The 43,748-nt window shown below is 74.5% G+C and carries 38 protein-coding genes, 1 tRNA gene and 1 pseudogene; 16 read left to right on the plus strand and 24 right to left on the minus strand.

The genetic code is table 11. From position 1 onward, the window contains the following. Nucleotides 1–19: 19 nt before the first annotated feature. Complete coding sequence (locus tag KJS59_RS22800; RefSeq protein WP_249714742.1) at nt 20–1,285, plus strand: recombinase family protein; 1,266 nt, start codon at nt 20–22, stop codon at nt 1,283–1,285. On the opposite strand, the gene KJS59_RS22805 is transcribed toward KJS59_RS22800, so the two are convergent. Next, nucleotides 1,245–1,318, minus strand: a tRNA-Ile gene (locus KJS59_RS22805). The two genes, KJS59_RS22800 and KJS59_RS22805, sit on opposite strands and share 41 nt — an antisense overlap. A gap of 416 nt (nt 1,319–1,734) precedes the next feature. Between KJS59_RS22805 and KJS59_RS22810 the strand changes: the two genes are divergently transcribed. Continuing rightward, the gene (locus tag KJS59_RS22810; protein ID WP_213455043.1) at nt 1,735–2,814 is read left to right on the plus strand and encodes a lytic polysaccharide monooxygenase; all 1,080 of its coding nucleotides are present in this window, start codon (nt 1,735–1,737) and stop codon (nt 2,812–2,814) included. A gap of 54 nt (nt 2,815–2,868) precedes the next feature. On the opposite strand, the gene KJS59_RS22815 is transcribed toward KJS59_RS22810, so the two are convergent. After that, on the minus strand, nt 2,869–4,203 hold the full coding sequence (locus tag KJS59_RS22815; protein ID WP_213455009.1) for a CoA transferase: 1,335 nt from the start codon (nt 4,201–4,203) through the stop codon (nt 2,869–2,871). A gap of 633 nt (nt 4,204–4,836) precedes the next feature. Between KJS59_RS22815 and KJS59_RS22820 the strand changes: the two genes are divergently transcribed. Together KJS59_RS22820 and KJS59_RS22825 are read left to right on the plus strand one after the other, a co-directional pair. Beyond that, on the plus strand, nt 4,837–5,205 hold the full coding sequence (locus KJS59_RS22820) for an STAS domain-containing protein (RefSeq protein ID WP_213455010.1): 369 nt from the start codon (nt 4,837–4,839) through the stop codon (nt 5,203–5,205). A gap of 95 nt (nt 5,206–5,300) precedes the next feature. Further along, nucleotides 5,301–6,158 carry a serine/threonine-protein kinase gene (locus KJS59_RS22825; RefSeq protein ID WP_213455011.1) on the plus strand — a complete coding sequence of 286 codons (858 nt, stop codon included), beginning with the start codon at nt 5,301–5,303 and terminating at the stop codon, nt 6,156–6,158. A 54-nt stretch (nt 6,159–6,212) separates the two neighbouring features. On the opposite strand, the gene surE is transcribed toward KJS59_RS22825, so the two are convergent. The 3 genes from surE to KJS59_RS22840 all read right to left on the minus strand — a co-directional run bounded on the left by surE (nt 6,213) and on the right by KJS59_RS22840 (nt 9,337). Beyond that, nucleotides 6,213–7,010 carry a 5'/3'-nucleotidase SurE gene (gene surE, locus KJS59_RS22830; RefSeq protein WP_213455012.1) on the minus strand — a complete coding sequence of 266 codons (798 nt, stop codon included), beginning with the start codon at nt 7,008–7,010 and terminating at the stop codon, nt 6,213–6,215. Then, the gene (locus KJS59_RS22835; RefSeq protein WP_213455044.1) at nt 7,007–7,978 is read right to left on the minus strand and encodes a 1-phosphofructokinase family hexose kinase; all 972 of its coding nucleotides are present in this window, start codon (nt 7,976–7,978) and stop codon (nt 7,007–7,009) included. Before KJS59_RS22835 ends, surE begins: the two co-directional genes overlap by 4 nt. Before the next feature lie 63 nt (nt 7,979–8,041). Continuing rightward, nucleotides 8,042–9,337 carry an MFS transporter gene (locus KJS59_RS22840; RefSeq protein WP_213455013.1) on the minus strand — a complete coding sequence of 432 codons (1,296 nt, stop codon included), beginning with the start codon at nt 9,335–9,337 and terminating at the stop codon, nt 8,042–8,044. 70 nt (nt 9,338–9,407) lie between these two features. Here KJS59_RS22840 and KJS59_RS22845 point away from each other — a divergent pair, with 70 nt between their 5' ends. After that, nucleotides 9,408–10,442 carry a GlxA family transcriptional regulator gene (locus KJS59_RS22845; protein ID WP_213455014.1) on the plus strand — a complete coding sequence of 345 codons (1,035 nt, stop codon included), beginning with the start codon at nt 9,408–9,410 and terminating at the stop codon, nt 10,440–10,442. Here KJS59_RS22845 and KJS59_RS22850 read toward each other — a convergent pair. The 3 genes from KJS59_RS22850 to KJS59_RS22860 form a co-directional block, all read right to left on the minus strand. Next, nucleotides 10,403–10,933, minus strand: coding sequence for a hypothetical protein (locus tag KJS59_RS22850; protein ID WP_213455015.1), 531 nt, complete (start codon nt 10,931–10,933; stop codon nt 10,403–10,405). The genes KJS59_RS22845 and KJS59_RS22850 overlap by 40 nt on opposite strands. A gap of 95 nt (nt 10,934–11,028) precedes the next feature. After that, complete coding sequence (locus tag KJS59_RS31865; protein WP_213455016.1) at nt 11,029–12,684, minus strand: sensor histidine kinase; 1,656 nt, start codon at nt 12,682–12,684, stop codon at nt 11,029–11,031. Beyond that, on the minus strand, nt 12,681–13,427 hold the full coding sequence (locus KJS59_RS22860; protein ID WP_213455017.1) for a response regulator transcription factor: 747 nt from the start codon (nt 13,425–13,427) through the stop codon (nt 12,681–12,683). The genes KJS59_RS31865 and KJS59_RS22860 overlap by 4 nt, the downstream gene beginning before the upstream one ends. 119 nt (nt 13,428–13,546) lie before the next feature. Here KJS59_RS22860 and KJS59_RS31870 point away from each other — a divergent pair, with 119 nt between their 5' ends. The 3 genes from KJS59_RS31870 to KJS59_RS22870 all read left to right on the plus strand — a co-directional run bounded on the left by KJS59_RS31870 (nt 13,547) and on the right by KJS59_RS22870 (nt 15,748). Further along, entirely contained in the window at nt 13,547–13,678 is a 132-nt protein-coding gene (locus KJS59_RS31870) for a hypothetical protein (RefSeq protein ID WP_283775860.1), read from the plus strand. Beyond that, a complete protein-coding gene (locus tag KJS59_RS22865; protein WP_249714748.1) occupies nt 13,678–14,178 on the plus strand; it encodes a DUF3152 domain-containing protein in 501 nt (166 codons plus the stop codon). Before KJS59_RS31870 ends, KJS59_RS22865 begins: the two co-directional genes overlap by 1 nt. Before the next feature lie 313 nt (nt 14,179–14,491). Next, nucleotides 14,492–15,748 carry a cellulose-binding domain-containing protein gene (locus KJS59_RS22870; protein ID WP_213455019.1) on the plus strand — a complete coding sequence of 419 codons (1,257 nt, stop codon included), beginning with the start codon at nt 14,492–14,494 and terminating at the stop codon, nt 15,746–15,748. Between the two features lie 67 nt (nt 15,749–15,815). On the opposite strand, the gene KJS59_RS22875 is transcribed toward KJS59_RS22870, so the two are convergent. The 4 genes from KJS59_RS22875 to KJS59_RS22890 form a co-directional block, all read right to left on the minus strand. Then, nucleotides 15,816–16,733 carry a cation diffusion facilitator family transporter gene (locus KJS59_RS22875; RefSeq protein ID WP_213455020.1) on the minus strand — a complete coding sequence of 306 codons (918 nt, stop codon included), beginning with the start codon at nt 16,731–16,733 and terminating at the stop codon, nt 15,816–15,818. Nucleotides 16,734–16,851: 118 nt separating this feature from the next. Then, entirely contained in the window at nt 16,852–18,975 is a 2,124-nt protein-coding gene (locus KJS59_RS22880; protein WP_213455021.1) for a HelD family protein, read from the minus strand. Between the two features lie 186 nt (nt 18,976–19,161). After that, on the minus strand, nt 19,162–20,052 hold the full coding sequence (locus tag KJS59_RS22885) for an alpha/beta fold hydrolase (RefSeq protein WP_249714738.1): 891 nt from the start codon (nt 20,050–20,052) through the stop codon (nt 19,162–19,164). 136 nt (nt 20,053–20,188) lie between these two features. Next, the gene (locus KJS59_RS22890; RefSeq protein ID WP_213455023.1) at nt 20,189–20,518 is read right to left on the minus strand and encodes a hypothetical protein; all 330 of its coding nucleotides are present in this window, start codon (nt 20,516–20,518) and stop codon (nt 20,189–20,191) included. 109 nt (nt 20,519–20,627) lie between these two features. On the opposite strand from KJS59_RS22890, the gene KJS59_RS22895 reads away from it, so the two are divergent. Both KJS59_RS22895 and KJS59_RS22900 read left to right on the plus strand, forming a co-directional pair. Next, nucleotides 20,628–21,755 (plus strand): glycosyltransferase, encoded by a 1,128-nt coding sequence (locus KJS59_RS22895; RefSeq protein WP_213455024.1) that lies wholly within the window; start codon nt 20,628–20,630, stop codon nt 21,753–21,755. Continuing rightward, entirely contained in the window at nt 21,752–22,495 is a 744-nt protein-coding gene (locus tag KJS59_RS22900) for a class I SAM-dependent methyltransferase (protein WP_213455025.1), read from the plus strand. The genes KJS59_RS22895 and KJS59_RS22900 overlap by 4 nt, the downstream gene beginning before the upstream one ends. Nucleotides 22,496–22,532: 37 nt before the next feature. Here KJS59_RS22900 and KJS59_RS22905 read toward each other — a convergent pair whose 3' ends face one another. Genes KJS59_RS22905 through KJS59_RS22915 form a run of 3 tightly spaced genes read right to left on the minus strand, consistent with a single transcriptional unit; the run spans nt 22,533 to nt 27,373 of the window. Next, complete coding sequence (locus KJS59_RS22905; RefSeq protein WP_213455026.1) at nt 22,533–23,480, minus strand: lysylphosphatidylglycerol synthase domain-containing protein; 948 nt, start codon at nt 23,478–23,480, stop codon at nt 22,533–22,535. A gap of 7 nt (nt 23,481–23,487) precedes the next feature. Then, the gene (locus KJS59_RS22910; RefSeq protein ID WP_213455027.1) at nt 23,488–24,495 is read right to left on the minus strand and encodes a glycosyltransferase family 2 protein; all 1,008 of its coding nucleotides are present in this window, start codon (nt 24,493–24,495) and stop codon (nt 23,488–23,490) included. Then, nucleotides 24,467–27,373, minus strand: a complete 2,907-nt coding sequence (locus KJS59_RS22915; RefSeq protein WP_213455028.1) for a YfhO family protein — start codon at nt 27,371–27,373, stop codon at nt 24,467–24,469. The genes KJS59_RS22910 and KJS59_RS22915 overlap by 29 nt, the downstream gene beginning before the upstream one ends. 325 nt (nt 27,374–27,698) lie before the next feature. Between KJS59_RS22915 and KJS59_RS22920 the strand changes: the two genes are divergently transcribed. The 4 genes from KJS59_RS22920 (at nt 27,699) to KJS59_RS22935 (ending at nt 33,462) form a co-directional block, all read left to right on the plus strand. Next, nucleotides 27,699–28,190: a DUF3145 domain-containing protein gene (locus KJS59_RS22920; RefSeq protein ID WP_213455029.1), complete on the plus strand. Its 492-nt coding sequence runs from the start codon at nt 27,699–27,701 to the stop codon at nt 28,188–28,190. A gap of 104 nt (nt 28,191–28,294) precedes the next feature. Continuing rightward, nucleotides 28,295–30,025: a glycoside hydrolase family 3 protein gene (locus tag KJS59_RS22925; RefSeq protein ID WP_213455030.1), complete on the plus strand. Its 1,731-nt coding sequence runs from the start codon at nt 28,295–28,297 to the stop codon at nt 30,023–30,025. Nucleotides 30,026–30,178: 153 nt separating this feature from the next. Then, complete coding sequence (locus KJS59_RS22930; RefSeq protein WP_249714740.1) at nt 30,179–31,168, plus strand: glycosyltransferase family 2 protein; 990 nt, start codon at nt 30,179–30,181, stop codon at nt 31,166–31,168. Then, nucleotides 31,165–33,462, plus strand: a complete 2,298-nt coding sequence (locus KJS59_RS22935; protein WP_213455032.1) for a hypothetical protein — start codon at nt 31,165–31,167, stop codon at nt 33,460–33,462. Before KJS59_RS22930 ends, KJS59_RS22935 begins: the two co-directional genes overlap by 4 nt. Here the strand turns inward: KJS59_RS22935 and KJS59_RS22940 are convergent. The 7 genes from KJS59_RS22940 to KJS59_RS22970 form a co-directional block, all read right to left on the minus strand. Beyond that, entirely contained in the window at nt 33,438–34,100 is a 663-nt protein-coding gene (locus KJS59_RS22940) for a class I SAM-dependent methyltransferase (RefSeq protein WP_213455033.1), read from the minus strand. The two genes, KJS59_RS22935 and KJS59_RS22940, sit on opposite strands and share 25 nt — an antisense overlap. A 115-nt stretch (nt 34,101–34,215) precedes the next feature. Further along, nucleotides 34,216–35,439 (minus strand): beta-ketoacyl-ACP synthase II, encoded by a 1,224-nt coding sequence (fabF, locus tag KJS59_RS22945; protein WP_213455034.1) that lies wholly within the window; start codon nt 35,437–35,439, stop codon nt 34,216–34,218. 58 nt (nt 35,440–35,497) lie between these two features. Continuing rightward, nucleotides 35,498–35,740 carry an acyl carrier protein gene (locus KJS59_RS22950; protein WP_213455035.1) on the minus strand — a complete coding sequence of 81 codons (243 nt, stop codon included), beginning with the start codon at nt 35,738–35,740 and terminating at the stop codon, nt 35,498–35,500. A gap of 46 nt (nt 35,741–35,786) precedes the next feature. Continuing rightward, nucleotides 35,787–36,731, minus strand: a complete 945-nt coding sequence (locus tag KJS59_RS22955) for a beta-ketoacyl-ACP synthase III (protein ID WP_213455036.1) — start codon at nt 36,729–36,731, stop codon at nt 35,787–35,789. After that, nucleotides 36,731–37,681, minus strand: coding sequence for an ACP S-malonyltransferase (locus tag KJS59_RS22960; RefSeq protein WP_213455037.1), 951 nt, complete (start codon nt 37,679–37,681; stop codon nt 36,731–36,733). The genes KJS59_RS22955 and KJS59_RS22960 overlap by 1 nt, the downstream gene beginning before the upstream one ends. Before the next feature lie 138 nt (nt 37,682–37,819). Continuing rightward, nucleotides 37,820–39,019, minus strand: coding sequence for a PucR family transcriptional regulator (locus KJS59_RS22965; RefSeq protein ID WP_213455038.1), 1,200 nt, complete (start codon nt 39,017–39,019; stop codon nt 37,820–37,822). Then, a complete protein-coding gene (locus KJS59_RS22970; RefSeq protein WP_376771243.1) occupies nt 39,003–39,572 on the minus strand; it encodes a LuxR C-terminal-related transcriptional regulator in 570 nt (189 codons plus the stop codon). The genes KJS59_RS22965 and KJS59_RS22970 overlap by 17 nt, the downstream gene beginning before the upstream one ends. A gap of 553 nt (nt 39,573–40,125) precedes the next feature. Between KJS59_RS22970 and KJS59_RS22975 the strand changes: the two genes are divergently transcribed. Beyond that, the gene (locus KJS59_RS22975; RefSeq protein WP_213455039.1) at nt 40,126–40,665 is read left to right on the plus strand and encodes a hypothetical protein; all 540 of its coding nucleotides are present in this window, start codon (nt 40,126–40,128) and stop codon (nt 40,663–40,665) included. 21 nt (nt 40,666–40,686) lie between these two features. Here the strand turns inward: KJS59_RS22975 and KJS59_RS22980 are convergent, their stop codons facing one another. Both KJS59_RS22980 and KJS59_RS22985 read right to left on the minus strand, forming a co-directional pair. Further along, complete coding sequence (locus KJS59_RS22980; RefSeq protein WP_213455040.1) at nt 40,687–41,298, minus strand: adenylate/guanylate cyclase domain-containing protein; 612 nt, start codon at nt 41,296–41,298, stop codon at nt 40,687–40,689. Nucleotides 41,299–41,374: 76 nt separating this feature from the next. After that, nucleotides 41,375–42,601 carry a S8 family peptidase gene (locus KJS59_RS22985; protein ID WP_213455041.1) on the minus strand — a complete coding sequence of 409 codons (1,227 nt, stop codon included), beginning with the start codon at nt 42,599–42,601 and terminating at the stop codon, nt 41,375–41,377. A gap of 47 nt (nt 42,602–42,648) precedes the next feature. On the opposite strand from KJS59_RS22985, the pseudogene KJS59_RS22990 reads away from it, so the two are divergent. Continuing rightward, a pseudogene (locus KJS59_RS22990) lies at nt 42,649–43,748 on the plus strand (hypothetical protein); the annotation flags it as partial.

Consider the following 43,748-nt stretch of genomic DNA (forward strand, 5'->3'; position numbering starts at 1 on the left):
AGACCTCGACGCGGCCGGTGTGCACTTCCGGTCGGCCACCGAACCGTTCGACACCGCCAGCCCCGCCGGGCGGCTGTTCGTGCAGATGCTCGGCGCGTTCGCCGAGTTCGAACGCGAAGTCATCATCGACCGCGTCATCAACGGCATGGAACGCAAAGCCGCCAAAGGCGAATGGACCCACGGCCCCCGCCCCTACGGCTACCTCGTCGACGCCGACACCCACCGCCTCGTCCCGCACCCCGACGAGCAGCACGTCGTGAAGGAAATCTTCCACCTCTACGCCGGCACCCGGCTCGGCACCCGCGCCATCGCTGCCCGGCTCAACGAGCACGGCAAACGCACCCGAGCGGGCAAGCCGTGGTCCGGGCAGACCATCGGCCGGATGCTGGGCGACCGGCTCTACATCGGCGAGGTCGGCTTCCGTGACGTCACCGCCGAACAAGCCCACCCGCCACTGGTCGACGAGGAACTGTTCGGCCGATGCCAGGCGATCCTGGAAGCCCGTGGTGAGGCCCACTCGCAACGCGCCGCCTCCAACTCCGACTACGACCTGACCGGCCGGATCACCTGCCCCAAGTGCGGCTGCAAGTACGTCGGCACCTCCGCCACCGGCAAGCTTCGCCGCTACCGCTACTACACCTGCTTCACCCGCGCCCGCTACGGACCCACCGGATGCGACGCCGCCCGCATCGACGCCGACCTGCTCGATGATGTGGTGGCCGACGCGCTGATCGACTTCTTCCGCGACACCGACCTGATCACCGAGGCAGTCGCGGCTGAGCGGACGCTACGCGCCGACGGCAGCCACCAGCACCACGCCGAACTCGACACCATCGCCGGCCAGATCACCACCGCCGAGGCGACCATCGACCGCTACCTCACCGCCTTCGAGAACGGCACCCTCGACGAACGAACCTGCGGCCACCGCATCGACAACCTCACCGCCAAGCTCGACCAGCTCAAGACCAGGCAAGACGAACTCCGACAGCTCATCTGCGACCTGCCCCAACTCCCCAACCCCAAAGCAATCGAGCGCCTACGCCAGCAGCTCGCGCACATCCTGCGTCACGGCGCCCCAGGCCAGCGCAAAGCGATCATCGAGACCCACGTCGCCGAGATCAAGATCCAGGGCAGCGCACTCATCCCGGTCTACAAGATCCCGACCGAGCATTTCGATCAAGACGGCGAAGGGCCGGCCGAAACATCGGCCGACCCATCCACGTTTCGCACAATGGTGCGAGTTGTGGGGCGGGCGGGACTCGAACCCGCGACCGAGGGATTATGAGTCCCCTGCTCTAACCCGCTGAGCTACCGCCCCGTGCCGGCGCCGAATCGTATCGCGGGCGTGGCGAGGGCGGCTACCGACTACGCCGGACGGGGTGGCGCGGCCGGCGTGGATGATGTTCCACATCGAAGTGCAGCTATTGCCTGGGCGTCGTTGGCATGGTCCAATATCGATGTCGTACGGCGTGGGGGCTGACGCGCCGATACGGGTGCCGGGACTGTCACGGGTCGCGTGAGAAGCGCGGGCCTGGTGAGCGCGGTGATCGCGCTCCCCGCCGGCCCCGCGCTTATTACTAGCGGTCAATCCAGCGTGCGTGCGCCGGATACCCGGCTGCCCGCCCGGTGATACCGCGTCCAGCCTTCGACCGGTACGAGCCCCACCAGGGGGACGAGCAGAGGGAGAGTGTGGTGAGAGTTCTACGCAGGTTCGCGGTGGCCGCGACGGCAGGGATGCTGGTCGCGGGGGTGCTGACGGTGCTGGCGCCGACCAGCCCCGCGTTTGCGCACGGCGCCGCGATGAAGCCGGGTGCCCGCACCTACAACTGTTGGCGTGACGGCCTGAACAGCACCGGTGCGATCCAACCGAACAACCCGGCGTGCGCGGCGGCGGTGGCCGCAGGCGGCACCACCCCGTTGTACAACTGGTTCAGCGTGCTGCGCTCGGACGCGAACGGCCGGACCACCGGGTTCATCCCGGACGGCCAGCTGTGCAGTGGTGGCAACCCCACCTTCTCGGCGTATGACGCGGCCCGTGCCGACTGGCCGGTCACGCACATCACGGCGGGTGCGCAGGTCGAGTTCTGGTACAGCAACTGGGCGCACCACCCGGGCACGTTCTACTTCTACGTGACCAACAACAGCTACAGCCCCACCAAGCCGCTGGCCTGGAGCGACCTGGAGTCGACGCCGTTCCTGACGGTGACGAACCCGCCGCAGCAGGGCGCGGTCGGCACCAACGACGGGCACTACTACTTCAGTGGTCGGTACCCGTCGGGCAAGTCGGGCCGGCACATCATCTACTCGCGCTGGGTCCGCTCGGACAGCCAGGAGAACTTCTTCGGCTGCTCGGACGTCGTCTTCGACGGCGGCAACGGCGAGGTCACGGGCATCGGCCCCGGTGGCGGTGGCCCCACCACCCCGCCCACCACCACCAGGCCGCCGACGAACCCGCCGACGAACCCGCCGACCAACAACCCGCCCACGAACAACCCGCCCACGGGCAACCCGGGGCAGGGCGGCTGCTCCGCGACGTTCTCGGTGACGAACTCCTGGCAGGGTGGCTTCCAGGGTGAGGTGACGGTGAAGAACACCGGCAACTCGGCGATCAACGGCTGGACGGTCAAGTGGACCAACCCGTCCGGGCAGACGGTCACCCAGGCGTGGAGCGGGATTGTGAGCACCTCCGGCTCCACCACCACGGTGAAGAACGAGAGCTACAACGGGTCGCTGGGCGCTGGTGCATCCACCACGTTCGGCTTCCTGGCCAACGGCAGCGGGTCCGTTTCGGGCCTGACCTGCACCAGCCCGTAGGGCTGACGGATCAGTGACCGGGCCCGGCGCCGTGTGGCGCCGGGCCCGGTTCGATCACCGGGCACCTCGCTCACCCGCCTGCGCCGAGCGCGCTCGCCAGGCGGGTGCGTCGCTGCCCCAGGCGTGCGGTGGTTCCGCCCACGTCTCGGGGCCGCCGGGCAGCGTGACCGGTGGGAGCGCGTGCCGGTACGGGCCGGTCCGGGTGCACCAGCGGTTGGGTTCGTCGCCGGCCGCCTCGGTCGGCACCGCGGCCGGTGGGGTGGTGAGCAGCCAGTGGGCCGCGCGGGCGAGGGAGAGTTCGGCGAGCCAACCACCGCCGGTCACCGCCCGCAACGCCAGGGCCCGCAGCACCGCGGCCGCGAGCAGGTAGCCCGTGCCGTGGTCCAGCGCCTGTGCCGGCAGGGCACCGGGCAGGCCGCCCTTCGCGGCGTCGTAGGGCGCGCCCTCGGCGGTCGCGATGCCCGTCGCGGCCTGGACCAGGCTGTCGAAGCCGCGCCGGCCGGCCCACGGGCCCTCGGTGCCCCAGGCGGAGATGGTGGCCACGACCAGGGCGGGCCGCCGGTCCAGCAGTGCGGCGGGCGAGAGCCCGAAGCGGTCCAGGGCGCCGGGGCGGTACCCGGTCACGACCACGTGCGCCGCCGAGAGCAGGTCCTCGAAGGTGGCCCGGTCGCGGGGGTCGGTCAGGTCCAGCACGGTGGAGCGCTTGCCGAAGCCGGTGTCCAGGTATTGGCCGGGTAGTTCGGGCAGGCCCGGCGGGTCGACGCGCAGGACGTCCGCGCCGAGCAGGGCGAGGGTCCGGGTGCCGACCGGGCCGGCGATGACCCGGGTGAGGTCCAGCACGCGTACTCCGGCGGCCGGAAGCAGCACCCCGGCGGGCATGGGTGGCAGCGCGCCCCCGTGTTCCTCGACCACCCGCCGCAGGCGCAGCAGCGGCTGCCCCGCCACCGCGCGGCCGTGCGGGTGCGCCGCCCAGGCCTGCGCCGTGCGCACGGCCACCGCGAGCCCGTTCTCCGCCGTCACCCGATCTTCCACGGTGGACGCGTCGAGCGCGGCGATCCGGTTCGGCACCTCGTCCTCGCCGGTGACCCCGAGTGCCCACAGGAGACGTTCGCGGTGGTGCGGGTAGTTGGCGTGGGTGCGGACCCAACCGTCCGCCGCGGGCCAGAAGCGGGAGAGGGCGGCGAAACCGGCGAACCCGCGGCCCTCCGCGCGCAGGTGCCGCTCGCTGGTGAAGGCGGTTGCCGTGCGGGCGAGGTCGACGTCGAGGCGGGCGGCGGCCGGCGTGCCCCGGGCGGCGGCGAGGTCGGCGGCGGCCAGGGTGGCGGCGGCGACCGTGCCGGCGGCGATCGCCGCGACCGGCAGCCGGGCGGCGGCCAGCGGGCCGGGCACCCCGAGCCAGCGGACCCGGTCGGCGTGCCCCGGGGGCCCGCCGAGCGCTGCCCACGCCGCCGCCAGCGCGGCCCGGGCGGCCTCCCCGATATCCGGCCCGCCCGCCGGCCCACTTGCCGGTCCGCCCGCGGGCCTACTTGCCGGCCCGCCCGTGGGCTCACTCTTCCGCCAAACGCCGGCCTCCGGCTGACCGCCAGCTCGCCGCTGAACCTCCGCATCCCGCTGAACGCCGGCCTCCCGTTGAACCTCCGCTTCCGGTCGAACGCCGGCTTCTCGCTGATCGCCAGCTTCTCTTTGAATGCCGGCTTCCCGCCGGACCTCAGCCTCTGTCATCGCAGCCTCCCCCAGAGCGGGCGTCCGCCACCACGGGCCGACAGCATGCCCGGCCCCTCCGACAGTCCCCGCGGTGTCGACCCCCGGTACCCCGCGGCTAAAATGGCATGTGTCCGATTCCCGGGGGTGGTCGCGATGGCCGCGCCCGGGTTTTGCCGCGCACGGCGGCGGGCGTCGTGGCATGGTTGACGCTCGGTGGGTGGCGCGGCGAGGGAGCGCGGAATACGCTCGGTCGCGGTCCGGATACCGGACCGGTGCCCGAGTCGCCGGTAGCCGGCGAGGGAGTCGAAGGGGTGCTGCGTGAGTCTGTCGATCATCACGAGCAAGGTGGCGGGTAACGCGGTGGAGATCGCTCCCCGCGGCGAGATCGACGTGGACACGGCGGGCGAGGTGCGGGACGCGGTGGCGGCGGTGCTGACCCAGTCCCGGCCGTCCCGGATCGAACTGAACATGCGCCTGGTCAGCTTCATCGACTCGGTGGGCATCAGCGCGCTGGTGGCGGGTTTCCAGACCGCCGAGGTGAGCGGCGTCAAGCTCGTGGTGACCGAGCCCAGCCGGTTCGTGCACCGGCAGTTGTGGGTGACGGGGCTGCTGGGGCTGTTCGGCGCGCCCGAGCCCTACCGGGCGAACTTAGCTTCCGAGCAGGCGGCGGACGTCGCCAACGGCTGAGCGTCGTGGCGGAGGCCACGGGCGCCCGGCTCGCGTGGCGGGCTTGTACCCAGCGCCCGACTAAGGGATAGTTCTGGTCTGTGGCGCTGGTGCGGATGGGTACACCCCTTCTCGGCCGCTACGTCGTAATTCAGCCGATTGGTCGCGGCGGCGTCTCCATGGTTTACCAGGCGGTCGACACGCGCACGCCGCGCTCGCTGGCCGTCAAGATCCTCACGCCCACCCTCGCGGGTGACGATCGGGCCCGCGCGAACGTCAAGCGCGAGGCGCTGATCACGGCGCGGCTGCGTCACCCGAGCGTCCCGAAGGTCTACGACTACGGCGACGCGCCGCTGCCGGACGGCACCGTCGTGCCGTACGTGGTGATGGAGCTGCTCAGCGGCAAGCCGCTGGCCGAGCGCCTGGCCGCGGGGCGGCTGCCCTGGCGCGAGGCGGTGGCCATCGCGGCGACCGTGGCGGACGTGCTGGCGGTCGCGCACCGGCGCGGCGTGGTGCACCGGGACCTCACCGCCATGAACATCATGATGACCGGGTACGGGCCGAAGATCATCGACTTCGGGCTGGCCACGGCGACCAACGGGGAGCAGGTGGGGCGCCGGCCGGTGATCCTGCGCCCGCCGGTGCGCCGGGTCACGGTGCCCCGGCACCCGGTCGCGGTGACCAGCGCCGACCAGCCCGCGGACGACGTGTACGCGCTCGGGGTGCTGCTCTACCAGATGCTGACCGGCCGCTCGCCGTACCCGAAGTCGACCCCGATGACGTATCTGGCGGCGGGCCGGTTCCGCTGTGTGGCGCCGACCCCGGTGCTGCCCGTCCCCGGCCTGCCCCGCGAGGTGGCCGACCTGACCAGGCGCTGCATGGCGAAGCGGCGCGAGGACCGGCCGTCCAGTGTGGATGTCGCCCTGGACCTGTGGGCGATTCTCGCGCCGGAGCGAACCCTCGCGCCGATCTGAGCGCCGGCCGGTGCCGATCGGTGCGGGGTCACGGCATGGGCGGCGTCCTCGCGCCTACCGGTACGGCTCCGGGAGCCTCAGCGGCGCCTCGCCGACCGCCATCAGCGGGGTGACCGTGGCGTACCCGTCGGCCAGCAGGGCCAGGTCGGTACCGGGGATCAGGTCGACGGCGGTCTCCTCGATCGCGGTGCGGATGTAGCCCTCGCCGATCTCCGCGATGGTCATCTGCACCTGACCGAAGGTGGCCAGCGCCGCGCGCCGCACGCCGCGGACCTTCTCCGCCGGCACGTCCGGCACGTTGAGGTTCAGCACGGTCGCGGGGGGCAGGCCGACGAGCGTGTCCAGCAGTTGACCGGCCAGGTCGGCGGCGGTCACCCAGTTGCGGTCGTCCTCGCCGGCCAGCGCCGTGCCGACCGCGGCCGAGAGCCCGCCGGGGGTGAGGATGTCCAGCGACACGGCGAGGGCGCGCAGCCCGGAAGCGGCGGCGGTGAGCGTGGCCCCGACGGTCCCCGAGTGCAGGACCGCGCGGCCGGCGTTGGCGCCCCGGTTGATGCCGGAGAGCACGATCTCCGGCGGGTCGCCGAACGCGCCGTGCTCGGCGATCAGTGCGATGAAGCCCGGCGAACTGGCGACCGCGAAGCCCTTGACCCCGGGCAGCCCCGCCAGCGGCCGGGGGTGAACCACCACCCGGCCCTTCTCCTGGGTGGCGGTCAGGGCGGCGGAGCTACCGCTGGCCTCCTCGTCGGGCGCGGCGACCACCACGTCGTGGCCGCGGGCGACCGCCGCCGCGGCCAGCCGGCGCAGGCCCGGCGCGTCGATCCCGTCGTCGTTCGTGACGAGGACGCGGCTCATCCCTGCCGGGCCCGGTTCGCGAGGTCGTTGGGTGTGGTCCGGGCGCACGGCTCGACCGTGCCGTCGGTGACCGGCTTGAGCGCCACCCGCTCGACCAGGCCGTCGATCACGTCCGCCCGGCCGGTGCCGAGGCCGTGCCGGGTCACGTTCAGCGCGCCGGCCGCCGCGCCGTGCCGGATCGCGGTGGACATGTCGCCGCCCCGGGCCAGGACGGCGGCGGCCCCGGCGGTCATGGAGTCGCCGGCCCCGCGGTGGTCGGCGGGTTCGAGGGCGGGCATCTCCACCTCCACGACCTGGCCGTCCAGCAGGGCCAGGGCGGGTAGTTCCGCCCGGCTCACCACGATGGACCGGGCGCCGTCGCTGTGCAGCCGGTGCATGGCGTCGATCAGGTCGGCCCGCGAGTCGCCCCGGGTGCGGCCGGAGGCGACCAGTTCCTCGTGGCTGACCTTCAGCAGCCGGATGCCGGCGTGCACCACCGCCTCCAGGTACTCGCCGGACAGGTCGGCGACCACCTGGCAGCCGTTGCGGCACAGGTCGTGGGCCAGCCGGCGGTACGTGTCGGGCGGTACCACGGCCGGTATGGCGGGGCCGCTGAGCACGCTCACCGCGGCGCCGAGGCCCTCGGCCAGGGCCAGCCCGTACAGTTCGTCCAGTTCGTGCCGGGTCAGCGGCTGCCCGGGGGCGTCGGCGATCTCCTCCCGCTCGCCGCCGCGCCGGTCGTGCACGTAGGCGCCGTTGCGGGACTCCCCGAGCACCCCCTTGGCCCGGATCCCCTCGGCCTCGATGAGCGGTCCGAGCACCCGGCCGATCTCCCCGCCGAGCGCGGCGCACATGACCACCGGTACGCCCAGGGCGTGGATCATGCGGGCCTGCCAGACTCCCTGGCCGCCCGCGTGCAGGTGGATGTCGGGGGTGTCGCCGCGCTGCTCGACGGTGACCGTCAGCAGGGGCGCGGGGGTGAACACCATCACCTCGTCCGTCACGGGACGCTAGATACCCGGTCAGATAACGCCCGAATCCTCAGGTACCCGTCAAGCTGCCGTGGCGGTCGCGGGTGTTGCGGCCGGGTTCGGGCCGGACCGGCGCGGGCGGCGGTAGAGGAGCAGGGAGAGCCCGGCGGCGCCGAAGGAGAGCGCCCCGGCGATGTACCAGGCGGCGGTGTAGTTGCCGAGCCGGTCGCGGATCAGGCCCGCCCCGGTGGCGGCCAGCCCGGCGCCCACCTGGTGCGAGGCGAGGACCCAGCCGAACACGATCGGCCCGTCGGCGCCGAAGTAGCGGCGGCACAGGCCGACGGTCGGGGGGACGGTGGCCACCCAGTCCAGGCCGTAGAACAGGATGAACACCACCATACTGGGGCGTACCGTCGCCGCGAACAGCACCGGCAGGACCAGCAGGGAAGGCCCGCGCAGCGCGTAGTACGCGCCGAGTAGCAGGCGGCTGTCCACCCGGTCGGTGAGCCAGCCGGACAGGATCGTGCCGGCGATGTCGAACAGGCCGACCAGGGCGAGTAGCCCGGCGGCCGTGGTCTCGGTCATGCCGTGGTCGTGCGCGGCCGGGATGAAATGGGTGCCCACGAGGCCGTTCGTGGTGGCGCCGCAGATCGCGAAGCCGCCCGCGAGCAGCCAGAACGGGCCTGTGCGGGCCGCCGAGCCGAGCGCGCGCAGGGCCCGGGCCGCCGCGCCGCCGGCCGGGGCCGGGGCCGGCGCCGGGGCGCCGGAGGGCGCACCGTAGGCGGTCACGCCGAGGTCGGCGGGGTGGTCGCGCAGCCGCCACAGCACCAGCGGGACGACCACGAGGGCGGTCCCGGCGACGGTCAGCGCGGCGGGTCGCCAGCCGTGGGACTCGACCAGTCGGGCCAGCACCGGCAGGAACACCAGTTGCCCGGCGGCGCCGCCGGCGGTCAGCACGCCGGTGACCAGGCCGCGCCGGCGCACGAACCAGCGGCCGGTGACGGTGGCGACGAACGCCAGCGCCATGGACCCGGTGCCGAGCCCGACCAGCACGCCCCAGCACAGGATCAGTTCCGCGCTGCTGCGCATCAGGACCGTCAGCCCGCTGCCCGCCGCGACGAGCACCAGCGCGCCGGCGACCACGTGCCGCAGGCCGAACCGGTCCATCAGCGCGGCGGCGAACGGCGCGGTCAGCCCGTACAGGATGAGGTTGACCGACACGGCGGCCGAGATGGTGGCCAGCGGCCAGCCGAATTCGGCGTGCAGCGGGTGCAGCATGACGCTCGGGGTGGCCCGGAAGCCGGCGGCGCCGACCAGCGCGACGAACGCGACGGCGGCGACCGACCAGGCGGGGTGTGGACGGCGGGATCGACTCACCGGATCAGTGTGCGGAGGATCAACCGGACCGGCGAGTGGCCCGGCGGCCACGATACGCAAGAATCAAGCCATGACCGCCGCCCTCGCCGCCCCGCCCGCCACCGCCGATCCCGCGCCCTACCGCGCCGACCGGCGGCACCGCATCGGCCTGCTGGCCCTGCCCGACGTGGTGACGATGGACCTGGGCGTCCCCATCCAATTGTTCGGTTGCGCCCGGGACGCCGACGACCGCCACCTGTACCGGGTCGGCACCTGCACGCCGGACGGCGGGCCGGTCCGCGGCGAAGGGGGCTTCCAGGTGCTGCCGGACCGCGGCCTGGACCTGCTCGGCGAGGTCGACACGGTGATCGTCCCGGGGATCCACGGCGGCGCGCCGCTGACCAACGGCACCGTGGACCCGATCGTGGCCAGCGCCCTGGTGATGGCGTGGCGGCGCGGCGCCCGGATCATGTCGATCTGCACGAGCGCCGCCGTGCTGGCCGCCGCCGGTCTGCTGGACGGCCGCCCGGCGACCACGCACTGGCGGGAGACGGACCGGTTCCGCCGGCACTTCCCGCGGGTGCGCCTCGACCCGGACGTGCTGTTCGTGGACGACGGCGACGTGCTCACCTCGGCCGGGGTGGCCGCCGGCATCGACCTGTGCCTGCACGTGATCCGGCGTGACCACGGCGGCGAGGTGGCCAACCGGGCGGCCCGCCGGTGCGTCGTGCCGGCCTGGCGGGACGGTGGCCAGGCCCAGTTCATCGAGCGCCCGCTGCCCGAGCCGACCGACGCGGGCACCGCCGGCACCCGCGCCTGGGCGCTGGAGCGGCTGGACGAGCCGCTGACGCTGGCCGGGATGGCGGAGCAGGCGCGGATGAGCGTGCGCACGTTCACCCGCCGGTTCCGCGCCGAGACGGGGCTCAGCCCGGCCCGGTGGCTGGTGACCCAGCGGGTGGAGCGGGCGCGCCTGCTGCTGGAGACCACCGACCTGGCCGTGGACCAGGTGGCCCACCGGTCCGGCTTCGGCACCGCCGCCGCGCTGCGCCAGCAGATGCAGGCCAGCGTCGGCGTCTCGCCGATGACCTACCGCCGCACGTTCCGCACCCCGGCGGGCGTCGGCTGAGCCGTCGCGGTGACCCGCGCCGGTCCCTCGGCGCGCTTCACCCGGCCCCACGGCTTGTAGACGGAGACGATCGTCATGAACACCAGCAGGGAACCGGAGACGATCGGCGGCGCGATCAGGTCGGGGTGGCCGCCGGCCCCGGGCTCCAGCGACTGGGCCGCCGCGGCGCGCAGGTTCGGCACGAGCAGGAACAACACCAGGCCCAGCATGATCGTGGTGAGTACCAGCTTGACCAGCACCCACCGGTACCGGAACAGCCCCCACCGGGTGCCCAGCCCGTTGACCAGCCCGACCAGCCAGACCACCGCGCTCAGCGGCGCGAACAGCCAGGCCGCGAGCAGGGCGGCCGCCGGGTAGACCACCCGCGCGTCGGCGCCGGCCAGGCCGGCGACGGCCAGCGTGAGCAGGACCAGGTCGGCGCCGAACCAGCCCACGGCGGTCAGCACGTGGACCACCAGGAGGGCCTTGCGCCAGCGCGGTGTCAGTCTCATGGGCCCCAGCCTGGCCGCCGGCGGTACGCCTGGCGTCCGACGCGGGGCGACTGTGCCGCTACGCCCGGGAGCGTAGGAACGTGCAGCCCGCGTGGCTAGGCGGGCAGCCGGATGGTGAACGTCGTGCCCGCGTTCACCCGGCTCGCCGCCTCGATCGTGCCACCGTGCGCGGCGACGATCTCCTTCGCGATGGCCAGGCCGAGGCCGCTGCCGCCGGTGCGGCGGCCCCGGGCGGCGTCCGCCCGCCAGAACCGGTCGAACAGGTGCGGCAGGTCGTCCGGGGCGATGCCGTGCCCGGTGTCCGCGACCCTCAGCACCGCGCCGCCGGGTACCGCCTGGCCGGAGAGGGTCACCTCGCCGCCCGGCGCGGTGGCCCGCACCGCGTTGGTGACCAGGTTGCCGATCACCTGGCGGATGCGGTCCGGATCGACGTGGACCGGCAGGGGGTCGGCCGCGTGCAGGTTCAGCCGAACCCCGGCCGCGTCGGCGACCGCCTGGTGCGCGGTCCGGCACGCCTCCAGCAGGTCGGCGGCGTCGACCGGGGCCATGTGGTAGACCAGCGTGCCGGCCTCCGCCTGCGCCAGGTCCTGGAGGTCGTCGACGATCCGCTGCTGGAGCACGGCCTCGTCGTGCAGGGAGGCGAACAGGTCGGGGGAGGGGGCGATGACGTCGTCCTTGAGCGCCTCCAGGTAGCCGCGCAGGTTCGCCAGCGGCGTGCGCAGTTCGTGCGCCACGTCGGCGACCAACCGGCGCTGGCGCTCCTCCGCCGCCTGCAACGAGTCCGCCATCCGGTTGAACGAGCGGCCCAGCGCGGCGATCTCGTCCGAGCCGCTGACCGGTACCCGGCTGCTCAGGTCGCCCTGGCCGAGCCGGCGGGACGCCGCGGTCAGCGCCGCCACCGGGCGCACCACGTGCCGGCTGAGCAGCAGCGCGCCGACCAGCGCGAGCAGGAACACCGCCACCGCGGCGGCCACGATCGGCGTGGTCGCCAGGCGTACCGGGTCGTCGGTGGCGCCCAGGTACAGCAGCAGCGGCACCGGCCCGACCCGCTCGACCCGCCGCTGGAACGCCTCCTTGACGCAGGTGGTGAACTGGCTCGGGAGCGCGGGCGTGCCGCTCGGGTCCATGCTGCCGGTTTTTGCCCGCTGGACGCAGGCCAGGGCCGCCTCCTCGTCGGCGGCCCGCTCGCTCGCCGCGCTGATCGCCTCGGCGTCGCACCGCTTGGCCAGCGCCGGGTCCGTGGCCGCCGCGGTCCGGTAGAGCGGCGTGCCGATCGATCCCTCCGCGAGCTCCGCCCGGCCTCCGCCGCGGGTCAGGCAGGCGGCGAGCCTGACTCCCCGGCGGTACTGGTCGATCGCGCGGACCACCTCATGGAGGTTCCCGCCGTCGGCGGCCGGGGAGATCGCGGGGCGGGGGTCGACCAGGATCGGCGGCGCCGGGGTGCGCCGCGCCGTGCGCCGGGCGAGCGTGTCGGTGTCCACGATGGTCTCGCCGAACTCGGTGATCAGCTTGATCCGCAGACCGGTGCCCCGGTTCAGGCTGCCGGCCAGCGCCGCGATGCCCTCCCAGGTGCCGTGTTCCACGCCGTAGTGGCGCAGGTCCTCGGCGATCCGGTTGGCGCTGGCCTGGTCGCTGCTGACCGACCGGTTGAGCTGAGTGCTGAGCTGGCGGACGGTCAGGTAGGCGGTCGCGCCCACCGCCGCCAGCGCCACCAGCAGCACCAGCAGCAGGACGCGGACCCGCACGCTCATCCGGTACGCGCCTCGGCAACTCCGGTGGCTTCCGTCCGCGCCCCGGCGGTTTCGGTACGGGCCTCGGCGAGCCGGTAGCCGCGGCCGAAGACGGTCTGCACGTACGCCGGGTTCGCCGGATCCTGCTCGATCTTGCGGCGCAGGTTCATCACGTGCGCGTCGACGGTCCGCTCCAGCACGTAGTGGTCGAAGCCGAACGCCTTGTCGATGATCTGTGCCCGGGTGAACGCCCGCCCCGGCTCCCCGGCCAGCACCTCGAGGATGCCGAACTCCTTGGCGGTGAGCACGACCGCCCGCCCGCCGACCCGCACCTCGAACCGGGCGGTGTCGATCTCCAGGTCGCCGACGGTGAACACGGAGCGGCTGCCGGCGGCCACCACGCCGGCCCGGCGCAGCAGCGCCCGGACCCGGGCCACCAGCTCCCGCGGGCTGTACGGCTTGGTGATGTAGTCATCGGCGCCGATGTCCAGCCCGAGCAGCACGTCCTCCTCGGTGCTCCGGGCGGTCAGCAGCAGGATCGGCACGTCCGATTCGGCCCGCATGATCCGGCACACGTCCAGGCCGTCCACCGCGGGCATCATCACGTCCAGCACCAGCAGGTCGGGGCGGCGGGCGCGGGCCTGCTCCAGGGCGGCCCGGCCGTCGCCGACCACCAGCACGCTGTGCCCCTCGCGTTCGAGGTACACGCGGACGAGGTTGGCCTGCTTGGGGTCGTCCTCGGCGATCAGGATCCGGGCGGTCATGCAGCCATCCTGCCCGGTCCGCCGGCCCGACCGGTGAAGGCGGCGTGAAGGCGCGTCCGCACGCCCGGCGAACCCGCTCTTGACGGCTTTTTCACAGCCTCGGCCTAGCGTCCGGTCCCATGACGGTGCTCAACCGACGCGAGCGCTGGCGCGCGGTGGCGAACCAGCGGATCAGGCAGATTCTGGCGGTGCGGCGGGCCGCCGCACCGCCGCCCGCGCCGGTGCCGGCCGGCCGGGCGAGCGCGCGGTGATGCTCTACGGGCAGCCGCGCCGCCCCGTCCGGCGCACCGCCCTCGCGCTCGGCTTCGTGATCGCGGTGGCGGTGGTGGTCCTGCTGGGCATGGGCGCGATCGTGGTGGTCTGGGCGGCGGAGCGCGCGGGCGGCGCGGCCCCCATCCTGGACGGCGGGAGCGTGGCGGACGGCGGCCCCCCGCGGGTCACGACCAAGTCGACGGCGGCGCCCGCCCCTGGCGGCGCCCGGCTCACCGGCGGCACCGGCACGTTCCGGGTGGTGCTCGGGAGCAGCCCACCGGTCGGCAGCGGGCGCATCTACCGGTACCGGATCGAGGTGGAGAACGGTATCGACTTCAACGCGGTGGCCTTCGCCCGGGACGTGGACCGCATCCTCGCCGACCCGCGCGGCTGGACCGCCCGGGGCCGCTGGGGCTTTCGCCGGATACCCGGCACGCCGGCCGACTTCGTGGTCAAGCTCGCCACCCCGGCGACCGTCGACCGCATCTGTACGGGCTGAACGGCTGCACCCGCAACGCCTGGCCCTACCCGTAGCGGGTGCGCTTCTCGCCCGATCGGCGGCCCATCTTTCTTGACGTCCTTGTCCCGGACGGGTTGGCGGGATCCCCGCCGATCCCTACGATGAGCTAGCGAGCGACGACCGTCTATGGGTAGGACGCGCCGTCGCAGGTCCGGAGCCGGGGCCGCCGCATTGACGCCGCGCACCCGCACGGGCGGCGCGCGGTGCGCACCACCGTCACCGCATCACCGCCAGGCGCCCCGGTCGCTGTGGACCGGCCGCACCGGCGGGAATCCGAGAGGACTCAACCCGCATGAGGGTCATCGTGAAACCGCGCGGGCGCACCCGCGCGGCCGTCGTCGCATTCGCCGCCATGGCCGCCGCGTCGCTGGTGGGGACCGGCCTGATCGCCGCGCCCGCGGCGCAGGCCGCCACCGGCTGCCGGATCACCTACACCGTGAACGAGTGGACCGGCGGGTTCACCGCCAGCGTCGGCGTCTCGGGTGGGGACGCCGCGGTCAACGGCTGGACCGTGAACTGGACCTACGCCGGGGACCAGCGGATCACCAGCGCGTGGAACGCGACGGTCACCCAGTCCGGCCAGGCGGTCACCGCGACGAACGTGGCGTGGAACGGCAGCATCCCGGCGAACGGCAGCACCGAGTTCGGGTTCCAGGGCACGTTCGGGGCCGGCAACCCGGCGCCCACCGCGTTCACCCTGAACGGCGTGGCGTGCAACGGCGCCGGCCCGACCACCCCGCCCACCAACAACCCGCCCACCACCACTCCGCCCACCACGCGGCCCCCGACGACGCCGCCCACCACGACGCCGCCCACCACGACGCCGCCGACCACCCCGCCCACGACCGGGAACCCCGCGGGCTGCGGTTCGGCCGCCTTCTGCGACGGACTGGAGAGCCAGAGCGCCGGTACCGCGCCCAGCGGCAACTGGTCCGTCGTCTACCCGGACTGCCAGGGCACCGGCACCGCGACCGTGGACGGCTCGGTGGCACACAGCGGCAGCAAGTCCATCCGGGTCAACGGTGGCGCCGGCTACTGCAACCACGTGTTCGTGCGCGCGAACAAGGACCTGAGCACGCTCGGCACGGTCTGGTACGGCCGGTTCTGGGTGCGGCACAGCACGGCGCTGCCGGCGACGCACGTGACGTTCGCCGCCATGCGGGACGCCGCGGACGGCGGCCGGGACCTGCGGATGGGCGGCCAGAACGCGCGCATGCAGTGGAACCGGGCCTCCGATGACGCCACCCTGCCGGAGCAGAGCCCGAGCGGCGTGGCGCTCAGCGCCCAGTTGCCGGTGAACACCTGGAACTGTGTGGAGTTCATGGTCAACGGCGGCCAGGGCACGCTCTCCACCTGGCTGGGCGGCTCGGCGATCACCGGGCTGCAGGCCGACGGCGTGCCGACGCACGACATCGACAGCCAGTGGTACAACCACACCTGGCGCCCGGCCCTGACCGACCTGCGGGTCGGCTGGGAGGGCTACGGCAACGACGCCGACACGCTGTGGTTCGACGACGTGGCGGTCGGCTCGTCCCGGATCGGCTGCTGAGCCGGCGGTGGGCCGCCGTCGGCGGGCGGCGGCCCACCGCTTCCGGAACCTCCCGCTGCCGGCCGGGTTACCACCTCATGGGCCGGCAGGCGCCGGCGGCGCCGGCGGGCTCGACCTGGAGGGTGGCGTGGTCGATCGCGAACTCCGCGTGCAGGGCCTGCCGGGCGTCGGCGAGCACCGCGCCGACGTCGGCGGCCGGGTCGAGCAGCAGGTGCGCCGAGGCCACCTCCATGCCCGAGGTGAGCGTCCAGACGTGCAGGTCGTGCACGTCGCGGACGCCGGACAGCGCGGCCAGCCGGTGCCGCACGGCGGTGACGTCCAGGTGCGCGGGGGCCGCCTGGACCAGGATGCGCAGCGCGGCCCGGGCCAGCCGCCAGGTCCGGGGCAGGATGACCACGCCGACCGCGGCGGCGACGATTGGGTCGGCGTACCGCCAGCCCGTGGTGGCGATGACGACCGCGGCGACCACGACGCCGAGCGAGCCGAGCAGGTCGCCGACCACCTCGAGGTAGGCGCCGCGCACGTTGAGGCTCTCCTTGGCGCCCGAGCGCAGCAGGGCGAACGCGACCAGGTTCGCGACCAGGCCGGCGAGCGCGGCCGCCAGCATCGGCGCGGCGGGTACCTCGGGCGGACCGGTGAGCCGGCGGACCGCCTCGACCAGCACGTACCCGGCGACGGCGGCGAGCAGCACCGCGTTGCCGAGCGCGGCGAGCACCTCCAGGCGGTACAGGCCGAAGGTGCGCTGGGGGTCGCGGCCCACCCGGGCGGCGGCGGTGATGGCGGCCAGCGCCATGCCGATGCCCAGCACGTCCGTGAACATGTGGCCGGCGTCGGACAGCAGCGCCAGCGACCCGGTGGACAGGGCCACCGCCGCCTCGACCAGCAGCACCGCGGCCAGCACCCCGGCGGCCGCCCACAGCCGCCCGCGGTGCCGCGCCCCGGCGTGCGCCGCGACACCGTGCCCGTGATCGTGTCCCGCGCCCATCTGGCCCACCAATCATGCTCACATCGCAATGTGTGCAACTGTACGCGGACGCCGGCCGCACGCGTACCACCGAGCGGGCACATGCGGGCCCGGCGGCGCTACCGGCCCGGCGGCGCCGTCACCCGCGCACGTCGACGGTGGTGAGCCGCTGCGTGGCCCGGGACAGCGCGACATAGAGCGTCCGCGCACCCGCATCGGTGCGCTCACGGATCTCCCCGGGGCGCACCAGCGCCACCCCGTCGTACTCCATGCCCTTCGCCTCCAGGCTGGTCACCACCTGGAGCCGCTCGGGAGCCAGCCCGGCCAGCCAACCGGCCACCTCGTCCCGGCGCGGGACCGGGGTGATCACCCCGACCGTCCCCTCCACCTCGGCCAGCAGCTCGACCGCCGCCGCGCGCACCGCCTCCGGCAGCTCGCCCGCCGCGGCCACGACATGCTTCGGGGACACCCCGGTGGAGCGCACCGCGCGGGGTAGGTCCGCGTCCGGGGCGACCTCGCGGATGACCTTCGCCGCCTCGTCGAAGATCTCCGCCGAGTTCCGGTAGTTCGTGGTCAGCGTGTACCCGTGCCGGCGCCGCCCGGCCAGCGCGGCGTCCCGCGCCCGGGCCAGTTCGGCGGCGTCGCCGGTCCAGGCGCTCTGCGCCGGGTCGCCGACCACCGTCCAGGACGCCAGCCGGCCCCGGCGCCCGAGCATCCGCCACTGCATCGGCGACACGTCCTGCGCCTCGTCCACCACGATGTGCGCGTACTCGCGGTAATCCTCGGGGCGGCGTACCGCCTGCGCCCGGGCGGCCCGCACCCGATCGGCATACGTGGTGACCTCGCGGATGCCGTCCCGCACGTGGAACGGGTCGCCGGTCGGCTTGCGCCGCCGCGCCTGGAGCGACTTGCCCAGCAGCTCGTCCAGCTCGTCCAGCAGCGCCACGTCGGCCACCGTCGGGCCCCGCTCGGCCAGCTCCCGGTACGAGGCGGCCAGCGCCTCGACCTCCGCCGGGGTGAGCACCTGACCCGCGTACCGGCGCAGCCGCTCCGGGTCGGCGAGCCACCCCAGCACCTGGATCGGGCGCAGCATCGGCCACCAGGCGCGCAGGAAGGCCCGGAACTCCTCCCGCTCGGACAACTCGTCCTCGAACTCGATCTGGCTCGGCAGGGTCGGCACCCGCAGCCGCTGCGCCTGCGCCCAGAGCGCGTCGAACAGCCCGTCGATGCCGGCCCGGCGCACCTCGTTGCGGCGGACGCCGCGCGGCAACGCCCGGAAGAGGATCGGGTCCAGTTCCTGCCGACCCAGGCGCAGCAGCGAACCCCGGTACAGCAGGCGAAGCTCGGTGGGTGCGCCCGGCACCGGGGCCCGGACCACCCGGTCCAGCACCTTCCGCATCCGCAGCGACCCCTTGACCGCGGCGACCCCGGTCGGGTCGGTGCGGCCCGCCTCGTACCCCGGAACCAGCGAACCCAGCGAATGCAGGGTGGCCGCCTCCTCGCCCAGCGACGGGAGCACGGCCGCGATGTAGTTCACGAACACCGGCGACGGGCCGACCACGAGCACACCGCCGCCGGCGAACCGGGCGCGGTCCGAGTACAGCAGGTACGCGGCGCGGTGCAGGGCCACCGCCGTCTTCCCGGTGCCCGGCCCGCCGGAGACGACCGTGACCCCCGAGCCGGGGGAGCGGATCGCCTCGTCCTGCTCCCGCTGGATGGTCGCCACGATGTCGCGCATCCCGCGGCCGGTGGTGCGGGTGAGGCTGGCCAGGAGCGCGCCGTCGCCGACCACGGCCATGCCCTCCGGCGCGGCGCCCGGGTCCAGCAGTTCGTCCTCGATGCGGGTCACCCGCTCGCCGCTGGACGAGATCGTCCGCCGCCGCACCACGCCCCGCGGGTCCGCCGCGGTCGCCTGGTAGAACGCCGCCGCGGCCGGTGCCCGCCAGTCGATCACCAGGGGTTCCGCGTTCTCCCCGCGCACCCCCAGCCGCCCCACGTGCAGCGTCTCGCCGTGCGCCAGGTCCAGCCGGCCGAAGACCAGCCCCTCGTGCTCCGCGTCCAGCGCGTGCCGGCGCCGGGCCGCGTGGAACACCATCGCGTCCCGCTCGACCAGCGAGCCGTAGTTGCCCACCCGGGCGATCCGGTACCCGTCCCGCTCCGCCCGCACCGCCGCCTCGCGCAGTTGGGCCAGCCGGGCGTACACCCGGTCCACGTGCCGCTGCTCGACGGCCATCTCCTGCTGCAGCGTGCTTGCGTCGGTCAACGGGCTCTCTTTCGGTGTGCCTCCGCGCCCGGCACGGCCAGCGGAGATGGGCCTTCCGACAGTACGCTGTGCGGGCCCGTACCGGATCGATCAACCGTGTGGTCCCGGGCACGGCCGAGCGGCTACGCCTCCCGTGGATGCCCCGGGCGGGTGACCCCGCGCCGGCCACGGCACCCCGGCGTCCGTTCAGGCGGCGGGGCGGGTGGCCACGCCGGCGACGGCACCGGCGATGGCCCGGGTGACCTCATCCGGGCGTTCGAACATCAGCATGTGCCCCGCGCCCGGCAGGACGTGCAGGTCGGCGCCGGGCACGGCGGCGGCGATGGAGCGGGCGCAGGGCGGGGGCGTGAGGCGGTCGCGGTCGCCGACCAGGATGGTGGTCGGGATCGGGGCGATCGCCGCCAGCGTGTCGAGGCGCCGCTGGGCGCCGACCGACGCGCGCAGGCCGCCGATGGAGCACAGCGGGGCCCGGGCGACGGTGGCGGCGGTGCGCCGCAGGTCAGCGGGGTCGCAGACCTGGCCGAACAGCAGCCAGCGCAGGCCCGGACGCAGGGCCGGTTGCAGGACCCGGTGCGGGCGCCAGTGGCCACCGAACGCGAGGACCCGGGCGCTCGTGGTCTCCGCCATGCGCACCAGCGTGGTCAGCGGGGCCGGCAGGCCGTACGCGGTGTGCGCGTGCCCCTCGGCGGTGGTGGAGACGAGCACCAGGCCGTGCACGCGCTGCCCGAACTCCCCGGGGTGGAGGTGGGCGTACTCCATGATGGTCATCCCGCCGAGCGAGTGCCCGACCAGGATCAGCCGCCCGGCCGGGTTCACGTGCCGCACCACCTCGGCCAGGTCGTCGCCGAGCCGCTCAAGGGTGGCGGAGCGGCGCCCGCCGAGGCCGGAGTCGCCGTGGCCGCGCGCGTCGTAACTGACCAGGCGGGTACCCGGCGCCAGCGCCGGCAGGGCGTCGAGCTGGCGGTGCCAGGTGGCACCGTCGAGCGTCCAGCCGTGCAGGAACAGGACGGTAACCGGCGCGTCGGCGGGGCCGGTGTCGACCAGGTGCAGGTCGGCTCCGTCGGCGGTGGTCAGCACCCACCTCACCTCCTACCGGGTGGTAATTAAGAATGCCCTGGCGCGTCACCCCGAATCCACCGCCCGGCCGGAATTTGTCCAACGAAAAGCGCCCCACCCGCCGATGCGGCGGATGGGGCGCTCGACGAGCCTGTGCTCAGCCCTCGAAGACGCCGGCGTCGGCCAGGCGCTTCTCGGTCGCGTCCCAGCCGTGGCCCGGGTGGGCGGCGGCCAGGGTGCCCAGCTCGGTGCGGATCTTCGTGGCGTGCCCGGCGGCGGCCAGCGTGCGGATCTCCTCGACGAAGGCGTCGGAGTCCGTGCGCAGGTGCACCACCTTGCCGTTGGTCAGGTTCCGCACGTAGGCGTGCTTGCCGTTGTTGAGCGGGATGAGGTACTTGAACTCACCGAGCACGCTCAGGGCGCCGCTCGCACCGGCCTGACCGGCCCGGACGGAAGCGCGCGCGGTCTTGGAGGTGTTGCTCGCCACGGCGATTCTCCTTGCAGACTTTGCGGGGAAGGTGTGTCGCCCGCCAAACGGGCCCGGCCCAGCATACCCGAGCCGGGGGAGGGCCCCGCGTGGCCGCTACTCTATGCCGGTGCGCTGGCTCGCCTTCGGGACATATGACACCGGACGGCACCCCCGCGTCGCCGTTCTGATCCAGGGGCTGCGTGACAGCGGCGACGAGGTGACCGAGGTCAATGCCCGGCTGCCGCTGGACACCGCGGGCCGGGTGGCGATGCTGCGCCAGCCCTGGCGGCTGCCGGTGCTGGCCTGGCAACTCGGCGCCTGCTGGCTCCGGCTGATCCGCGCCGCGCGCCGCGCCCGCGCCGGCGAGCCGGACGCCGTCCTCGTCGGGTACCTGGGGCACTTCGACGTGCGGCTGGCCCGCCGGCTGTTCCGGCGCCCGCCGATCGCCCTGGACCACCTCGTCTCGGCCGCCGGCACCGGGCACGACCGGGGGCTGTCCCGCGCCGGCGGGGTCAAGCACGCGCTGCTGCGCTGGATCGACCGCACGGCGCTGGCCAGCGCGGACACGATCATCGTGGACACCGAGGAGCACCTGGCCACGCTGCCGCCGCAGGCCCGCGCCCGGGCCGTGGTCGTGCCGGTCGGCGCCGCCCACGAGTGGTTCCGCCCGCCGCCCGCCACCCGCACCGGTCCGCTGCGGGTGGTGTTCGTCGGCCTGTTCACCCCGCTGCACGGCACCGAGACCATCGGCACCGCGCTGGCCGCGCTGGCCGGCGACGACATCGAGATCACCATGGTCGGCAGGGGCCAGGACCACGGGCGCTGCCGGGAACTGGCCGCCCCGAACACCCGGGTCACCTGGCTGGACTGGGTATCCGGCGAGCGGTTGCCCGCGCTGGTGGCCGGACACGACGTCAGCCTCGGCATCTTCGGCAGCACCGAGAAGGCGCTGCGGGTGGTGCCGACCAAGGTGTACCAGGGGCTGGCCGCCGGCTGCGTCGTCGTCACGTCGGACACCGAACCCCAGCGGGCGGCCCTGGGCGACGCCGCGGTGCTGGTGCCGCCCGGCGACCCGGCGGCCCTCGCCGCCACCCTGCGCGACCTGGCCGCCGACCCCGCGAAGCTGGCCCGCCTCAAGGCCGCCGGCCACGAACTCGCGGTCAGCCGGTTCCAGGCGGCCGCCGTGGTCGCACCGCTGCGGGCGCGGGTCATGGCCCCCGCCGAGACGGTCCGCAACGAGAGGGAGACGCTGTGAGCCAGCCCGATCCGCCGCTCGCGCCCCGGGCCGCCCTGCGCTGGGCGGTGGTCCGCTCGGCCGTGGCCCGGGTCCGGCCGGCCTCGATCCTGGAACTCGGCTGCGGCCAGGGCGGCTTCGGCGTGCGCCTGGCCCGGCTGGCCGGCGGGTACACCGCGGTGGAGCCGGACGAGTCCTCCTGGCAGGTGGCCCACGACCGGATCACGCCGGCCGGCGGCACGGTGATCCACGGCGACCACCACAAGGCGCCCGACCCCGGCCGGTACGACCTGGTCTGCGCCTTCGAGGTGCTGGAGCACCTGGCCGACGACGAGGCGGCGCTGGCCGAGTGGCTGCCGCTGGTGCGCCCGGGCGGGCACCTGCTGCTCTCCGTGCCCGCCGACCCGCACCGGTTCGGGCCGTGGGACGACCTGGTCGGCCATTACCGGCGGTACTCGGGCGAGCAGATGACCGGGCGGCTGGCCGCGGCCGGCGCGGTCGACATCACCATCCGGCACTACGCCTGGCCGCTCGGGTACGCGCTGGACGCGGTCCGCGACCGGCTGGCGAAGGGCCGCCGGCCGGCGGAGGACGCCAGCACGGCGGAGGAGCGCACGGCCGGCTCGGGCCGGGTGCTGCAACCCCGCGAGCGGCTCACCGGCGCGGCGATCAAGGTGGGCATCCTGCCGTTCACCCTGCTGCAGAGCCTGTCGCCGCGGAAGGGCCCGGGCCTCGTCGCCCTGGCACGCCGCTCGGCATAGCGCCGCGCCGCCCGGCATAGCGCCGCGGCGGCGGGGTTCAGGCGCGGCGGCGGCGCAGCTGGCTGAGGGCCAGCAGCAGGTCCACGGCGGTGATGAGGGTGCGGGCGACCAGCGCCACCGCCAGCGCCGAGGCGGACGGGATCACCGTGGCGAGCGCGGCGGTGAGCGCCAGGTCCCGCACGCCCGCGCCGGCCGGCATGCCGATCGCGAGCAGGCCCAAGCAGTGCGCCAACGCGTAGCCGCCGATCACCGCCGGCAGCGCGCGCAGCGGGGCGCCACCCAGGGCCACGACGAGGATCCAGGACTGAAGGCCGAAACAGACCCAGACGAGCACCTGCCAGCCGGCGGCGGTGAGCAGCCCCCGCCACGACGGCGCGTGCTCCAGCGGCGGCCGGCGCAGCACCCCGAACACCAGGTTCAGCGCGCGGGTGAGCACCCGGGGGTGCAGCCAGATCAGGAACAGCGGCGCGATCAGCGCGACCCACCAGTACCGCCCGCTGAGCCCGGGCGCCGCCAGCGGCAGGCTGACCACGGCCAGCGGCAGCCCGACCGCCATCGCGACGACGATCGCCATCGCGCCGACGGTGATGCTGGTCCGGCGGGGGATGCGCAGGTCGCGACCCAGTTCCGCCTGGCTGAGCATGGACCACAGCGAGCCCGGCAGGTACTTGCCCAACTGGCTGAGGTAGAAGATGCGGGCCGAGTCCCGGACCGAGACGCGGGCGCCGAAGTCGGTCATCAGCGACCGCCAGACCAGCAGGCTCACCAGCATCGCCGAGAGCCCGAAGCCGAACGCGGCGACCACGCTCCACCACGACAGGTCCCGCAGCGAGACCAGCAGCCGGTCCCGGTTGCCGGCGACCGCGTAGCCGGCCGCCCCGAGGACCACGACCAGCAGCGCCCCGCGCAGCAGGGAACGCCAGCGCGGCGGGCTCACCGCCACCGGCGGTGTGGAGCGGGTGTCGCTGGCCGGAGGGGTCACCACCACCGGCTCAGTCCGCCCGCGACCGCACGATGAGGTCGGCGAGCAGCGCCACGGCCGCGATGATCAGGCCGGTGATGAACAGCAGCGTCGCGTTGGTGGTGATCCGGAAGTTGTACCGGACCACGTCCACCACCGCCTTGACCGCGCCGACCGTGAGCAGGGTCAGCGCCACCGGCATCAGGACCTTCAGCGGGTTGAAGTACATCACCATCCGCAGGACCTGGAGGATGTACCGGTACGCGTCCCGGACGAACTTGAACTTGGACGTGCCGGAGCGCTTCGCGTAGTCGATCGGCAGGTAGTCCACGGTGTGCTGGTTCGACAGGAACGACAGCGTGATCGTGGTGACGCAGGAGAACCCGGGCGGCAGCAGCCGCAGGTAGGGCAGCGAGACGTCCCGACGGAACGCGCGCAGCCCCGAGTTCAGGTCGGGGATGCGGGTGCCGGCCAGCATCTCCGCCACCTTCCGGATCACCCACTTCGCCGGTACCCGGAGGAACTTGTGGCTGCCCTGCTCGGTGGTGCGGGCCCCGACCACCTGGTCGGTCTGCGGGTTGTCGCAGAGATACTGGACGAACTCCGGGATGCGCTCGTTCGGGTACGTCATGTCCGCGTCGGTCCAGACGACGATCCGCCCGTACGCCTCCTGCGTGCCGATCCGCCGCGCCGTGCCGGAGCCCCCGTTGCGCTGGAACGGCATCAGCCGCATGTGCGGGAACCGGGGCAGCGCCTCGCGCAGCACCTGGAGCGTGTCATCGGTCGACTTGTCGTCGATGACCAGCAGCTCGTAGCTGAACGGGCTGTTGTCCATCGCCTTGCTGATCCGCTCGATCTCCTGGATCACGTGCAACTGCTCGTTGTAGCAGGGCAGCACGATCGTGACGTCCAGTTGCGAGGGGGCGCCCGGCTCGACCGGCGCGGCGGTCTGGCTCGCGTGACGCTGCTGGGGCGTGGGGGTGGTCGAGCTGTATCCGGCGCTCATCGCCTCACCAAAGACCTTCGTCGGGATCGCCACCCGGACCAGCCGAGCTTAGCCTGCCTTCGGCGCCTGGTCGGTCCGGCCCCGCCTGCCGGCGACGGCGGTGGACCGCCGCGACCCCCGCCACCGCGATCAATGCCAGCCCGGTCACGATCGTCACATACAGGCCCAGGCGGCCGTCCGTCCCCACGTACTCGAAGCGCACGGTGTGCTGCCCGGCCGGCACCGACACCGCGACGAACGCGTGGTCGGCGTTGTGCAGGGTGGCCGGCGCGCCGTCGACGGTCGCCCGCCAGCCGTGCTGGAGCGTGTCCGCCAGCACCAGGTAGCCGCCGCCCCGCGCGTCCACCCGGGCGGACATCTCGTCGGTGCCGTCGGTGATCGGGGTGATCGTCGCGGTGCCGCCGGCCGCTGCGGTGCCGGCGGGTGCGTCGAGAAGCACCTGGTCCGGTTGGAGGGTGCCGGCCGCCAGCAGGGCCAGCCGCCTGGCCGGGTCCGGCTCGACCACCGCCTGGCTCGCCCACCGCAGCCGGGGCAGGGCGTGCAGGCGCTCGTACACCACCCCGTCGGCGGTGCTCACCAGGCGCAGGCCGTCCTCCGCCCGCCCGTGGACCATGCCCAGCGCGGGCGCGCCGGCGCTGCCCCGAACGGTCAGTTCCCGCGCCGCGTGCAGAATCACCGTGGCGGTCAGCGGGGTGCCGTCCGGCACCGAGTCCGCCGCCACCGGAATGCTGAACGGCGTGCCGGCGGCCGTGTCCAGCACCCGGCGCTCGGCGCGGGCCACCTCGCGGCCGGCGTCGTCCCGGACGACCACCTCGATCCGGTCCTGCGTACCCCACCGGGCGCTGGAGGTCGGCGTCACCAGCACCGCCCGCGCGCGTCCGGTGCCGGGCAGCGGAGCCTCGACCGGCGTCTCCGGGCGCAGCGTCACGGTGCTGCCGTCGCCCCTCGGGTCGGTGGCGTCGCCGGCCACACCCGTGTCCGACTGGGCGACGAAGTAGCGGGCGCTGATCCGGTCCAGCACCGGGCTGCTCGCCGCCTTCTGGTCGAACACCACGTACGTGGGGTACAGCCGCTCGGCGCCGGGCACGTCGCGGACCAGTTCGCCGTACCGCACGTCCACGAAGGTGTGCCCGCTGGCGGAGCGGATGCGGTTCGCCGTCTCGATGCTCATCGCCACCGAGATGAACGAGCCGGCGTACCGCTCCTGCCCCAGGTGCTCCTTCAGGTACTGGTGGACGCCGCTCAGCGGGTAGAACGTGTCCTTCGGCGCGCGCGGGTAGAACGGGATGACCAGGCTCAGCGCCTGCCCGGCGACCAGCACCGCGAGCGCGCCCGCGCCGACCAGGCGCAGCCGGCGCCGGTCGGCCCGCCACAGGACCGCGGCGGCGGCGAGCGCGAGCACGAGCAGCAGCACGCCCCAGCCGAGTTGGACGGCCAGCCGGTCCAGGCGGGAGGAGCGCCCGCCAGCCGGCCCCATCGTGATCGCGCCGTGCCGGGCGGACCACAGCGACCAGGCGCTGAACCCGACCATCGCGAACAGCACGAACCCGCCCCAGGCGAGGTCCCACCGTCGGGACTTTCCGGCGCCGGCCGCGCGTCGGCGCAGCAGCAGCTCCAGGCCGACGGCGGCGAGGACGGCCAGCAGGAAGCCGAGCACGCTGCGGCCCCGGCCGACGAAGTTGCTGGCGAACAGCAGCGGCAGCCGCTGCGCCGCGGCCAACGGCGGCCCGCCGAGGTAGATCAGCGTGAACCAGCCGGCGACCGCCGCCACCAGCACGCCCCAGGCGCCCGGTGGCAGCGCCGCCCGCCCCCGCCGGGCCAGCAGCAGCGCGGCCAGCACCAGCACCAGCGCCGCCGCACCCAGGTACGACAGCGACTCGATCATGTTGACCGACCGGTACCAGTACGGCGGGCGGCCGGGGTCGGTGGAGCCGAGCGCCCACGGCGCGACCGTGGTCACCAGGGTGGCGATGGACAGGTGCTGCTCGGGGGTCTGCCCCCGGTCCCGCACGTAGGAGTGGCTCATGAACTGGAACCAGGGGATGAGCTGGAACGCGGTCAGCAGTACGCCGGCCAGGATGCCGCCGGCGGCCGCGAACAGGTCCGCGAGCACCGGCCGCCAGCGCCGCCGGTGCTCGGCCAGCGTCCGGACCAGCAGGTACGGCCCGGCCGTGGCCAGCGTGTACCCGGTGACCGCCGGGAAGCCGCCGAAGATCATCGCGGCCAGCGCCAGCGCCAGCGCGACCAGCCCCGCCGCCCGGCGCCGCTGCACGATCAGCTCCAGCGCCCAGAACACCGCCGGGATGAACGCCGCCACCCGGGTCTGCGGCCAGTTCGTCCACACCACCAGGAACGCGCTGCTGGCGAAGACCAGGCCGCCGAGCAGCGCCGCCGAGCGTCGCAGCCGCAGCCGGCGCAGGAACAGGTACGCGCCGCCGACCGCCACGAGGATCTCGGCCAGCTTCATGACGCCCGGCGCCAGCCACCCGGGCAGCAGGTAGAACACCGCCGTGACCGGCGAGGCCAGCGCGTAGTTGGGGGTGGCACCCAGCGGCGCCCCGCCCGCCACGTACGGGTTCCACGCCGCCACGTGACCGCGGCGCAGTTCGTCCGCGAACAGCAGTGTGTGCGGGATCGCCGTGTCCCACGTGTCGTCGATGAAGGTGTTCTGCGCCCGCACCTGCGCGAACTGTGGCATCTCGTTGTACGGGGCCCGGGAGACCAGTTGGTCGGTGCCGGCGAAGACGGTCTGGCCGAGCAGTGGCGAGCCGATGCCCACCAGGGCGAACGCCAGGATGAGCAGCCCTACCAGGAGGCTGAGAACGCGCTCCGGGCGGCCGGCCCGGCGGTCCGGGGTGCGGACGGCGCCCTCCGCGCTGGGGGATTCCGCCGCTGCTTTCTGAACCGCCATCACATCTTCGTCGAGTCGGACCGTTCCGGGACCTGGCCAGCCTACTTGGCCCCGGGTGACGGGCCGGTGTCGTTCGGGCAAACAGTGGTTCCTTGTCGGCGAAAGTGCCAATCGAGCCGTTGCGCTGGCGCAACGTGCGACACTCGGACATCATGGTTGCGAGTCGTTCATGAATTCGCCCGGTGTCGCGGCGCCGCGTATCCAACGCGGTGGCGGGGCGTTGAGCACACCGTCTTGAGCAGACCGTCTTGAGAAGACAACGGGCTGCGGGTGCCGCCCGCACGAGGTCGTAGGGGAAGACGTACCTCGTCGCAGGAGGTAAGCCGTGGTCACGCGTGGCGTCGTATACGTCCACTCCAGCCCGCTCGCTGTGTGTCCGCACGTCGAGTGGGCACTGGCGCGTGTCTTCGGCGCGCCGGTGCACCTGCAGTGGACATCCCAGCCCGCCGAGCCCTCTGCCCGGCGGGCCGAGCGTTCGTGGGGCGGCCGCCCCGGCACCGCCGCCCAGCTCGCCGCCGCCCTGCGCCAGTGGCCCATGCTCCGCTTCGAGGTCACCGAGGATCCCAGCCCCGGCTACGACGGCGAGCGCTTCATGTTCGTCCCGGCCCGCGGCCTGTTCCGCGCCGGCATGGGTGCCGCCGGTGACATCCAGCTCGGCGAGGACCGCCTCCGCGCACTGATGGCCGAGGCGCGCGGCCCGGAGGCCCTGGCGCACGCCCTGCACACCGCGCTGGGCACCGCCTGGGACGAGGAACTCGAGCCGTACCGTTACGCCGCCGACGGCGAGCCCGTGCCGCTGCTCACCCAGGTCGGCTGAAGCGGCGGCGCGCGTCGCATCCGCATCGTGCGTCGCGGGCGTCGTGTCGAGGCGCGGCGGGGGCGATGGGGGTCGAGTTGCCCCGATTGGCCGGAGCTGGTGGGATGGCGGGCGTGTCCCCACCAGCCCGCCGCCTGAGGGCCGGCATCGCCGCCGGGGCGCTGCTCGCCGTGGCCGCCTGCTCGAGCGGCGCCCGCGAGCCGGCCCCGACCACCCCGACCGCCCCGCCGACCGCCGCGCCGTCGTCCGTCGGCGCCGGCGACCCCGCCGCCCGCGCGGCTGAACTGGTCGCCCGGCTCGGCGACGAGGACCTGGTGGGGCAGGTGCTGATGCCGTACGCGTACGGCAGTTCCGCGACCCGGGTGAGCGGCGGCTCGGCGGCCGGGAACCGGAAGCTGGCCGGGGTGGACACGCCCGCCCAGATGGTGGCCAAGTACCGGCTCGGCGGGCTGATCCTGGTGGGCTTCTCGGCGGACGACCCGACGGCGGGGACCAACAAGACGACGAACGTGGACCGGCCGCCGCAGGTGCGCGACCTGACCGACGGGTTGCAGACGGCGGCGCGGGAGCTACCGGCCGGCGGGGCGCCCATGCTGATCGCCACGGACCAGGAGTTCGGGGTGGTGACCCGGATCGGGTCGGGCGTGACGACGCTGCCCAGCGCGATGGCGTTCGGCGCGGCGGGCGACCCGGCCGGCACGCAGGCGGCGTGGGGCGCCGCCGGCGCGGAACTGGCCGCGATGGGGGTGAACGTCGACTTCGCCCCGGTGGCGGACGTGCTGGGCGGCGGGGGCAGCGCGGTCATCGGGTCGCGGTCGTACGGCTCGGACCCGAGCCTGGCGGCGCAGCAGGTCGCGGGCGCGGTGCGGGGCCTGTCCGGCGCCGGGGTGGCGGCGACGCTCAAGCACTTCCCGGGCCACGGCCACACCACGGGGGACAGCCACGATTCGCTGCCGGCGGTGCCGGGCAACCTGGACCAGCTGACCAGCCGGGACCTGCCCCCGTTCGCGGCCGGCATCGCGGCCGGCGCGGACCTGGTGATGTCCGGGCACCTGGATCTGCGCGAGGTCGACCCGGGGACGCCGGCCACGTTCTCCCACCGGATCGTGACCGACATCCTGCGCGGCCAGCTCAAGTTCACCGGCGTGGTGGTGACCGACGCGATGAACATGGCGCCGGCGATGCGCTGGCCGCCGGGGGAGGCGGCGGTGCGGGCGCTGAATGCCGGCAACGACCTGCTGCTGATGCCCCCGGACCTGCCGGCGGCCCGGGACGGGCTGCTGGCCGGCCTGCGGGACGGCAGCCTGCCCCGGTCCCGGCTGGTGGCGGCGGCGACCCGGGTGCTGACGCTGCGGTTCAAGCTGGGGCAGCGGCAGCAGCCGGCGCTGTCGACGCTGAACTCGGCGGCGCACGCCGAGGCGGCCGCGGCGGTGGCGCGGCGCGCGGTGACGCTGCTGCGCGGGTCCTGCGGCGAGCCGCTGGTGAGCGGGGCGGTGACGGTCACCGCCGGGAAGAACTGGGAGCGGCCGGCGGCGTGGCTCGCCGAGGAACTGCGCCGGGCCGGTGTGCCGGTCGTGCGCCAGGGTGGCGCCGTCGTGCACCTGGTCGGGTACCGCGACGACGGCGGTGACCTGCGCGGGGACGCCCGGGTGACGGTGGCGATGGACACCCCGTACGTGCTGGCTTCGGCCCGGTCGCCGGTGCTCGTGGCGACGTACTCGTCCGCCCGGGCGTCGATGGCGGCCCTCGCGGCGGTGCTGGCCGGGCGGGAGCGTCCCGCCGGCCGATCGCCCGTCCAGGTGGGCAACCTGCCCCGCACCGCCTGCGCCGCCTGACCGGGCGCGGGGCGGGCCGGCCGAAGGGGGCGGCGTGGACCTGCGGCTTCGACCGCCACTGATGCGTTGAGCGTCCGGGCATCGATGCCGGTGTATCAAACGGGGCCGCGGCGGCCCGCCGTTTCCCAGCGCGGGCTGGTAGCGTCTCTTGCCGTGTCCGCGGTGCTGCTCTCGGTCGTGGTCCCCGTTTACAACGAGGAGCCCACGCTCGCGCTGCTGGCCGCCCGGCTGCGCCCGGCCCTGGACGGCATCGGTGCGGCGTACGAGGTGGTCGCCGTCGACGACGGCAGCACCGACGCCACTCCCGCCGTGCTCGCCCGGGTGCGCGCCGAGTGGCCGCAGGTGCGGGTCGTGCGGCTGCGCCGCAACAGCGGGCACCAGGCGGCGCTGCTGGCCGGGCTGCTGCGCGCCCGCGGGGAGTACGTCGCCAGCATCGACGCCGACCTCCAGGACCCGCCCGAGACCATCCCGCAGATGCTGCGGCTCGCGCGCGCCCAGCAGCTCGACATCGTGTACGGGGTCCGCGCGGACCGGCGCAGCGACAGCCGCTTCAAGCGGTGGACCGCCGGCCTGTACTACCGGCTGGTCCGGCGCATGGTCGGCAAGCACGTGCCGGCGCAGGCGGGGGATTTCCGCCTGCTGAGCCGGGCGGCCGTGGAGGCGCTGCGCGAGCTGGGGGAGAGCCGGCCGGTGCTGCGGCTGGTGGTGCCGTGGTTGGGCTTCCCCAGCGGCGAGGTCCGCTACCAGCGGGAGGAGCGGGTCGCCGGGCGCACCAAGTACCCGGTGTCCCGGATGGCGGCGCTGGCCGCGGACAGCATCACCAGCTTCTCGGCCGCGCCGCTGCGGTTCGCCACCTGGCTGGGCCTGGGCGGGGTGGTGCTGTGCGTGCTGCTCGTGCTCGGCGCGCTGCTCGCGTACGTGATGGGCGCGACCGTCTCCGGCTGGGCCTCGCTGTACGTGGCGGTGCTGTTCCTGGGTGCCGTGCAACTGCTCTGCCTGGGCCTGCTGGGTGAGTACATCGCCCGCATCTTCACCGCCACGCAGGGGCGCCCGGCGTACTTCGTCAGCTCCGACACCGCCGACGCGCCGCCCGAGGTCGAGGCGGACAGCGGCGCGCCGACCCCACTGAGGGCGGTGCGGTGACGGCCGAGGTCCGGGCCGAGGCGCGCCCCGAGGAGCCGGCCGCCCCGCCGCACCGTCGCGCCGCGCTGTGGCGCTGGCTGCCGCTGGTCGCGGGCGTCGCGTACTTCGCGGCCGTCCTGCTGCACGCCGGCACCGGTCCGCTGGCCGTGCTGCGGTACGCGTTCTACGTCGGGTACGGCGTGCTGCTGCCCGGCACGCTCGTCTACCGGGCGCTGCGCCGGCGCCCGCACACGCTGGTCGAGGACCTGACGATGGGTGCGGCGGTCGGCCTCGCCCTGGAACTGCCGGCCTGGGCGCTGGTCGCCGCCCTTGGTCTTCAGGGCTGGCTGTGGCTGTGGCCGCTGGCGGTGGTCGTCCCGTTCGTCGCCGTGCCGCGGCTGCGCGGGCACTGGCACGTACGGGGGTACGTGCCGACCCCGATCGGGTGGTCCTGGGCGGTGGCCGGCGTGGTCGCCTTCTTCACCACATACCTGTCGGCCACGTTCCTCCAGCGCAACCCGGTCCTGCCCACCGACGAGGGCACCTACCAGTACATCGACCTGGCGTACCAGTTGTCGCTGGCCGGGGAGGCGAAGAACCAGTTCCCGATGCACGTGCCGCAGGTGGCCGAGGAGCCGCTGTTCTACCACTGGTTCGGGTACGCGCACATGGCCAGTACCGGGCTGATCGGGCACATCGACCTGGTCGTGGTGGCGCTGCGGCTGGCGATCCCGGGGCTGTGCGCGCTGGCGGTCCTGCTGACGGCCGTGGTGGGGTGGCGGGTCAGCGGCAAGCCGTATGCGGGCGCGGTGGCGGCGGCGCTGTTCTGGGTGATCGGTGAGGTCAACTTCACGCACTTCGTGACCATGCCGTTCGGTACCCAGGCGTCGTTCGTGATCTGGCACGGCATGTCCATGATCTATAGCTGGGTGCTGCTGCTGGCCCTGATCGGCACGCTCGCCGACGTGGTGGACCGGCGGGTGGACCGGCCCGTGCCGGCGCTGCCGCTCGGTGCGGCGCTGGCGCTGACCGCGGCGTTCTTGCTCGCCTCAAGCGGGGCGAAGGCCAGTTCGATCCCGGTGGCCGCGGTGGCCCTGGCGATCGCCGCGCTCGGCCTGCTGGTCACCCGGCGCCGCATCCCGTGGCTGGTGGTGGTCGCGGGGTTGATGGCCGGCGGCGCCCAACTGTTCGCCACCGCCGTGCTGTACCGCTTCCAGGCGTACGGGGTGGACGTCGGGCCGCTGTACGGGCTGGAGCGTTTCTGGGCGCCCCCGCCGGCCGGTCCGCGCGGCGGGGTGCAGCAGTGGCTCGTGGTCGCCGCCGTCTGGGTCGCGTTCCTGGTCAACATGCAGTTGCGGGTGGCCGGCATCGTCCCGCTGCTGTGGCGGCGGCGCGGCCGGCTGGAGCCGGTGCAGTGGCTGCTGCTCGGCGGCGCGCTCGCCGGCCCCGGGCTGTACCTGGTGCTCATGCAGCCCAGCGACGGCAACCAGTACTTCACCCGGGCCGGGTTCGCGTTCGCCGTGCTGCTTTCCGGCTGGGGCTACGTGACCGTGTTCGAGCGGGCGGGGCTGTCGGCGCGGTGGCGGGCCGGGCTCGCCGTGGGGGCGGTCGCGGTCGCCGCCGCGCTGGTGGCGATCCAGTGGCGGTACGCCGTGCCGGCCGCCTACGACACCCCGTTCACCCCGCTGCTACCGCTGCTGAGGTGGGCCCTGGCGCTGGCGGTGATCGGCGTGCTGGCCGGCGCGGTGTGGCTGTTGCTGGCCCGGCCGCGGCTGCGCGGGCGCGGACCGGTCCTGGCGCTCACCGCGATCCTGCTCGTCGGCGCGCCCGGCCTGGTGATGGACATGAAGAAGTCCATCGAGGTGCCCAACGGCGGCGCCTACGCGAACGTGCCGATGCCGCTGTCCCGGGTCACCGCCGCGCGGTGGGTGCGCGACCACAGCGACCGGCACGACGTGGTCGCCACGAACGCGCACTGCGTGCAGGTCGTGGACGGCTGGTGCGACTCCCGGTCGTTCTGGCTCAGCGCGTACGCCGAGCGCCGGGTGCTGATCGAGGGGTGGGGCTTCGCCCCGCGGGCCGCACCGCAGAGCCCGTACAACCCGTTCTGGGACCAGGCGCTCCAGCAACTCAACGACGCCGCGTTCACCGCGCCCACCGCCGAGGTGCTGCGGGAGTTGGCGGCGCGGCACGGCGTCCGCTGGCTGGTGGTGGACCGCTCGGCCGGCGCCGAGTCGCCGGACCTGGCGGGGCTGGCCAGCAAGCGGTTCGAGACCGGTGACCTGGCCGTCTATGCGCTGCCCGAGGCCGCCTGAGCCGCCGCCGACAGCTCGGCCCCGGGCCTCGGTGCGGTCATCCGCATCAGCCAGTGGCTGGACGGCACCCGGGTCAGCCGGTCGATCACCTCGCCGTCGACCTCGGCGAACGACTCACCGGCCAGGGCGGCGAACCGCTCCGGCTCGCGGACGTGCGCGCCGCGGTCGTTCGCGGACATCCACCGCGAGATCGGGTGCTGGCCGGGGTGGAACGTCGGGTCCACCGAGATGACCCGGCCGCCCGGGGCGAGCGCCCGCGCGGCCACCCCGAGCAGGTGCCGGGACGCGTCGTCGGGCAGGTGGTGCAGCAGGCCGAGCAGCAGCACGGCGTTCGCGGGCGGCAGTTCGGCCAGGTGCTCCGCGCCGAAGATCTCGCAGCGGAACTCGGCGCCCGGCCGGCCGAACCGCTTCCGCGCGTGCGCCACGTACCGGGGCGACGTGTCGAACCCGACATACCGCACCCGCGGCAGCCGCCCGAAGTAGTACGCCGGGCCGCAGCCCACGTCGATGACCGTGTCGCCGTCGCGCAGGCCCAACTCGTCCAGGCAGCGGTAGCGCAGCCGGTCCGCGCCGACCGCGCGCTGGAGCGCCACGTACAGCGCCTCGTGCCCGAGCAGCCCCTTCACGGCGGCGAGCATCCCGCGTCCTCCCGATAGAGATCGTCGGGGCCACCGTAACCTCCGCCGGTGCGGGCGGGACGGCCACCCCGTCTCCGCCCGCCTACCGGGGGTGTCGCCGTGCGTGCCGCGCCGTTCAGGCGCGGGTGAAGATGACGGCGACGTTGTGACCGCCGAAGCCGAACGAGTTGTTCAGCGCCGCGCGGATCTCCAGGTGCCTCGCCTTGTGGGCGGCCACGTCCAGCAGCCCCTCCTCGGGGTCGTCCAGGTTGATGGTGGGCGGCACCACGCTGTCACGCAGCGCCAGGATCGTCGCGATGGACTCCACCGCGCCGGCCGCGCCGAGCAGGTGCCCGGTCATCGACTTGGTGGCGGTCAGCACCGGGTGGTCGCCGATGACCGCCCGCAACCCGGCGATCTCCGTCATGTCGCCCACCGGGGTGGAGGTGGCGTGCGCGTTGACGTGCGTGACGTCCCTCGGGTCCACGTCCGCGTCGCGCAGCGCCATCCTGATCGCCCGGGTGAAGCCGGTGCCCGCCGGGTCCGGCTGGACGATGTCGTAGCCGTCGGAGGTGAGGCCGGCGCCGGCGCACCGGGCGTACACCCGGGCACCGCGGGCGGCGGCGTGGTCGGCCCGTTCCAGGACCACCACGCCCGAGCCCTCGCCGAGGACGAAGCCGTCGCGGCCCTTGTCCCACGGGCGGGACGCCCGCTCGGGCTCGTCGTTGCGGGTGGACATGGCCCGCATGGAGGCGAAGCCGGCGATCGGAAGCGGGTGGATCACCGCCTCGGTGCCGCCGGCCACCACCACGTCGGCCCGGCCGGCCCGGATGATGTCCAGGCCGTGCGCGATCGCCTCGGCGCCGGTGGCGCAGGCGCTGGAGACGGAGTGGACGCCGGCCTTGGCACCCAGGTCGAGGCCGACCCAGGCGGCGGGGCCGTTCGGCATGAGCATCGGGACCGTGTGCGGGGACACCCGGCGCGGCCCGCTGGCCTCCAGGATGTCGTCCTGGGCGAGCAGCGTGGTGGCGCCACCGATGCCGGTGCCGACGCTGACCGCCAGCCGTTCCGGGTCCAGCCCGGAGCCGGCCAGCCCGGAGTCGGCCCAGGCCTGCCGCGCGGCGACCAGGGCGATCGCCTCGGCGCGGTCCAGCCGGCGCATCTTCACCCGGTCGATGACCTCGGATGGTTCCACCGCCAACTGCGCGGCGATCCGCACCGGCAACTGCGCCGCCCACTCCTGGGTGAGCATCGTCACTCCGGAGCGGCCGGCGAGCATCGCGTCCCAGGTCGACGCGACGTCCCCGCCGAGCGGGGTCGTCGCGCCGAGCCCGGTGACGACTACGTCGGGCTGTGCCACGACAGTTCGTCCCCCCAATGGTGCTTGGAAATCAGGGTGCTTGAATCTGGGTGCCTGGTCAGGAGTTGTTCTGGATGTAGCTGACGGCGTCGCCCACGGTCTTGAGGTTCTGCACCTCGTTGTCGGGGATCTTCACGCCGAACTTCTCCTCGGCCGCGACGACGACCTCGACCATGGACAGCGAGTCGACGTCCAGGTCGTCGGTGAACGACTTGCCCTCTGCCACGTCGTCGGGGGTCACCCCGGCGACCTCTTCGAGGATCTCGGCGAGGCCGGCGGTGATCTCGTCACGGGTGGTCATGCTGTTCCTTTCGGTGGATGTGGTTGGTGCCAGGTGGGTGCCGTGGTCACGGGCAGCGCACGACCTGCCCGGCGTACGTGAGGCCGCCGCCGAAGCCGAACAGCAGGACCGGGGCGCCCGAGGGCACCTCCCGGCGCTCGATCAGCTTGGACAGGGCCAGCGGGGTGCTCGCCGCCGAGGTGTTGCCGGACTCCACGATGTCCTTGGCGACGACGGCGTTGGGGATGTTCAGCTTGCGCACGATCGCGTCGATGATCCGCGTGTTGGCCTGGTGCGGCACGAACGCGGCCAGTTCCTCCGGCTTGACGCCGGCCTTCGCGCAGGCGGCGAGCGCCAGCGGGGCGAGCGCGGTGGTGGCCCAGCGGAACACCGCCTGCCCCTCCTGCTGGATGTACGGGCGCCACCCCTCGATCTTCAGCACGTCGCCCTTGTCCGGCGCGGAGCCCCAGACGACCGGTCCGACGCCCGGCTGGTCGCCGTCGGCGACCTCGCCGAGCACGGCCGCGCCGGCGGCGTCCCCGAACAGGATGCAGGTGGACCGGTCGGTCCAGTCGGTCACGTCGGAGAGCTTCTCCGCGCCGATGACGAGCGCGTTGCGCGCCGCGCCGGCCCGGATCGCCTGGTCGGCGGTGGCCGTCGCGTACGAGAAGCCGGAGCAGGCGGTGTTCAGGTCGTACGCGGCCGGCGCCGTGATGCCGAGCCGGTTGGCCACCCGGGTCGCCACGTTCGGGCAGCGGTCGACGGAACTGCACGTCGCCACGGTCACCAGGTCGATGTCGGACGCGGCCAGCCCGGACGCGGCCAGCGCCTTGGCCGCCGCGGCGGTGGCCATGTCCGCGACCGACTCCGCGTCGGCGATCCGCCGGGTCACGATGCCGACCCGGTCCCGGATCCAGGCGTCGTTGGTGTCCACCATCTGCGCCAGGTCGTCGTTGGTGAGGATCCGCGAGGGCTGGTAATGGCCCATGGCGAGAATGCGGGAGCCGGCCATCAGGTGAGTCCTCCGATCGAAGTGCTGGGCGCCGCGCCGTGCCGGGCGATCAGATCCCGGGCGGCGGGCAGGTCGGCCGGCGTGTTCAGGGTGACGACCTCCGGCCTGCCGGAGCCCTTCAGTTCCCGCCGCAGCAGCCCGGCCAGGGTGCCGGCCGGGGGCAGTTCGATCACACCGGTGACGCCGAGGTCGGCCAGGGCGGCCATGCACAGGTCCCACCGGACCGGCGCGGTCACCTGGTGGACCAGGCGTCGCACGAGTTCCCGCCCGTCGGTCACGGCGGTGCCGTCGTAGTTGGACAGCAGGATCCGCGCCGGGTCGGCGGCGGTGACGCCGGCGGCGATCGCGCCCAGCGCCCGCTCGGCCGGGGCCATGTACGGGGTGTGGAAGGCCCCGGCCACCTCGAGCGTCCGGACCCGCGCCCGGGCCGGCGGGTCGCCCGCGAACTTCTCCAGCTTGTCGGCGGCGCCGGCGGCGACGACCTGGCCGGCGCCGTTGCGGTTCGCCGGGTACAGCCCGTGCGCCTCGATCGCGGCGAGCACGTCCGCCGGCTCCCCGCCGAGCACGGCGGCCATGCCGGTCGGCTCCAGCGCGCAGGCGGCGGCCATCTCCCGGCCGCGCACCGCGGCGAGCGTGATCGCCGACTCCGGGGTCAGCACGCCGGCCACCGCCGCCGCGCCGAGTTCGCCGACGCTGTGCCCGGCGACCACGGCCACGTCGTGCAGCGGCACCTGCTCGGCGGCCAGCAGCGCGGCCGCGACCAGCAGCGGCTGGGTGCGGGCGGTGTCCTTGATCTCCTCGGCGCCGGCCTCGGTGCCCAGGTGGACCAGGTCCAGTCCGGCGAGCGCGGACCACCAGCGCAGCCGCGCCTCGGCGCCGGGCAGGGTGAGCCACGGCGCCAGGAAACCCGGTTTCTGGGCCCCCTGACCGGGGGCGAGTACGGCGAGCACGAGTCGACTCTGCGGGATGGGGGCCGATTGTGCGGGTAGCGACGGCCACGAAACCGCACTACATCGCTTGTACGGTTCCTACAACTCGCCCCGTCCGGCCAGTCCGAATGGATGTTCAACTATCCGTCGCGACGCGGGTCACACCGGCGTGTTTGGTGGCGGTACGCCCGGATCAAGTCGCCCGATCGCGAGCGCGACTCGCAGCGCGAACGCGTCCCGGGGAGTCAGCGGCGACAGGTCGGTGACGTCGGCGATCCGCTTCAACCGGTAACGCACCGTGTTCGGGTGCACGAACAGCGACCGGGCGGCACCCTCCAGCACCCCGCCGGCGGCGAAGAACGCGTCCAGCGTCTCCAGCAACTCCCCGCCCGCCCGCACCAGCCCGCCGTAGACGGTGTGGCGCAGCGCCCGGCGCGCGTCCGCGTCCCCGGCGAGCGCCCGCTCGGGCAGCAGCGAATCCGCCGACACGGGGCGGGGGGCGGCCGGCCACGCGGGCGCCGCCCGGAACCCCGTCAGCGCGGCGCGCGCCGACTCGGTCGCCTCGTCCAGGCTCGGCACCGCCGGGCCCACCACCACCGGGCCGGCCCCGAACCCGTTCAGCAACTTCTCCGTCGCCGCGAGCGGGTCCGCGGCCCCGCCCAGCACCAGCACCAGCCGGTCGCCGTGCACGCCGCCGATGACCTCCACGCCGAGTCGCCGGGCCGACCGGTACACCGCGTGCAGCACCGCCGCGGCCTCCCCGCCCGGGCTGCGGCCGACCGCCACCGCCACCGGCGGCGCGTCCGCCCAGCCCAGCGCGGCCGCGCGGCTGGCCAGCACGTCGGAGGAGTCGCCGCGCAGCAGCGCGTCGACCAGCAGGGCCTGGAGGCGGGCGTCCCACGCGCCCCGGGTCTCGGCGGCCCGCGCGTACACCCGGGCCGCCGCGAACGCCACCTCGCGGGAGAACTTCAGCACCGCCTCCCGCAGCGCCCCCTCCTCGCCCGGCGCCGCCAGGTGCGGGACCTGCTCCTCCACCACGTCGATGGTCACCTTGATCAGGGCGACCGTGTGCTGGAGGTTGATCGAGCGGGCCAGCGCGCGCGGTGCGGCGCTGAACACCTCGTCGGAGACCTCCTGCGTGCTGTCCGCGCCGCCGCCCCCGCGCAGCCACTCCACCAGCGACCGCACGCCCGCCTGCGCCACCAGCATCACCCAGGCGCGCTGGTCGGCCGGCAGGTCCCGGAACCAGGGCAGCGTCTCGTCCATCCGGGAGACGCTGGCGGTCGCGAGGGCCCCCGCCGACCGCTCGATCCGGCGCAGGGTGGCGCTCAGTTCGCCGCCCTCACCGCCCGCCACCATGCCCCCACCCTGCCACGCCCGGCACCCCCGCGCGCCCTCGCCCCTGGTCGAGGGGGAGGTCCTGGGCCAGCAGGGCGGCCTGGACGCGGCTGCGCAGCCCGAGTTTGGCGAGGATCCGGCTGACGTGCGTCTTCACGGTGGATTCCGCCATCGACAGCCGGTCCGCGATCTCGGCGTTGGCGAGCCCGCGGGCCAGGTGCGCCAGAACCTCGCGCTCCCGGGGCGTCAGCGCCGCGACGGCCCGGCGCACCGACTCGGCCGGCGGCGGGAGCGTGGCGACGAAGGCGCTGATCATGCGGCGGGTCACGGTCGGGGCGAGGACGCCGTCCCCGGCCGCCACCGTGCGGACCGCCGCCACCAGGGCCGGCGCGTCGGTGTCCTTGAGCAGGAACCCGGCGGCGCCGGCCCGGAGCGCGCCGAAGACGTACTCGTCCAGGTCGAAGGTGGTGAGCACGAGCACCCCGGCGAGTTTCTCGGCGACGATGGCCCGGGTGGCGGCGACCCCGTCCAGGCGGGGCATGCGCACGTCCAGCACGGCGACGTCGGGGCGCAGGTCGCGGCAGCACCCCGAGCAGCGCGATCGGCACCCCGAGGCTCAGACCCTGCCAGGCGCGGTTGACGACCAGCCCGACCGCCGCCGCGACCGCGGTGAGCGCCACGTTCGCCGCCAGCAGGCTCCGCCACAGCCGCGGCGAGCCGTACACGCAGGCGTCGTAGAGCACCTGGGTAAAGATCATCATGGTGGCCAGCGACCCGCCGAGCGCCACGTCACCCGCGAGGCCGGCCACGCCCAGCGCCAGGCTCCACCCGGTCGCCACCCGGCGCAGCCCCACCGCCACCACGACCACGACCAGGGGTACCAGGTACAGCGCGCGGCCGTGCCCGGGCAGCGGCTCAATCAGGTGGACCGCGGACAGTGTGAGCAGCACGAGCCCGAAGACCAGGCAGGTACCGGCGATGGCGATGTCCCGCCGCGCCGTGCCGCGCTCCAGTCCCCACCGGGTCACGCAACGATCACATCACGGCTGTCCATACATCCTTCGTACGACGTCGGGTTCGTCGCCGGTGCCGAGGCGGGGGCGGCGTCCGGCGGTCAGGATGGCGTCATGGTCATAGGGCTCATCATCGGCGGTGAAATCGGTTTCTGGGTGCTGCTCGCCGCCGGACTGGTCGCCCGGTACCTGGTCCGATGGCACCGGCTCAGCACGGTCCTGCTGATCGGGGTGCCCCTGGTCGACGTGGTGGTCCTCGCCGCGACCGCCGTGGACCTGCACCGCGGCGGCACCGCCACCGACGCGCACGGCCTGGCCGCCGCATACCTGGGCTTCTCGGTCGCGTTCGGCCCCAGCATGGTCCGCTGGGCCGACCAGCGCGTGGCCCACCGTTTCGCCGGCGGGCCGCCGCCGTGGAAGCCGCCGAAGCGGGGCTGGCCCCGGGCCCGCCACGAGTGGCGCGAGTGGGCGAAGGCGCTGCTCGCCGTGGGGATCTCCGGCGCGCTGCTCGGCGCCGCCATCCTCCTGGTCGGCGACCCCGACCGCACCGCCGCCCTGACCGGGTGGATCGCCCGGCTCGCCGGCCTGCTCGCCATCTGGCTGGTCGCCTTCCCGGTCTGGGCCACCGCCGCCGCAGCCGTCGGCCGGCGCTGAGCCCGGCGCCGGCGCCCGGCGTCAGGCCACCTCGGCCAGTTGGCGCGGCGCCGGGGTCAGCGGGCGGAAGTTCGGAGGCATGGCGTACGCGAGCACCTCACCGGGGACCCCCTCCAGTCGCGTGTGGAACGGCGCGGCACCGGCGACCTCCGGCCCACCCCGGGCGTGCGCCTGCGGACCGACGTACACGCGGCCGGGGCCGGCCAGGTCGCACAGTCGCTTCGCGAGGGTGACCGCGGACCCCCACACCGCGAACGCGGCCGGCTCCCAGGACGGGCTGACCAACACCTCGCCGTACTCGATGCCGACGTGCACCGGCAGCCAGCCGAGCCGGCCGGCGGGCGCGCCGGCCAGGGCCAGGCCGGCCCGGATGGCCCGGGCGGGCTCGTCGCCGCCCGGCGAGTGCAGGCCGAACACGGCCATGAAGCCGTCGCCCAGCACCTGCTGGATGGCGCCGCCGTGGGCGCGCACCAGGGTGACGAGTTCGTCCATGAGCGGCCGCACCACGCGGTAGACCTCCTCGGGGTCCACCGACTGCACCAGCCGGGTGAACCCGGACAGGTCGGCGAACAGGACGGCGACACGTCTGCGCGCCAGGTCGGGGCGATCACCGACCCATGTCAGTCCAGGCATCCGATCCTCCCTGATCAGTTACCGGATCGGAGACGGCAGCCGGGTCGGTGATACACCCTGCGCGGATCTCAACTCGCTAGGGCAGCAGCACTGCCCCAACGCCGAAGAGCGCGCCCTGCTGGGCGATTGACAACAGCGCCCGGGCGGCCGTGCACCCGTTCTCGCCGGTCCGGGCCATCCGCGCGGCGACCAGCCCGGCGAAGATCGGGGTGCTGAACGACGTCCCGCTCCAGGCGGCCATGCCGTCGAACTTGGCGTCCTGGCGCGACGGGGGCTCGTTGTAGCGGTAGGTCCCCTTCGGGTACGCGTTGACGAGGTTCTCGCCGGGCGTGTACACGTCCACCCAGCCGCCGAAGTTGCTGAACCAGGCCCGGCCGTCGAGGGTCTCGTTCAGCGCGCCCACGGAGAACGTCCACGGCGCCGCCGCCGGCCAGAACGCCTCCCGGGCGCCGTCGTTGCCGGCCGCCACGACGACCGCCACGCCCTTGTGGTGGCGCAGCCGGTTCTGGTACCAGGAGCCCAGGCCGAGCAGGCCGGTGGGCTCGAACGCGTACGTGCCGGCGGACATGCTGATGATGTCGGGCGCGTCGTCGGTCAGCGCCTCGTCCAGCGCGGTCACCAAATCGGACTCGAACGCCGCGCCGACCGGCGTGAAGACCCGCCGGACGATCACCTCGGCGGCCGGCGCGACGCGGCGCAGCACCCCCGCGACGAAGGTGCCGTGCCCCGCGTACGGGCCGAGCGCCCCGCCCGGGCCGATCGCCGGGTCGGGGTCGCCGGTGACCCCGGCGAGCCACGGGTGACTGGCGGGCGCGGCCGGGTCCAGGCCGGTGTCGATGACGACGACGCGCACGCCCTTGCCGGCGTCCCGGTCGCGGGACAGCGGCAGCGGCGCGGCGCCCGGGGCCACCGGCTCGGGCTCGGTGGCGGGGCAGTAGACGCCCGCGCCGGGGCAGATGCCGACCAGGTAGTCCAGCGAGGCGATGCCCTCGCCGAGCCGGCGGCGCACCAGGTCCCGGGTCTGGACCACGCCCTCCTCGACCCGCAGCGCGGTCACCCCGGGCACGAGCGGTGCCTCCACCTGCACCCGCGCCCGCTCGCGCAGCGTGTCGGTCACCTGGTCCAGGTAGCCGTCGCGGACCAGCAGGATGCCGCGGCGGAACAGGTGCCGCACGTCGCCCCTGGCCGCCGCCGGTGGGTCCATCTCGACCCGGTCGCCGAACTCCGAGAGGATCAACTCCACCTGCGCGTCGCGCCGGGCGCGGCGCTCGTCCTTCTTCCGTTCACCATATTCGGCACTCACGTGAACACTCCAAACTCGACCATGCTGATCTTTCTACAATGTGACCCGTGCCGGACCCCGACAGCCTCCTCACGCTGGCCCTGAACCGGCCCGCCGACGCGCTGGCGCAGGCCGAACGGCTGCTCACCGGCCGCCCGGACCCGCACTCGGCGTCCGTGGCGCACCAGGCGCGGGCGATCGTGCTACGCGACACGGGGCGCACCCGGGAGGCGATCGCCGAGCTGCGCAGGGCACTGCGGTTGGCGCAGGCCGCCCGGGTGCCGGAGCGGGTGCTGGACGTGCAGGGCACGCTGGGGCTGACGCTGGGGCTGTCCGGTCGTACCGCGGCGGGCCTGGCGGTGCTGGACGCGGCCGCGACGGGTAGCGCGGGCCGGCACGCCGGCCGGGCGCTGACCCGGCGGGCGATGCTGCTGGCGGTGCTGGGCCGGCACGCGGACGCCCTGGTGGACCTGCGCCGGGCGATCGCGCTGCTGCGCCGGGGTGGCGACACCGAGTGGGAGGCCCGCTCGCGCACCCACCGCTTCCTGGTCTACGCGGCGCTCGGCCAGGCCGCGCGGGCGGACCGGGACCTCGCCGTCGCCGAGCGGCAGCTCGCCGCGTCCGGCCGGGAGATGGAGTCCGCGACGCTCGTGCACAACCGGGCCGACGTGGCGTTCCAGGCCGGCGACCTGCCGGCCGCGCTCGGCTTCCTGGACCAGGCCGCCGCCCGGTACGCCGCGCTCGGCGTGCCCATGCCGCAGCTGGACCTGGACCGGTGCGCCGTGCTGCTCGCCGCCGGCCTGGCCACCGAGGCGCTGGCCGAGGCGGACGAGGCGGTCGCCCGGTACGCCCGGCTGGGCGGGCAGAAGATCCGCACCGCGGAGCTGCTGTTCGCCGCGGCGGGGGCGGCGCAGGCGGCCGGCCGGCACGAGGCGGCGGCCCGGCGCGCCACCGCCGCGCGGGACCTGTTCCGCGCCCAGCACCGGGAGTGGTGGCAGGCCCGCGCCACCTTCGTGCTGGTGCAGGCCCGCTACGGCGCGGGGGAGCGGGGCGGGCGGCTGCCGGCGCAGGCGAGCCGGATCGCGGACCGGCTGGCCGCGCTCGGCGCGGAGGAGGCGCTCGCCGCCCACCTGCTCGCCGGCCGGCTCGCCGCGGCCCGGGGCCGCAC

The sequence above is a fragment of the Rhizomonospora bruguierae genome (genome assembly GCF_018397995.1).
Classification (GTDB): Bacteria; Actinomycetota; Actinomycetes; order Mycobacteriales; family Micromonosporaceae; genus Rhizomonospora; species Rhizomonospora bruguierae.

Coding starts and splice junctions, on each gene's coding strand:
- KJS59_RS22915 (WP_213455028.1), bottom strand. CDS start 27,373: ATGGCGGTTCAGAAAGCAGCGGCGGAATCCCCCAGCGCGGAGGGCGCC.
- KJS59_RS31870 (WP_283775860.1), top strand. CDS start 13,547: ATGACGGTGCTCAACCGACGCGAGCGCTGGCGCGCGGTGGCGAACCAG.
- KJS59_RS22875 (WP_213455020.1), bottom strand. CDS start 16,733: ATGGGCGCGGGACACGATCACGGGCACGGTGTCGCGGCGCACGCCGGG.
- surE (WP_213455012.1), bottom strand. CDS start 7,010: ATGAGCCGCGTCCTCGTCACGAACGACGACGGGATCGACGCGCCGGGC.
- KJS59_RS22965 (WP_213455038.1), bottom strand. CDS start 39,019: ATGGTGGCGGGCGGTGAGGGCGGCGAACTGAGCGCCACCCTGCGCCGG.
- KJS59_RS22980 (WP_213455040.1), bottom strand. CDS start 41,298: ATGCCTGGACTGACATGGGTCGGTGATCGCCCCGACCTGGCGCGCAGA.
- KJS59_RS22850 (WP_213455015.1), bottom strand. CDS start 10,933: ATGAGACTGACACCGCGCTGGCGCAAGGCCCTCCTGGTGGTCCACGTG.
- KJS59_RS22940 (WP_213455033.1), bottom strand. CDS start 34,100: ATGCTCGCCGCCGTGAAGGGGCTGCTCGGGCACGAGGCGCTGTACGTG.
- KJS59_RS22950 (WP_213455035.1), bottom strand. CDS start 35,740: ATGACCACCCGTGACGAGATCACCGCCGGCCTCGCCGAGATCCTCGAA.
- KJS59_RS22845 (WP_213455014.1), top strand. CDS start 9,408: ATGACCGCCGCCCTCGCCGCCCCGCCCGCCACCGCCGATCCCGCGCCC.
- KJS59_RS22825 (WP_213455011.1), top strand. CDS start 5,301: ATGGGTACACCCCTTCTCGGCCGCTACGTCGTAATTCAGCCGATTGGT.
- KJS59_RS22810 (WP_213455043.1), top strand. CDS start 1,735: ATGCTGGTCGCGGGGGTGCTGACGGTGCTGGCGCCGACCAGCCCCGCG.
- KJS59_RS22870 (WP_213455019.1), top strand. CDS start 14,492: ATGAGGGTCATCGTGAAACCGCGCGGGCGCACCCGCGCGGCCGTCGTC.
- KJS59_RS22835 (WP_213455044.1), bottom strand. CDS start 7,978: ATGGTGTTCACCCCCGCGCCCCTGCTGACGGTCACCGTCGAGCAGCGC.
- KJS59_RS22925 (WP_213455030.1), top strand. CDS start 28,295: ATGGCGGGCGTGTCCCCACCAGCCCGCCGCCTGAGGGCCGGCATCGCC.
- KJS59_RS22955 (WP_213455036.1), bottom strand. CDS start 36,731: ATGGCCGGCTCCCGCATTCTCGCCATGGGCCATTACCAGCCCTCGCGG.
- KJS59_RS22865 (WP_249714748.1), top strand. CDS start 13,678: ATGCTCTACGGGCAGCCGCGCCGCCCCGTCCGGCGCACCGCCCTCGCG.
- KJS59_RS22860 (WP_213455017.1), bottom strand. CDS start 13,427: ATGACCGCCCGGATCCTGATCGCCGAGGACGACCCCAAGCAGGCCAAC.
- KJS59_RS31865 (WP_213455016.1), bottom strand. CDS start 12,684: ATGAGCGTGCGGGTCCGCGTCCTGCTGCTGGTGCTGCTGGTGGCGCTG.
- KJS59_RS22975 (WP_213455039.1), top strand. CDS start 40,126: ATGGTCATAGGGCTCATCATCGGCGGTGAAATCGGTTTCTGGGTGCTG.